General features: G+C 66.8%; 49 protein-coding genes and 8 tRNA genes (1 of these 57 only partly in view). 36 read left to right on the top strand and 21 right to left on the bottom strand.

Translation table 11 applies throughout. The annotated features are described in order from the left end of the window. Positions 1-46: 46 nt before the first annotated feature. The 7 genes from CFB41_RS10960 (at position 47) to cyoD (ending at position 8,271) form a co-directional block, all read left to right on the top strand. Complete coding sequence (locus CFB41_RS10960) at positions 47-1,300, top strand: aspartate kinase (RefSeq protein ID WP_039364692.1); 1,254 nt, start codon at positions 47-49, stop codon at positions 1,298-1,300. Positions 1,301-1,410: 110 nt separating this feature from the next. Beyond that, a tRNA-Ser gene (locus CFB41_RS10955) sits at positions 1,411-1,504 on the top strand. A gap of 1,122 nt (positions 1,505-2,626) precedes the next feature. Further along, positions 2,627-4,156, top strand: a complete 1,530-nt coding sequence (locus CFB41_RS10945) for a NuoM family protein (RefSeq protein WP_089456451.1) — start codon at positions 2,627-2,629, stop codon at positions 4,154-4,156. A 276-nt stretch (positions 4,157-4,432) separates the two neighbouring features. Then, complete coding sequence (cyoA, locus tag CFB41_RS10940; RefSeq protein ID WP_089456450.1) at positions 4,433-5,320, top strand: ubiquinol oxidase subunit II; 888 nt, start codon at positions 4,433-4,435, stop codon at positions 5,318-5,320. A gap of 3 nt (positions 5,321-5,323) precedes the next feature. Next, positions 5,324-7,330: a cytochrome o ubiquinol oxidase subunit I gene (gene cyoB / locus CFB41_RS10935; RefSeq protein WP_089440478.1), complete on the top strand. Its 2,007-nt coding sequence runs from the start codon at positions 5,324-5,326 to the stop codon at positions 7,328-7,330. Next, entirely contained in the window at positions 7,330-7,938 is a 609-nt protein-coding gene (cyoC, locus tag CFB41_RS10930; protein ID WP_089456449.1) for a cytochrome o ubiquinol oxidase subunit III, read from the top strand. Before cyoB ends, cyoC begins: the two co-directional genes overlap by 1 nt. Next, a complete protein-coding gene (gene cyoD / locus CFB41_RS10925; RefSeq protein WP_009692722.1) occupies positions 7,939-8,271 on the top strand; it encodes a cytochrome o ubiquinol oxidase subunit IV in 333 nt (110 codons plus the stop codon). A gap of 108 nt (positions 8,272-8,379) precedes the next feature. Here cyoD and CFB41_RS10920 read toward each other — a convergent pair whose 3' ends face one another. After that, a complete protein-coding gene (locus CFB41_RS10920) occupies positions 8,380-8,679 on the bottom strand; it encodes a DUF4148 domain-containing protein (protein WP_089440475.1) in 300 nt (99 codons plus the stop codon). A gap of 216 nt (positions 8,680-8,895) precedes the next feature. On the opposite strand from CFB41_RS10920, the gene CFB41_RS10915 reads away from it, so the two are divergent. Genes CFB41_RS10915 through CFB41_RS10905 form a run of 3 tightly spaced genes read left to right on the top strand, consistent with a single transcriptional unit; the run spans position 8,896 to position 11,658 of the window. Next, positions 8,896-9,570, top strand: a complete 675-nt coding sequence (locus tag CFB41_RS10915) for a response regulator transcription factor (RefSeq protein WP_039342574.1) — start codon at positions 8,896-8,898, stop codon at positions 9,568-9,570. An 11-nt stretch (positions 9,571-9,581) separates the two neighbouring features. After that, complete coding sequence (locus tag CFB41_RS10910; RefSeq protein ID WP_089456626.1) at positions 9,582-10,973, top strand: HAMP domain-containing sensor histidine kinase; 1,392 nt, start codon at positions 9,582-9,584, stop codon at positions 10,971-10,973. 19 nt (positions 10,974-10,992) lie between these two features. After that, on the top strand, positions 10,993-11,658 hold the full coding sequence (locus tag CFB41_RS10905) for a response regulator transcription factor (protein WP_089456448.1): 666 nt from the start codon (positions 10,993-10,995) through the stop codon (positions 11,656-11,658). Between the two features lie 78 nt (positions 11,659-11,736). On the opposite strand, the gene CFB41_RS10900 is transcribed toward CFB41_RS10905, so the two are convergent. From CFB41_RS10900 to CFB41_RS10885, 4 genes are read right to left on the bottom strand one after another with little or no spacing between them, the layout of a single operon-like run. After that, entirely contained in the window at positions 11,737-12,108 is a 372-nt protein-coding gene (locus CFB41_RS10900) for a hypothetical protein (protein ID WP_256940941.1), read from the bottom strand. Next, positions 12,105-13,520, bottom strand: a complete 1,416-nt coding sequence (locus CFB41_RS10895) for an efflux transporter outer membrane subunit (RefSeq protein ID WP_089456625.1) — start codon at positions 13,518-13,520, stop codon at positions 12,105-12,107. Before CFB41_RS10895 ends, CFB41_RS10900 begins: the two co-directional genes overlap by 4 nt. Further along, the gene (locus CFB41_RS10890) at positions 13,513-14,688 is read right to left on the bottom strand and encodes an efflux RND transporter periplasmic adaptor subunit (protein WP_089456446.1); all 1,176 of its coding nucleotides are present in this window, start codon (positions 14,686-14,688) and stop codon (positions 13,513-13,515) included. The genes CFB41_RS10895 and CFB41_RS10890 overlap by 8 nt, the downstream gene beginning before the upstream one ends. Then, positions 14,678-17,896 carry an efflux RND transporter permease subunit gene (locus tag CFB41_RS10885; protein ID WP_089456445.1) on the bottom strand — a complete coding sequence of 1,073 codons (3,219 nt, stop codon included), beginning with the start codon at positions 17,894-17,896 and terminating at the stop codon, positions 14,678-14,680. Before CFB41_RS10885 ends, CFB41_RS10890 begins: the two co-directional genes overlap by 11 nt. A gap of 298 nt (positions 17,897-18,194) precedes the next feature. Between CFB41_RS10885 and CFB41_RS10880 the strand changes: the two genes are divergently transcribed. The 6 genes from CFB41_RS10880 (at position 18,195) to CFB41_RS10855 (ending at position 25,241) form a co-directional block, all read left to right on the top strand. After that, the gene (locus tag CFB41_RS10880) at positions 18,195-18,560 is read left to right on the top strand and encodes a hypothetical protein (RefSeq protein WP_089456444.1); all 366 of its coding nucleotides are present in this window, start codon (positions 18,195-18,197) and stop codon (positions 18,558-18,560) included. 142 nt (positions 18,561-18,702) lie between these two features. Beyond that, on the top strand, positions 18,703-20,574 hold the full coding sequence (locus CFB41_RS10875; protein WP_089456443.1) for an extracellular solute-binding protein: 1,872 nt from the start codon (positions 18,703-18,705) through the stop codon (positions 20,572-20,574). A 52-nt stretch (positions 20,575-20,626) separates the two neighbouring features. Continuing rightward, positions 20,627-21,670 carry a microcin C ABC transporter permease YejB gene (locus CFB41_RS10870; protein WP_059532181.1) on the top strand — a complete coding sequence of 348 codons (1,044 nt, stop codon included), beginning with the start codon at positions 20,627-20,629 and terminating at the stop codon, positions 21,668-21,670. Positions 21,671-21,718: 48 nt separating this feature from the next. Next, positions 21,719-22,816 (top strand): ABC transporter permease, encoded by a 1,098-nt coding sequence (locus tag CFB41_RS10865; RefSeq protein WP_089456442.1) that lies wholly within the window; start codon positions 21,719-21,721, stop codon positions 22,814-22,816. Continuing rightward, entirely contained in the window at positions 22,813-24,435 is a 1,623-nt protein-coding gene (locus CFB41_RS10860; protein ID WP_089456441.1) for an ABC transporter ATP-binding protein, read from the top strand. The genes CFB41_RS10865 and CFB41_RS10860 overlap by 4 nt, the downstream gene beginning before the upstream one ends. A gap of 128 nt (positions 24,436-24,563) precedes the next feature. Then, complete coding sequence (locus CFB41_RS10855; protein WP_089440464.1) at positions 24,564-25,241, top strand: C40 family peptidase; 678 nt, start codon at positions 24,564-24,566, stop codon at positions 25,239-25,241. A gap of 149 nt (positions 25,242-25,390) precedes the next feature. On the opposite strand, the gene CFB41_RS10850 is transcribed toward CFB41_RS10855, so the two are convergent. Then, positions 25,391-26,305 carry a patatin-like phospholipase family protein gene (locus CFB41_RS10850; RefSeq protein ID WP_089425949.1) on the bottom strand — a complete coding sequence of 305 codons (915 nt, stop codon included), beginning with the start codon at positions 26,303-26,305 and terminating at the stop codon, positions 25,391-25,393. Between the two features lie 279 nt (positions 26,306-26,584). Here CFB41_RS10850 and gltX point away from each other — a divergent pair, with 279 nt between their 5' ends. The 9 genes from gltX (at position 26,585) to CFB41_RS10805 (ending at position 29,973) form a co-directional block, all read left to right on the top strand. Continuing rightward, the gene (gltX, locus tag CFB41_RS10845; protein ID WP_089456440.1) at positions 26,585-27,994 is read left to right on the top strand and encodes a glutamate--tRNA ligase; all 1,410 of its coding nucleotides are present in this window, start codon (positions 26,585-26,587) and stop codon (positions 27,992-27,994) included. Positions 27,995-28,122: 128 nt separating this feature from the next. Then, positions 28,123-28,198: transfer RNA gene (locus CFB41_RS10840), tRNA-Ala, on the top strand. Positions 28,199-28,336: 138 nt separating this feature from the next. After that, positions 28,337-28,412, top strand: a tRNA-Glu gene (locus CFB41_RS10835). A 79-nt stretch (positions 28,413-28,491) separates the two neighbouring features. Next, positions 28,492-28,568 (top strand) — tRNA-Asp (locus tag CFB41_RS10830). Between the two features lie 63 nt (positions 28,569-28,631). Then, a tRNA-Glu gene (locus CFB41_RS10825) sits at positions 28,632-28,707 on the top strand. A gap of 78 nt (positions 28,708-28,785) precedes the next feature. Continuing rightward, a tRNA-Asp gene (locus CFB41_RS10820) sits at positions 28,786-28,862 on the top strand. Between the two features lie 66 nt (positions 28,863-28,928). After that, a tRNA-Glu gene (locus CFB41_RS10815) sits at positions 28,929-29,004 on the top strand. A 73-nt stretch (positions 29,005-29,077) separates the two neighbouring features. Continuing rightward, positions 29,078-29,154 (top strand) — tRNA-Asp (locus CFB41_RS10810). A 354-nt stretch (positions 29,155-29,508) separates the two neighbouring features. Further along, positions 29,509-29,973, top strand: coding sequence for a GNAT family N-acetyltransferase (locus CFB41_RS10805; RefSeq protein WP_027787064.1), 465 nt, complete (start codon positions 29,509-29,511; stop codon positions 29,971-29,973). A 26-nt stretch (positions 29,974-29,999) separates the two neighbouring features. Here CFB41_RS10805 and CFB41_RS10800 read toward each other — a convergent pair whose 3' ends face one another. Continuing rightward, on the bottom strand, positions 30,000-30,875 hold the full coding sequence (locus tag CFB41_RS10800) for a helix-turn-helix domain-containing protein (protein ID WP_089456624.1): 876 nt from the start codon (positions 30,873-30,875) through the stop codon (positions 30,000-30,002). Positions 30,876-31,133: 258 nt separating this feature from the next. On the opposite strand from CFB41_RS10800, the gene CFB41_RS10795 reads away from it, so the two are divergent. Beyond that, positions 31,134-31,547 (top strand): gamma-glutamylcyclotransferase, encoded by a 414-nt coding sequence (locus CFB41_RS10795; RefSeq protein WP_089440462.1) that lies wholly within the window; start codon positions 31,134-31,136, stop codon positions 31,545-31,547. Positions 31,548-31,680: 133 nt separating this feature from the next. Here CFB41_RS10795 and aceB read toward each other — a convergent pair whose 3' ends face one another. Next, positions 31,681-33,273 carry a malate synthase A gene (aceB, locus tag CFB41_RS10790; protein WP_089440461.1) on the bottom strand — a complete coding sequence of 531 codons (1,593 nt, stop codon included), beginning with the start codon at positions 33,271-33,273 and terminating at the stop codon, positions 31,681-31,683. A 67-nt stretch (positions 33,274-33,340) separates the two neighbouring features. Next, on the bottom strand, positions 33,341-34,102 hold the full coding sequence (locus CFB41_RS10785; protein WP_039342629.1) for a haloacid dehalogenase type II: 762 nt from the start codon (positions 34,100-34,102) through the stop codon (positions 33,341-33,343). A gap of 154 nt (positions 34,103-34,256) precedes the next feature. Here CFB41_RS10785 and CFB41_RS10780 point away from each other — a divergent pair, with 154 nt between their 5' ends. Both CFB41_RS10780 and CFB41_RS10775 read left to right on the top strand, forming a co-directional pair. Further along, positions 34,257-35,162 (top strand): LysR family transcriptional regulator, encoded by a 906-nt coding sequence (locus tag CFB41_RS10780; protein ID WP_089456439.1) that lies wholly within the window; start codon positions 34,257-34,259, stop codon positions 35,160-35,162. A 159-nt stretch (positions 35,163-35,321) separates the two neighbouring features. Then, the gene (locus tag CFB41_RS10775; RefSeq protein WP_031399397.1) at positions 35,322-35,756 is read left to right on the top strand and encodes a universal stress protein; all 435 of its coding nucleotides are present in this window, start codon (positions 35,322-35,324) and stop codon (positions 35,754-35,756) included. A gap of 199 nt (positions 35,757-35,955) precedes the next feature. Here the strand turns inward: CFB41_RS10775 and aceA are convergent, their stop codons facing one another. The 3 genes from aceA to CFB41_RS10760 form a co-directional block, all read right to left on the bottom strand. Then, entirely contained in the window at positions 35,956-37,263 is a 1,308-nt protein-coding gene (aceA, locus tag CFB41_RS10770) for an isocitrate lyase (protein ID WP_089456438.1), read from the bottom strand. 411 nt (positions 37,264-37,674) lie between these two features. Further along, the gene (locus CFB41_RS10765; RefSeq protein WP_089440458.1) at positions 37,675-39,225 is read right to left on the bottom strand and encodes a DEAD/DEAH box helicase; all 1,551 of its coding nucleotides are present in this window, start codon (positions 39,223-39,225) and stop codon (positions 37,675-37,677) included. Between the two features lie 358 nt (positions 39,226-39,583). Then, positions 39,584-39,853 (bottom strand): acyl-CoA-binding protein, encoded by a 270-nt coding sequence (locus tag CFB41_RS10760; RefSeq protein WP_031399394.1) that lies wholly within the window; start codon positions 39,851-39,853, stop codon positions 39,584-39,586. Between the two features lie 148 nt (positions 39,854-40,001). Here CFB41_RS10760 and tsaB point away from each other — a divergent pair, with 148 nt between their 5' ends. From tsaB to CFB41_RS10740, 4 genes are read left to right on the top strand one after another with little or no spacing between them, the layout of a single operon-like run. After that, positions 40,002-40,769 carry a tRNA (adenosine(37)-N6)-threonylcarbamoyltransferase complex dimerization subunit type 1 TsaB gene (gene tsaB, locus CFB41_RS10755; protein ID WP_089456437.1) on the top strand — a complete coding sequence of 256 codons (768 nt, stop codon included), beginning with the start codon at positions 40,002-40,004 and terminating at the stop codon, positions 40,767-40,769. Next, positions 40,766-41,266 carry a ribosomal protein S18-alanine N-acetyltransferase gene (gene rimI, locus CFB41_RS10750; protein WP_089440456.1) on the top strand — a complete coding sequence of 167 codons (501 nt, stop codon included), beginning with the start codon at positions 40,766-40,768 and terminating at the stop codon, positions 41,264-41,266. Before tsaB ends, rimI begins: the two co-directional genes overlap by 4 nt. Next, positions 41,253-42,290 carry a uracil-DNA glycosylase family protein gene (locus tag CFB41_RS10745; RefSeq protein ID WP_089456436.1) on the top strand — a complete coding sequence of 346 codons (1,038 nt, stop codon included), beginning with the start codon at positions 41,253-41,255 and terminating at the stop codon, positions 42,288-42,290. Before rimI ends, CFB41_RS10745 begins: the two co-directional genes overlap by 14 nt. Next, on the top strand, positions 42,287-43,252 hold the full coding sequence (locus CFB41_RS10740) for a DUF1853 family protein (RefSeq protein WP_089456435.1): 966 nt from the start codon (positions 42,287-42,289) through the stop codon (positions 43,250-43,252). The genes CFB41_RS10745 and CFB41_RS10740 overlap by 4 nt, the downstream gene beginning before the upstream one ends. 18 nt (positions 43,253-43,270) lie before the next feature. On the opposite strand, the gene thiD is transcribed toward CFB41_RS10740, so the two are convergent. Both thiD and lplT read right to left on the bottom strand, forming a co-directional pair. Continuing rightward, on the bottom strand, positions 43,271-44,080 hold the full coding sequence (gene thiD / locus CFB41_RS10735) for a bifunctional hydroxymethylpyrimidine kinase/phosphomethylpyrimidine kinase (protein ID WP_089456434.1): 810 nt from the start codon (positions 44,078-44,080) through the stop codon (positions 43,271-43,273). Positions 44,081-44,138: 58 nt separating this feature from the next. Further along, the gene (gene lplT / locus CFB41_RS10730; protein WP_089456433.1) at positions 44,139-45,446 is read right to left on the bottom strand and encodes a lysophospholipid transporter LplT; all 1,308 of its coding nucleotides are present in this window, start codon (positions 45,444-45,446) and stop codon (positions 44,139-44,141) included. 218 nt (positions 45,447-45,664) lie between these two features. Here lplT and alr point away from each other — a divergent pair, with 218 nt between their 5' ends. The 3 genes from alr to CFB41_RS10715 all read left to right on the top strand — a co-directional run bounded on the left by alr (position 45,665) and on the right by CFB41_RS10715 (position 48,536). Continuing rightward, on the top strand, positions 45,665-46,735 hold the full coding sequence (alr, locus tag CFB41_RS10725; protein WP_089440451.1) for an alanine racemase: 1,071 nt from the start codon (positions 45,665-45,667) through the stop codon (positions 46,733-46,735). Between the two features lie 11 nt (positions 46,736-46,746). Continuing rightward, positions 46,747-48,123 carry a DNA repair protein RadA gene (gene radA, locus CFB41_RS10720; protein WP_089456623.1) on the top strand — a complete coding sequence of 459 codons (1,377 nt, stop codon included), beginning with the start codon at positions 46,747-46,749 and terminating at the stop codon, positions 48,121-48,123. A gap of 146 nt (positions 48,124-48,269) precedes the next feature. Continuing rightward, entirely contained in the window at positions 48,270-48,536 is a 267-nt protein-coding gene (locus CFB41_RS10715) for a DUF2866 domain-containing protein (RefSeq protein ID WP_039342663.1), read from the top strand. Positions 48,537-48,737: 201 nt separating this feature from the next. Here CFB41_RS10715 and CFB41_RS10710 read toward each other — a convergent pair whose 3' ends face one another. Beyond that, positions 48,738-50,675, bottom strand: a complete 1,938-nt coding sequence (locus CFB41_RS10710) for an ATP-binding cassette domain-containing protein (protein WP_089456432.1) — start codon at positions 50,673-50,675, stop codon at positions 48,738-48,740. A 136-nt stretch (positions 50,676-50,811) separates the two neighbouring features. Here CFB41_RS10710 and CFB41_RS10705 point away from each other — a divergent pair, with 136 nt between their 5' ends. Beyond that, positions 50,812-51,291, top strand: a complete 480-nt coding sequence (locus CFB41_RS10705) for a glutathione peroxidase (RefSeq protein ID WP_089456431.1) — start codon at positions 50,812-50,814, stop codon at positions 51,289-51,291. Between the two features lie 63 nt (positions 51,292-51,354). Here CFB41_RS10705 and cls read toward each other — a convergent pair whose 3' ends face one another. The 6 genes from cls to dapC all read right to left on the bottom strand — a co-directional run. Further along, positions 51,355-52,794 carry a cardiolipin synthase gene (cls, locus tag CFB41_RS10700; RefSeq protein ID WP_089440448.1) on the bottom strand — a complete coding sequence of 480 codons (1,440 nt, stop codon included), beginning with the start codon at positions 52,792-52,794 and terminating at the stop codon, positions 51,355-51,357. 108 nt (positions 52,795-52,902) lie between these two features. Next, entirely contained in the window at positions 52,903-53,811 is a 909-nt protein-coding gene (gene prmB, locus CFB41_RS10695) for a 50S ribosomal protein L3 N(5)-glutamine methyltransferase (protein WP_089440447.1), read from the bottom strand. Positions 53,812-53,822: 11 nt separating this feature from the next. Then, positions 53,823-54,962, bottom strand: coding sequence for a succinyl-diaminopimelate desuccinylase (gene dapE / locus CFB41_RS10690; protein WP_047850710.1), 1,140 nt, complete (start codon positions 54,960-54,962; stop codon positions 53,823-53,825). Positions 54,963-55,052: 90 nt separating this feature from the next. Beyond that, entirely contained in the window at positions 55,053-55,421 is a 369-nt protein-coding gene (locus CFB41_RS10685) for an ArsC family reductase (RefSeq protein ID WP_069248286.1), read from the bottom strand. Continuing rightward, complete coding sequence (gene dapD / locus CFB41_RS10680; RefSeq protein ID WP_014896723.1) at positions 55,421-56,248, bottom strand: 2,3,4,5-tetrahydropyridine-2,6-dicarboxylate N-succinyltransferase; 828 nt, start codon at positions 56,246-56,248, stop codon at positions 55,421-55,423. The genes CFB41_RS10685 and dapD overlap by 1 nt, the downstream gene beginning before the upstream one ends. Before the next feature lie 47 nt (positions 56,249-56,295). Then, positions 56,296-56,428, bottom strand: partial view of a succinyldiaminopimelate transaminase gene (gene dapC / locus CFB41_RS10675; protein ID WP_089456430.1) — the final stretch only. 1,100 nt of this gene lie beyond the right edge of the window; only the last 133 of its 1,233 coding nucleotides appear in the window; its start codon lies beyond the right edge, outside the window — the gene reads right to left on this strand; the stop codon is at positions 56,296-56,298.

Genomic DNA, 56,428 nt, shown 5'->3' with positions numbered 1-56,428 from the left:
CCTGCCCAGCGCGCCCGTGCGGTTTCTCCTCCAGTTCAGAACGACAATGGCACTCATCGTACACAAATACGGCGGCACTTCGATGGGCTCGGTCGAGCGCATCAAGAACGTCGCGAAACGCGTCGCAAAATGGCATCAGGCCGGGCACCAGATGGTGGTCGTGCCTTCGGCGATGTCCGGCGAAACCAACCGTCTGCTCGGTCTTGCGAAAGAGATTTCGAGCCAGCCGAGCCCGCGCGAGCTCGACATGATCGCGTCGACCGGCGAGCAGGTCAGCGTCGGCCTGCTGTCGATCGCGCTGCAGGAAATCGGCGTCGAGGCCGTGAGCTACGCCGGCTGGCAAGTGCCGATCAAGACCGACAGCGCGTTCACGAAGGCGCGCATTCACTCGATCGACGACGAACGCGTGAAGGCCGATCTGAATGCGGGCAAGGTCGTGATCATCACGGGCTTCCAGGGCGTCGATCCGGACGGCCACATCACGACGCTGGGCCGTGGCGGCTCGGACACGTCGGCGGTGGCGGTGGCGGCTGCGCTGGGTGCCGAAGAGTGCCTGATTTATACGGACGTCGACGGCGTCTACACGACCGATCCGCGCGTCGTCGAAGAAGCGCGCCGCCTCGATCGCGTGACGTTCGAGGAAATGCTGGAAATGGCCAGCCTCGGCTCGAAGGTCCTGCAGATCCGCTCGGTCGAATTCGCCGGCAAATACCAGGTGAAGACGCGTGTGCTGTCGAGCCTGACCGATCCGCTGATTGCGCTCGACGAAGAAATGCGCTCGGGCACCCTGATTACTTTTGAAGAAGACGAGACCATGGAAAAGGCAGTCATTTCCGGCATCGCGTTCCAGCGCGACGAAGCACGCATTGCTGTGATGGGCGTGCCCGACAAGCCGGGCATCGCATATCAGATCCTCGGCCCGGTCGCGGATGCGAACGTCGACGTCGACATGATCATCCAGAACCAGAGCGTCCAGGGCAAGACCGACTTCACGTTCACGGTCGGCCGCGGCGACTACCAGAAGGCGATGGACATCCTCACCAACCAGGTGAAGGGCCACGTGAGCGCCGAGCACGTGCAGGGCGACCCGAAGGTGTCGAAGGTGTCGGTCGTCGGCGTCGGCATGCGTTCGCACGTGGGCGTCGCGAGCAAGATGTTCCGCACGCTGTCGGAAGAGGGCATCAACATCCAGATGATCTCGACGTCCGAAATCAAGATTTCGGTGCTGATCGACGAGAAATACATGGAGCTGGCCGTCCGCGCGCTGCACAAGGCATTCGAACTCGATCAGGCTTCGTGAATTTTTCGTGATGCATTGAAGAAAATGCATCACGGAAATTGACGCGCGGTTCGAAACCCTATATTATTTCGTTCTCGTCGCACTGCCTCCCTGGTGCGAGCGAAAGTTTGGGAGACGTGGCCGAGAGGTCGAAGGCACTCCCCTGCTAAGGGAGCATCTGGGCCAAAACCTGGATCGAGGGTTCGAATCCCTCCGTCTCCGCCAAAAGCGGTGACAAAGCCCCGCAAGTTCTCGGACTTGCGGGGCTTTTTCTTTTTCGGGCGCCGCCGAGCGCCCGGTGCGGAATGTGGCTGGGATTCATTCGCCGGTGGATTCGGGCGGGGCCGGCAGTGTCCGATGCGTGTTTGGCTTGGGTTGAGCATCGCGACATGTCGCTTGTCGTTTGACGCGATTCAAAGTGTCGCTTTCAGCAAGCCCGCATCCCGTTCTGACCATCCTCGCTCATCGCCCGTCGACGGACTTGTCGGCAACCACGCGCCGTTACGCACGTCCAACAGAGCTAGCGGCATATGCTAGTCGACAGCATGCACGTGTATCGCAAGCGTCAGCAGATCATCCGCAGGTACCCGACGATCGTCGCGCAGCGTGTCGCGATGGAGCAGGGCAACGTTGCCGCTCGTGCTCGATCCGTTCCTTGCGTTCGACACGCACGCCGCGCCGCAGGATGTCGCGCATAACCACGATGCGCGCGTCACAGCGCCCGCATCGAAGTCGGCGCAGCCCGCCGCGAGCGGCATGATCGACGCTAGCCGATGCCGCGCGTGGAAGCCGCTTCTTCCAATTTCCTCCGCAACACGACCGTCGTCACGCGATGAAGATGCACATGCGGGCCGCCTGAGTCATCGGCGATCGCGCTCGGGAACATGAAGGCGAGGTGAGGGCAACCATTCCCTCGACTTGCGTCGAGCAAGGCTGAGTGAAATAAAAATGAAAGATATCGTGTAAGCATTGAGAGCCGCACACGCGCTACCTTGGCGACCGTCAATTATCCCGCTCGGACCCTTTAAAATAGGCCGCCTGCGTCAAAAATGCGGCACTGCGTCGATTTTCGCGATCGACCCGATCGGGCAATACAAAAAATTACACATAAAAATCATGAGCATAGAGCTGCGATGAAAATCAATGCTCTGCTGCGCTGCAGAAAATAATCAATCGCCTTATGCTGGTTAACCCGATCGCATTTGAGCGGCGTCAAGTTTTCCGGTGATGCCGCTTTACATTTTGCCAACGCTGGCGATTCACGAAATCTACCTGTCGATTTGATTTCGTTCCTTTCGTCTCGCCTGTCCCCGATGCAGTGCGCGACTTCATCAAGGCCTTGTTGACATGCATGATTTCCCCTTCCTGAGCCTGGCCATCTGGGCTCCGATCCTGTTCGGCGCGTGCCTGCTGCGCGCCGGTTCCGACCATCATCCACGCCGTACCCGGCTGATCGCGCTCGTCGGCGCGCTGGTGGGGCTTGCGGCGGTCGTGCCGCTGGTTGCCGGTTTCGATGCGCACTCGGCCGCGATGCAGTTCGTCGAAAGCCGCAACTGGCTGGCGGCATTCAATTCCGGATGGCGGGTCGGCATCGACGGCGCGTCGCTGTGGCTCGTCGTGCTGACCGCGTTCACGACGCTCGTGGTGGTGGTGGCGTCGTGGGAGTCGGTCACGGTACGCGTCGCGCAGTACTACGCGTCGTTCCTGATCCTGTCGGGTTTGATGGTCGGCGTGTTCGTCGCACAGGACGGGCTGCTGTTCTTCATCTTCTTCGAGGCGACGCTGATCCCGCTTTACCTGCTGATCGGCACGTGGGGGCGCGAGCGCCGCGTGTACGCGGCCGTGAAGTTCTTCTTCATCTCGTTCGCCGGCTCGCTGCTGCTGCTGATGGCGATGCTGTACCTGTACGCGCAGTCGCATACGTTCGACATGGCCGTATGGCGCACGCTGCAGCTCGGCTTCGCGCCGCAGTTGCTGGTGTTCCTCGGCTTCTTCGCCGCCTTCGCGGTCAAGGTGCCGATGTGGCCGGTCCACACGTGGCTGAGCGACGTCTACACCGACGGCCCGACCGGCGCCGCGCTGATGCTTGCGATGCTCAAGCTCGGCGGCTACGGGTTCCTGCGCTTCGCGCTGCCGGTCACGCCGGATGCGAGCCACTTCTTCGCGCCGGCCGTGATCGCGCTGTCGCTGTTCGCGATCGTCTACACGAGCCTGATCGCGCTCGCGCAGACCGATCTCGGCAAGCTGCTCGCGTATTCGACGGTCGCGCACATGGGGATCGTCACGCTCGGGCTGTTCCTGTTCAACCGGATCGGCGTCGAAGGCGCGATCGTCCAGCTCGTGTCGTACGGCTTCGTCGCGGGCGCGATGCTGTTGTGCGTGAACGTGCTCGTCGATCGCACGAAGCAGCGCGAGATTGCCGCTTACGGCGGCGTCGCGGGCGTGATGCCGCGCTTCGCGACCTTCACGGTGCTGTTCGCGATGGCCAACGTCGGCCTGCCGGGCACGTCGGGGTTCGTCGGCGAGTTCATGGTCATCATGGGCGCGATCCGCTTCAACTTCTGGATCGGCGCGATCGCGGCGCTGACGCTGATCCTCAGCGCGTCGTACACGCTGTGGATGCTCAAGCGCGTCGTGTTCGGCAAGGTCGCGAGCCAGCGGATCGCGAAGCTCGCCGACCTGAACCGTCGCGAGATCGTGATGTTCGCGTCGCTCGCGCTCGTGGTGCTGGCGGTCGGCATCGATCCGAAGCCGTTCACCGACGCGATCGATCCGACCGTCGGACGGCTGATCGAAGACGCGAGCCATTCGAAGCTGCCGACCGGGGACGGCCCTGCGCAGCCGCAGCCGTCGTACATGGCATCGACGCGCGGCTGATCGCGGCACGTCGCACGGAGTGGGGCGCACCGCACGGCGGTGCGGTCGTTGCGCGCGCATCGATCCGGTCGCGACCCGGCGCATGCAGCGCCGGGCCGGCTTCCGGCTGCGTGAAATTGCCCCGCGACAATCTGTCTCACGGCAGTTTCTGCAATGATGATTTTCCGCATTAGCTGGTTTTTCATCGCACTCGCGCGACGTATGATTCGGCCACTTTCGTGGATCGAATGCGCATCGGGCATACGCAAACGGATTCAATGACCCTCGGGCTGTGTGATGAAAAGAAAAGCTTCAAAAGGCGGAGTGGCGCTGATGTCGATCGGCGCGGCTTTGAGCCTGTCAGGCTGTAATTTAGATGTACTAAATCCGAAAGGAAGCGTGGGCGCTGCCGAAAAGGCGCTGATCGCGACGTCCACCTGGGCGATGCTGATCGTCGTCGTGCCGGTGATCCTGTTCACGCTGTGGTTCGCGTGGCGTTACCGCGCGTCGAACCGCAACGCCACCTACGCGCCGAACTGGTCGCACTCGACCGCGATCGAGGTCGTGATCTGGACGGTGCCGACGCTGATCATCCTGTTCCTCGGCGTGCTCACGTGGAAGACCACGCACGAGCTCGATCCGTACAAGCCGCTCGAGTCGTCGGTGAAGCCGATCGACGTCGAGGTCGTCGCGCTCGACTGGAAGTGGCTGTTCATCTATCCGGAACTCGGCATCGCGTCGGTGAACCAGCTCGCGATTCCGGTCGGCACGCCGGTGAACTTCCGCATCACGTCGGATTCGGTGATGAACTCGTTCTTCATCCCGCAGCTCGGCGGCCAGGTTTACGCGATGGCCGGCATGCAGACGCGCCTGCACCTGATCGCTGACGAGCCCGGCAACTATGCGGGCACGTCCGCCAACTTCAGCGGCCGCGGCTTCTCCGACATGAAGTTCCGCACGCTCGCCGAGCCGCGCGAACAGTTCGATGCATGGGTGCAGAAGGTGAAGGCGTCGCCGGACCGGCTCGACGCGACCGTGTACGGCACGGTCGCGCAGCCGAGCGAGAAGGCGCCGGTGCGCTACTTCTCGTCGGTCGATCCGCGGCTCTTCCACAACATCATCGCGAAATACAACGATGGCCACGTCCTCGACCTGAAGGACGCCGCCTGCGGCACGAAGGGGTAACGCATGTTCGGCAAACTCACACTCTCGGCGATCCCGTTCGATCAGCCCATCATCATGGGGGCCGGCGCCTTCATGGGGCTGGTCGTGCTGGGCATCCTCGCCGCGCTGACGATCACCGGCCGGTGGAAATGGCTGTGGACGCAATGGCTGACCACGGTCGACCACAAGAAACTCGGCGTGATGTACATCATCGTCGCGCTGATCATGCTGCTGCGCGGCTTCGCGGACGCGATCATGATGCGCATGCAGCTTGCGCTCTCGTACAACGGGCCCGGCTACCTGCCGCCGCACCACTATGACCAGGTCTTCACGGCACACGGCGTGATCATGATCTTCTTCATGGCGATGGTGTTCATGGTCGGCCTGATGAACCTGATCGTGCCGCTGCAGATCGGCGCGCGCGACGTCGCATTCCCGTTCATCAACTCGCTGTCGTTCTGGATGACGGCCGTCAGCGCGATCCTGATCAACATCTCGCTCGTGATCGGCGAGTTCGCCCAGACGGGCTGGCTCGCGTATCCGCCGCTGTCGGAGCTGCAGTTCAGTCCGGGGGTAGGGGTCGACTACTACCTGTGGGCGCTGCAGATCTCGGGTGTCGGCACGCTGCTGACCGGCGTGAACTTCTTCGTGACGATCATCAAGATGCGCGCGCCGGGCATGACGCTGATGAAGATGCCGGTGTTCACGTGGACCGCGCTCTGCACGAACGTGCTGATCATGGCGTCGTTCCCGATCCTGACCGCGACGCTCGCGCTGCTCGGCCTCGACCGTTACCTCGGCATGCACTTCTTCACGAACGAAGCCGGCGGCAACGCGATGCTGTACCTGAACCTGATCTGGGCATGGGGTCACCCCGAGGTGTACATCCTGATCCTGCCGGCGTTCGGCATTTTCTCGGAAGTCATCTCGACGTTCGCGAAGAAGCCGCTGTTCGGTTACAAGACGATGGTGTACGCGACTTGCGCGATCATGGTGCTGTCGTTCCTCGTATGGCTGCACCACTTCTTCACGATGGGCTCGGGTGCGAACGTGAACGCGTTCTTCGGCATCATGACGATGATCATCGCGATCCCGACCGGCGTGAAGGTGTTCAACTGGCTGTTCACGATGTATCGCGGCCGGATCGAATTCACGACGCCCGTGCTGTGGACGATCGGCTTCATGGTCACGTTCACGCTCGGCGGCATGACCGGCGTGATGATGGCGATCCCCGGCGCGGACTTCGTGCTGCACAACAGCCTGTTCCTGATCGCGCACTTCCACAACGTGATCATCGGCGGCGTGCTGTTCGGCTATCTCGCGGGCTTCAACTACTGGTTCCCGAAGGCGTTCGGCTTCAAGCTGAACGAGAAGCTCGGCAAGGCGGCGTTCTGGTTCTGGCAGATCGGTTTCTACGTGGCGTTCGTGCCGCTCTACGTGCTCGGCTTCATGGGCATGACGCGCCGGATCAACCATTACGACAACCCGGCCTGGCATCCGTGGCTGCTGGTCGCCGCATTCGGCGCCGTGCTGATCGCGATCGGCATTGCATGCCAGCTGCTGCAACTGGTGGTCAGCATCCGCAACCGCAACCTGCCCGAGTACCGCGACACGACGGGCGATCCGTGGGGCGGCCGCACGCTGGAGTGGGCGACTTCGTCGCCGCCGGCCGACTACAACTTCGCGGTGATCCCGCAAGTGCGCACGCTCGACGCGTATGCGGACATGAAGGCACACGGCGAAGGCCGGCCGAACCCGGCGGCGATTCGCGATATCCACATGCCGTCGAATACCTGCGCGGGCCTCGTGGTCGCGATCTTCAGCCTGGTGCTCGGCTTCGCGCTGGTGTGGCACATCTGGTGGATGGCGATCGGCGGGCTGGTCGGGATCGTCGCGACGCTCGTGATCTACAGCTCGCGCGACAACGACGGCTATTACATCCCCGCGTCGACGGTGCGGAAGATCGAAGACAAGCAGCCGACGAAGCGCGTGGCTGCGCGCGTCGACGACGTGGAACTGGAGGCCAACTGATGTTGCAGAAAACCTTGAGCGCAACCCTGCTCGAGCACGACGACCATCCGCCGTCGCATTCGGTGTTCGGGTTCTGGCTGTACCTGATGACCGACTGCGTGATCTTCGCGGCGCTGTTCGCGACGTTCGCGGTGCTCGGCCAGCAGTATGCGGGCGGGCCGACCGCGAAAGACCTGTTCGATATCCCGGGCGTCGCGGTGGAAACGGGCGCGCTGCTGCTGTCGAGCATCACGTACGGTTTCGCGATGCTCGCTGCGTACAAGCAGCGGCGCGGCGCGCTGCTCGCGTGGCTCGCGGTGACGTTCGTGCTCGGCGCGGCGTTTCTCGTGATGGAACTGCGCGAGTTCTCGCACCTGATCGCGGAGGGCGCGGGCCCGCAGCGCAGCGCGTTCCTGTCGGCGTTCTTCACGCTGGTCGGCACGCACGGGCTGCACGTGACGGCCGGCCTGCTGTGGATGGTCGTGCTCGCCGGGCAGATCGTGTTGCGCGGCGGCGACCTGACCGACCGCGACCTGCGACGCCTGACGTGCCTGAGCCTGTTCTGGCACTTCCTCGACATCGTGTGGATCTGCGTGTTTTCCTTTGTCTATCTCGCGAGCGTGATCTAAATGGCCCATTCGCATTCGTCTCAACTCGAAGAAGGGCACGGCAGTGTCGGCGGCTACGTCGCCGGTTTCATCCTGTCGGTGCTGCTCACGGCCGCGTCGTTCGGCCTCGTGATGGGCGGCGTGCTGTCGCCGCACGCGTCGCTGGTCGCGCTGGCCGTGCTCGCGTTCGTGCAGATCGTCGTGCACCTCGTGTACTTCCTGCACATGAACGGCTCGTCGGGGCAGCGCTGGAACGTGATGGCGTTCAGCTACACGGTGCTGACCGCGGCGATCCTGATCGTCGGCACGCTGTGGGTGATGCACAACGTCAGCATGAACATGATGTCGCGCTGAGCGGCAGCCAAGCGCAGCGGTAGCAATCCATGCGCGTTCATGCAGAAAAGGCGGCACTCGCGTGCCGCCTTTTTGCTTTTCCCGGCCGTGTTGTGCCGGGTGGCAGGATCAGTGCCGGGCGCCCGCATCGGCGGTCAGCGCATGCGAACAGTCCGCACGATACTCGGCGGCGAGCCGATCTTTTGCACCGTCGAGATCGTCGGGGTAATACGGGCTTGCATGCGCTGGTTCGTAGCCGACCTGTTCGAGTTCGGTCAGTTCGCGCACGAGGTCCGCATGCGTGACGTCGTGGCCGGTGTGGACGAACGGATACGCGTTGCATTCCTGCGGCGTCAGGTGCGGTGCCGCGAACGCGGCGGTGCTGGCGCATGCGAGCAGCATGCAGGCGACGGTAGTCGACAGTTTCATCCGGAAGCTCCTGGTTGCGCGGCCCGATGCCGCATGACGTCAGCGTAGGCGGCGTGCACGACGGGGCGGGCGACGCCCGGATGAAACATGTTTCACCCGTGCGCCACGGCACCGGATGAAGCATTTTTCATGTAGCGCCGGACGGCGATCGGGGCGTCTACGATAGTCGCGGGCGCATCGCGTGCGCCCGTCATGACGTTCATTGCGAGGGCAACCATGCGAGTACTGACGGTCGAGGATGATGCGGTGACCGCGAACGAAATCGTCGGCGAATTGACCGCGCGCGGGTTCGAGGTCGACTGGATCGACAACGGCCGCGAAGGCATGCTGCGCGCGATGAGCGCATCGTACGACGCGATCACGCTCGACCGGATGCTGCCGGGCGCGGACGGTCTCGCGATCCTGACCGCGATGCGCACGGTCGGCATCGATACGCCGGTGCTGATGCTGAGCGCGCTCGGCGATGTCGACGAGCGCATCCGCGGGCTGCGCGCGGGCGGCGACGATTACCTGACGAAGCCGTTCGATTCCGGCGAGCTGAGCGCCCGCATCGAGGTGCTGCTGCGTCGCCGGCAGGCGTCGGGCGTGCCGCAGCAGACGCTGTTGAAGGTCGGGGCGCTCGAACTCGACCTCATTTCGCGCTGCGCACGTCGCGGGGCCGACGAGATTCCGCTGCTGCCCACCGAGTTCCGCGTGCTCGAATTCATGATGCGCAATGCGGGGCAGACGATCACGCGCACGATGCTGTTCGAGACGGTATGGGGTTATCACTTCGATCCCGGCACCAACCTGATCGATGTCCACATGGGCCGGTTGCGCAAGAAGATCGATCCGCCCGGCGTGACCCCGATGATCCAGACGGTGCGCGGCTCGGGCTACATGCTCGCATGACGGAGGCCCGGATGGATGCGGCTCGCGCGGCGAACTTCACGCGCCGCTGGCACACGACGACGTTTCGGTGGCTGTGCGCGTATGCGGCGATCTTCTCGGTTTCGCTGCTCGTGCTCGCGGGCGTGATCAGCGTGGCCGCGACGCACACGATGGCGCGCGACACCGACGAGGTGCTCGCGTGGCAACTGATCTATTTCGATTCGATTCCCGATGCCGAGCTGCCGCTCGCGATCCACCGGCGGCTCGAGCACGAGCACATGCATACCAGTTTCTACGGGCTGTTCGACGCGAACGGGCGCCGCGTGGCCGGGGACATCGCGACGCCGCCCGCGCTGCGCACGGATCGCCACGGACGCACGCTGAACCGCACGCTTGCGCCGCTCGACGGCCAGCCCGCGCCGATCACGCGCGCGATGGCGGTACGCCGCGACAACGGGATGACGCTGGTCGTCGCACGCGACCTGTCGCATTTCATCCAGATCCGCGATGTCGCGATCCGCGGGCTCGTGATCGGCGGCGTGATGATCCTGATCGCGGGCATCGCGGGCGGCAGCATGCTCGGCATGCGGCAGATGCGCCGCGTCGCCGCGATCCGGCGCGTCACGCGGCAGATCGCCGAGGGCGATCTCGGCAAGCGGCTGCCGGTCGGACGCTACGACGAACTCGACCTGCTCGCGCATCTCGTGAACCACATGCTCGACGAAGTCGAACGGCTGATGGGCGAGGTGCGCCATACCTGCGACGGCATCGCGCACGATCTGCGTACGCCGCTCGCACGCGTGCACACGATGCTGGCCCGGCTCGCGGAGCAGCCGTTTTGCGCGGACGACCCTGCGTCGTCGGCATTGCTCGCGTCGGCGCGCGACGAGACCGACCGCTTGCTCGAGCGCTTTCGCGCGATGCTGCGCATCTCCGAGATCGGCACGCTGAGCCGGCGTGGCGGCTTTGCCGCGGTCGACGTCGCGGCCTTGCTGCGCGACGTTTGCGAGCTCTATGAGCCGCTGGCCGAAGCCGTCGACGTGTCGTTCGAACTCGCTTCAGCATCGGTCGACCGCATTCACGGCGATCGCGCGTTGCTGTTCGAGGCATTCAGTAATCTCGCGGACAACGCGATCAAGTTCACGCCGCCGGGCGGCCGCGTGCGCGTCGCGCTCCAGTCAACGCCGAGCGGGCCGCTCGTGCGGATCGAGGACACCGGGCCCGGCATCCCGCCCGGCGAACGCGACGCGGTGCTCGAGCGTTTCTATCGCGGCGAGCGCACGCGCCATGTGAGCGGCTCGGGGCTTGGGCTGAGCATCGTCTCGGCGGTGATGCGCGTGCACGGCTTTGCGCTGCGGATCGGCGATGCACCGCTGGCCGGTGCGGCGATCACGGTCGAATGCTGGCCGCGCTCGCTCGCGTGACGGCGTCGGGGAACGAGCGATGCGCATCCTGCTGATTTCTTCGCCGAACCCGGAGGCGGCGCGGCTCGACAAGGCCTTTCGCGAGAGCACGCACGGCGTCGAGCGCGTCGACGGATGGCGCGACGGCTGCTTCGTGGCGACCCAGGACCGGTTCGATGCCATCGTGATCATTGCGCCCGATACCGCTGCCGACCCCGCGATGCTCGAGGCATTGCCGCGACTCGCCGTATCGGCGGGCGGCGCGACGATTGCCGCGATCGTGGCCGGGACGACACCTGCGCAGCGCGCGCGGATGTTGCTGGCCGGCTGCGATGTGTGTCTTGCCCATCCCTGTTCGTTCGTGGAGCTGCACGAGCGGTTGCGTGCGCTGTGGCGCCGCAACGGTGTCATCGCAATGCGCGAGTCGGTCCGGCTCGACGTGGCCGCGCGTGCACTCGAGGAGCGGGGCCGGAGGCTGGCGCTCAGCATGCGGGAATTTCGTCTCGTCGAATGCCTGCTGCGCGAAGCGGGGCGACCGGTCGGACGCGACGCCGTGCTGCGTTATGCCTGGGGTGATGCCGACGTCGAACCCGAGACGGTCAATGCGCTGGTCGTGCGGTTGCGGCGCAAGCTGGCCGCACACGCGTTTTCCGCGCGCATCGAAACGGTCGCGCGATTCGGCTTCAGGTTCGACGCGGGCGGGTGACGGAGCGGCATCACGCTGTGCCTGGCAGATGGTACAGCGCGATGCCGCGCGTCGCGCGGCAGGTTCAGTTGCGTGCGCTCAGTGCGAATAGAGTTCACGGTTGAGCTGCGCGAGCTGGCCGTCGCGTTCGGCGTGGACGAGTTCACGATAAACCTGTGCACGTGTCAGCGGCGTGGCCGGTCGCGCGTTCCATGCCGGTTGCGACGACAACGATGCGGAAGCGGTCGCGGCGTACGACTGCGGCGCGGTCGCGGTGTCGGTCTGCGTTGCGCTGGCCCGGCCGGGCAGCGCGACGCACAGGGCTGAGAGCAGGGTGGCGAACATCAATGTCTTCATGGCGTGATCCTTTTCAAGTGACAGTGGCCGGTGCTGCGATGGCGATGCCGGCAGGATCGACGTTATCGGATGCGCCCGTGCGGGCACCGGGCGCGCCGATGAAGAAACGTTCATGAACGTGCGGCGTGCCAGCCGCCGCCGAGCGCGCGCACGAGCCCGACGGATGCCTGCAGGCGTCGGGCGTCGACGTCGAGCGCCGCGATCTGCGTATCGAGTTCGGTCGTCTGCGCGGTGACCACGTCGAGATAGCTGACCGCGCCGTCGCGATAGCGCGACATCGCCAGCGCAAGCGAGTGCCGCGCCGCGACGAGCGCCGCGTCGTCCTGGTCCGATTCGTCGCCGAGGCGATGCAACTGCGCGAGATCGTCCTCGACGTCGCGGAATGCCTGCAGCACGACCGCGCGGTAGCGCGCGCCCTGTTCGGCGAGCTGCGCGCGCGCATGGCGTACGCCGGCGGCACGCCGGCCCCCGTCGAACAGCGTCATCGCGAGACGCGGCCCGATCGACCAGATCTCGTTGGGCGCGGCGAGCCACGGCGAAAACGTATCGCTCTGGAACCCGGCGTCGAGGCCGAGCGACAGGTCGGGAAAGTACGCGGCGCGTGCGACGCCGATTCGCGCGTTCGCGGCCGCGACGCGGCGTTCGGCGGCGGCGACGTCGGGCCTGCGTTCGAGCAGCGTCGACGCGAGTCCGGTCGGAATCGACGGCACGCCCGGCAGTGCCGCAACGGGCGGCAGCGAGAACGTCGACGCGGATTCCCCGACGAGTGCCGCGATCGCATGCTCGTCGAGCGCGCGACGCGCGGCGATGTCGGAAGCACGCGCCTGGGCGAGCGCGAGTTGCGTTTGCGCACGCGAAACGTCGAGCCCCGATGCGAGGCCGCCGCGACGGCGACTGACCGTCAGTTGCCACGCACGGCGGTACGTGTCGATCGTTTGCGCGAGCGTGTCCGCTTCCCGGTCGAGCCCCGCGAGGTCGAAGTAGGTGCTGGCGACGGCGGCCTGCAGGCTGAGCCGGACCGACGCGAGGTCGTCGTCGGCCGCCTGCGCGTCGTCGCGGCCGGCCGCGACCGCGTTGCGGACCTTGCCCCACAGGTCGACGTCGTAGCCGAATCCCGCTTCCAGCGTGTTCGACTCATAGGTGTCCGGCTGACCGCTGCCGCGCAGCGGCCGCCGCGCGGACTGACGGTCGCGGTCGGTCTCGGCATCGAGCCCCACGGTCGGCAGCAATGCCGCATGCGCCTCGTCGAACAGCGCGGCGGCTTCGTCGTGCCTTGCGACGGCAGCGGCGAGGTCGGGGTTCGCGCGTGCGACGAGCGGTTCGAGCCGGTCGAGTGTCGCGTCGCCGTACACGCGCCACCAGCCGTCACGCGGCAGACGATCGGCTGGTACGGCATCGACCCACGCGCCCGTTTCGCGAAACGCAGCCGGCATCGGAACGGCCGGCACGCGATAGGCCGGCGCCAACGAGCAGCCGGCGAGCAGCGCGACGCTGCCCAGCCACACAGCGAGCAGACGGTCAGCCATGCGCATGCTCCGTCGCCGTGGTGCCGGCGATACGCACGGGGTCGCCGTCGGCGAGCGAATCGGGTGGATTGTCGATCACGCGGTCGGCGGCCGCGAGCCCCGATGCGATCTCGACACGCGTGCCGAGATCGGTCGAGATCGATACGTTGCGCAGCCGCGCATGCCCGGTTGCATCGAGTACGGCGACTTGCAACCCGTCGTGGCGGAAGATCAGCGTGCTTGCCGGAATCGACAGCGCATGCGCGGCGCCGGGCATCGCGATCCGCACCTGCGCGTACTCGCCCGGAAACAGCGTGCCTGCCGGGTTGGCGATCGCGAACTGCGCGAGCAGCGTGCCGGAAGCCGGGTCGATCGATTGGGCGGAATCCGCGAGCGTGGCGTCGAACGTCATGCCGGGCCGCTCGGGCACGGTCAGCGCGACATGCATGCCTGCGCGGATCGCGGCCGCGTCGTCTTGCGGAACGTGGACGTACAGTCGCAGCCGCCGCGCGTCCGAGACGGTGAAGAGCTCGGCGCCGTTGCCGCTGCCCGCGTCGATGAGCGCGCCGACATCGGTCTTGCGGGCCGTCACGATGCCGTCGAACGGCGCGGTGAGCCGCTTGAACGATTCGAGCGCTTCGAGCCGTCGCACGTTGGCGGTGCTCGCCGCGACGGCCGCGCGTTTGGCGTCGAGGTCGCTGCGTTTCTCGTCGGCCTCCTGCTGCGAGACGGAATCCTGCGCGAGCATCTCGGCCCAGCGGGTTGCCGTGACGGCCGCAAGCCGTTCGTTCGCGCTCGCGCTCTGCAGGTCCGCGCGTGCCTGCTGCAATTGCTGGTCGAGATCGGGCGTGTCGATCGACGCGAGCAACTGGCCGGCTTTCACATGCGCGCCGATGTCGGCGTACCACGCATGCAGGTAGCCGGGCACGCGCGCGTAGATAGGTGCGTCGACGTACGCGTCGAGCCGGCCGGGCAGCACCAGCGCATCGGCCGCGGCCGGCTGGGGCGCAACCGTCGCGACGGTCGGGATCGCCTGTTGCACGGTCCAGGCGGCGACCGCGTGCGCATCGTGCAGGCGGGCGACGACGCCGGCCGCCGCGACGGCGAGCGCGGCGATGGCGCCCGCGATCGCGAGCGGCTTCAGGTAGCGCGGTGTGCCCGGGGGGCGGACGTCGAATTCAGTGGACATGCTGTTCTCCCGGAGTGAGGGGCAGGGATTCGGAACGAGGCGCGCGATCGAGCCGGTGGACGAGGCTGAACACGACGGGCACGAACACGAGCGTCGCGACGGTCGCGCACAGCAGGCCGCCGATGACCGCGCGGCCGAGCGGCGCGTTCTGCTCGCCGCCGTCGCCGAGACCGAGGGCCATCGGCGCCATGCCGATGATCATCGCGAGCGCGGTCATCATCACGGGCCGAAAGCGCGTGAAGCCGGCTTCGAGCGCGGCGACGGCCGCATCGGCGGTGTGCGCGAGCCGTTCGCGCGCGAAAGTCACGACGAGGATGCTGTTCGCGGTCGCGACCCCCATGCACAGGATCGCGCCCGTCAGGGCCGGCACCGACAGCGGCGTGCGCGTGACGAACAGCATCCAGACGATGCCGGCGAGCGCCGCGGGCAGGCCGCTCACGATCACGAACGCGTCGCGCCACGAATGGAAGTTGACGACGATCAGCAGGTAGATCAGCAGGATCGCGCCGGCGAGGCCCGCGAGCAGCCCGCCGAATGCGCCGTTCATCGTCTGCACCTGGCCGCGCAGGGTCACGCGCGACCCCTTGGGTAACCGAGCCGCGCTCGCGTGCAGCACGCGATCGATGTCGGCGCTGACCGCGCCGAGATCGCGATCCTGCGTCGTCGCGAAGATGTCGTACAGCGGGGCGATGTCGTAGTGCGACACGACCGCGTCGGTCTGTCCGCGCACGATCGTCGCGAGCCCGCCGAGCAGTTGCGGCGCACCCGAGCGGCCCGTGACGGGCAGCGCGCGCAGGTCCGCCAGCGACGTCATCCGGTACTGGGGCGTCTGCGCGACGATCGGATACGACACGCCGTTGTGCGGATCGAGCCAGTAGGTCGGCGACACCTGGCTCGTGCCGGACAGGCTCGCGACCACGGCATTGGTGACGTCCTGCTCGGTGATGCCGAGTTGCGCGGCGCGCGTGCGGTCGACCGATACCGTGAACTGTGGATAGGTCGACGCCTGCTGCACGCGCGTGTCGGCCACTCCCGGCACGCTGCGGATGCGCCGCAACAGCTCGGTTGCGTAGGCGCGATTGGCGGCGCGATCGGGGCCCGTCACCTGCACGTCGATCGGCGCGGGCGCGCCGAAGTTGAGGATCTGGCTCACGATGTCGGCGGGCAGGAACGAGAACGTCACGCCGGGAAACGCGCGCGGCAGCCGCGTACGCAACTGCTTGACGTAGTCGGCGGTCGGCGCGTGGTCGCCCGTGAGCGACACGAGGATGTCGCCGTCCTGCGGGCCGATCGTGCCGCTGTTGCTGTACGTGAGGTTGATCCCGCTGTTCGGCAGCCCCATGTTGTCGACGATGCTCGCGATCGCGTGCGGCGGCACGACGCCGCGCACCGTCTGCTCGACGTGGTCGAACAGCGCGGCCGTTTCCTCGATGCGCGTGCCGATCGGTGCGCGCACGTGAATCGCGATTTCGCCCGCGTCGACCGACGGGAAGAAATTGCGGCCGAGCCACGGCACCAGCACGAACGACACGGCCACCACCGCGAGGAACAGCGCGACGAAGCGCGCGCGGTGGACGAGTGCGAGGCCGAGCACGACGCGGTAGCCGGCGCGCAGCGCGGCGAAGCGACGCTCGAACCCCTGCTGGAACGCGACGAGCGAATTGCGCGCACGTGGCGGCGGGAACGGCGCGCCGTGCGGCGCGAGCGCGGCCACCGGATGCGCGGCATGCGGTTTCAACAGGTAGCGGGCCATCATCGGCACGAACGTGCGCGACAGCACGAACGACGCGATCATCGCGAAGATCACGGCTTCGGCCATCGGCACGAACAGGAAGCGGGCCACGCCGTCGAGCAGCAGCATCGGCACGAACACGATGCAGATGCACAGCAGCGACACGAAGGCCGGCGCGACGATCTGCGACGCGCCGTCGAGGATCGCATCGCGCACCGCCTTGCCCTGTTCGAGGTGCCAGTTCACGTTCTCGATCGTGACGGTGGCATCGTCGACGAGAATGCCGACTGCGAGCGCGAGCCCGCCGAGCGTCATCACGTTGAGCGTCTCGCCCGCGGCCGCGAGCGCCGCGATCGCGGCCAGCACGGCGAGCGGAATGGACGCGGCGATGATCAGCGTCGAGCGCCAGCTGCCGAGGAACAGCAGGATCATCGCGGACGTGAGCGCGGCGGCGATCAGGCCTTCGCGCGCCACGCCGCTGACGGCGCCCTTGACGAACACGGACTGGTCGCCCATCACGACGAGCCTGAGCGAAGGCGGCAGGGTCGCCTCGATGCGCGGCAACTGCGCCTTGACGCCCGAGATGATGTCGAGCGTCGACGCCGAACCGCTTTTCAGCACGCTCATCAGCACCGCGCGCCGGCCGTCGACGCGCACGATGTTGCCCTGCGGAGGATAACCGTCGCGCACGTGCGCGACGTCGCGCATGAAGATCACCGCGCCGTTCACGCTCCGGATCGGCAGCGCATTGAGCTGGTCGATGGTCAGCGGGCTGTCGTTGAGCCGGATGTTGTACTCGAAGCCGCCGATCTTTTGCGTGCCGGCCGGGATGATCTGGTTCTGCTGCGCCAGCGCGGTCGCGACATCCTGCGCGGACAGCCCCTTGGCCTGCAGCGCCTGCGGATCGAGATCGATCTGCACCTGGCGCACCTTGCCGCCGTACGGCGACGGAATCGCGACTCCCGCGACGGACAGCAGCTGCGGCCGGATCACGTTGGTCGCGTAGTCGCCGAGCTGCTGTTCGTTCAGCGTGTCGCTCGTCAGCGCCAGCTGCAGCACGGGTACGGTCGACGCGTTGTAGTTGAGGATCTGCGGCGGCGTGGTGCCCGGCGGCATCTGCTTGAGCACGGTCTGCGAAATCGACGTGACCTGTGCGGTCGCGGTGCGGATGTCGACGCTCGGCTGGAAGAAGATCTTGACGATCCCGAAGCTGCGGAACGATTGCGACTCGATGTGCGCAACGTCGTTGACCGTCGTGCCGAGCGTACGCTCGTAGTAGGTGACGATGCGCCCGGCCATGTCGGCCGGCTGCAGGCCCGCGTAGTTCCACACCACGCTGATGACCGGAATCCGGATGTCGGGGAAGATGTCGGTCGGCGTGCGCAGCGCCGCGAGTGGCCCCGCGATCAGGATCAGCAGCGCGAGGACGATGAATGTATAGGGGCGCGCAAGCGCGAGTCGGACGAGTTTCAGCATCGGCGAGGTCTCCGCCGGCGCGGGGCGCCGGCCTGTCAGCGAAGTGCCGAAGCGCGGCGGGGCGCCCGGTTCGGCTCGCGCAGTGTGCGTGGCGCCGCTTAACGCGGGGCGCGGCGCAGGATGAAAGATGTTTTAGGAATGGGGCGTGAGGGGGCGGGGCGGGCGTCGATTGTTACAAGACGTTAGCGCGGGCTTACCGTTGCGACGCGGCGCATCAGTTCTTACAAAGTGGAAATATGCGGAGACGGCGCTTGCCGTTATAGTCGAATCACACATGAAACAACCAGAAGAGGAATCCATGAAGACCTTGCGTGTTGCCTCGCTCTTGACCGGTATGACGGCCTTGCTCGTGTCGGGCGCAGCAATGGCGGGAGTCAATGTCGGGATCAATCTCGGCGTTCCGGCGCCGGTCTACGTCGCGCCCGCACCCGTGTATGCGCCGCCGCCTCCGCCGCCGGTCGTCTATCAGCCTGCGCCGGTCTACGCGCCCGCCCCGGTGTACGCACCGGGACCGGCCATCGTGATCGGCTGGCACGGTGACCGCTACTGGGACGGCCGCCGCTACTGGGGCCGTGACGAGTGGTACCGCCATCACGGCCGCGGCTGGGGCGATCGTGGCGATCGCGGCCACTGGGACAACGGCCGCCACAACGGCTGGCACTGATCGGCAGGGCGCGCCCGCCTGATGCGCGCCCCCGATCCCGCTCGTGAAGAAACCGCCCGCGTGGCGGTTTTCTTTTGGCTCGCCGGCTTGAATGGGTAGAATCGTCCCTCGTTACTCCCCTCATTCGACCGACAGGGCCTCTATGACGAAGGGTTCGCCCCGGGCCGCCGCCGCGCGCGTCCGCCGTGCGGTACGAACTGCCGGCCGCACGGCCGCGGTGTTCGTGCTGCAAGCGGTGCTGGCCGCGACTGCTGCGCACGCGGCCTACGCCATTGCGCAGTACGGCGAGCCGAAGTATCCGCCGGGCTTCAAGCATTTCGACTACGTCAACCCCGATGCGCCGAAGGGCGGCACGCTCGTGCTGGCGAACCCGAACCGGCTGACCTCGTTCGACAAGTTCAACCCGTTCACGATGCGCGGCAACCCGGCGCCGGGCATCGACATGCTGTTCGAGAGCCTCGCGACCGGCAGCTCGGACGAGCCGGCCTCGGCGTACGGGCTGCTCGCCGACGACATCGACATCGCGCCGGATCGCCGGTCGGTCACGTTCCACCTGAATCCGCGCGCGCGCTTCTCGAACGGCGAGCGCGTCACCGCCGACGACGTCAAGTTCTCGTTCGACACGCTGAAGAGCAAGCAGGCCGCGCCGCAGTTCGGCGCGTATTTCGCGGAGATCGCGAAGGCCGTGGTCGTCGATCCCGCTACCGTGCGCTTCGAGTTCCGCAGCGCGAACCGCGAACTGCCGCTGATCGCCGGCGGCGTGCCGGTGTTTTCCCGCAAGTGGGGATTGCGCGCGGACGGCTCGCGCATCCCGTTCGACCAGCTCGCGTTCGAGCAGCCGATCGGCAGCGGCCCGTACCTGATCGACCATTACGACAACGGCCGGACGATCACTTACCGACGCAACCCGACGTACTGGGGCGCCGACCTGCCGGTGCGGGTGGGCACCAACAACTTCGAGCGGATCGTCTACAAGCTGTACGGCGACGGCGTCGCGCGGCTCGAGGCGTTCAAGGCCGGCGAATACGACGTGCTCGTCGAGTACATCGCGCGCAACTGGACGCGCCGCGACGTCGGCAAGCGCTTCGACAACGGCGAGCTCGTCAAGCGTGAATTCCGCCAGCATAACGGCGCCGGCATGCAGGGCTTCTTCATGAACCTGCGCCGGCCGCTGTTTCGCGACGTGCGCGTGCGCCAGGCGCTCGACCTCGCGTTCGACTTCGAATGGCTGAACCGCCAGCTGTTCTACAGCGCCTACACGCGGATGAACAGCTACTTCGCCGACACCGACCTGCAGGCGACCGGCACGCCGGGCCCCGGCGAGCTGAAGCTGCTGGAGCCGCTGCGCGCGCAGCTCGACCCGGCCGTGTTCGGTCCGGTGGTCACGCAGCCGAACACGAATCCGCCGGGCTCGCTGCGCGCGAACCTGTTGAAGGCGCGCGCACTGCTCGCGCAGGCCGGCTGGACCTATCGGGACGGCGCGTTGCGCAACGCGAAGGGCGAGCCGTTCACGTTCGAGATACTCGACGATTCCGGCGCGGCAATGGAAGGGATCGTGGCGGCGTACCAGCGCAATCTGGCGAAGCTCGGCATCGACGCACGTTTTCGCACGGCCGATTTCGCGCTGCTGCAAAAGCGTCTCGACGCGTTCGACTACGACATGACGACGATCCGCCTGCCGGGCGTGCAGGTGCCGGGCGCCGAGCAATACTCGCGTTACGCGAGCAAGTTCGCCGACGAGCCGGGCTCCGACAACTTCATCGGGTTGAAGTCGCCGGCCGTCGACGCGCTGCTGCACGCGCTCGGTACCGCGCAGACGCGCGAAGACCTGCTCGACGCGACGCACGCGCTCGACCGCGTGCTGATGCACGGCTACTACGCGGTCCCGCAGTGGTACAGCACGACGCACCGGGTCGCGTACAAGCGCACGCTTGCCTATCCGCAGACGCTGCCGCTGTACTATTCGGCCGAGGGCTGGGTCGTGTCGACGTGGTGGGCGAAGCCCGATCACTGAACCACGCCGCCCTGACGTCCCATCCCGCCTACCGATCGCGAGTCGACGCCCTATGTGGAGCTACATCCTCAAACGCCTGCTGCTGATGATTCCGACGCTCATCGGCGTGCTGACCCTCACGTTCGCGGTGATCCAGTTCGTGCCGGGCGGCCCCGTCGAACAGGCCGTGCAGGAATTGCGCAAGGGCGCGACGGAGCAGGGCGCGGTGCCGTTCGGGATGCGTGCGCACACCGGCGTCGACGCGCAGCAGCTCGCGCAGCTCAAGGCGCTGTACGGCTTCGACAAACCGCCGCTCGAGCGCTACTGGCTGATGCTCAAGCGCTTCGCGCGCTTCGATCTCGGCGACAGCTACTTTCGCCACCAGAGCGTGTGGTCGCTGGTGGTGCAGAAGCTGCCCGTGTCGATCAGCATCGGGCTGTGGACGTTCTTCCTCACGTACCTGATATCGGTGCCGCTCGGCATCGCAAAGGCCGTGCGCAACGGTTCGCCGTTCGACGTCGCGACGAGCCTCGTCGTGCTCGTCGGCTATGCGATTCCGGGCTTCGTACTCGGCGTGCTGCTGCTCGTGCTGTTCGGCGGCGGCTCGTTCTGGCAGCTGTTCCCGCTGCGCGGGCTCACGTCGGACAACTTCGCGCAGCTGTCGCTCGTCGGCAAGGTGCTCGACTATCTGTGGCACATCGCGCTGCCGATCACGGCGTCGGTCGTCGGCAGCTTCGCGGTCGTCACGATGCTGACGAAGAACGCGTTCCTCGACCAGATCCGCCGGCAATACGTGCTGACCGCGCGTGCGAAGGGGCTTTCCGAGCGCAACGTGCTGTGGAAGCACGTGTTCCGCAATGCGATGCTGCCGCTGATCGTCGGCTTTCCGGCCGCGTTCATCGGCGCGTTCTTCACCGGCAGCCTGCTGATCGAGACGCTGTTCTCGCTCGACGGCCTGGGGCTGCTGTCGTACGAGTCCGTCGTGCGGCGCGACTATCCGGTCGTGCTCGGCACGCTTTATCTGTTCACGCTGATCGGGCTCGCGACCAAGCTGATCTCCGATCTCTGCTATGTGTGGGTCGATCCGCGCATTCAATTCGACACCCTGGAGCGCTGACATGAAACCGTCCGTCTGCATGCCCGGCGTCACCGGGCGAGGTGCGCGATGAACCGGGCCGTCGTGTCCTCCCGCATCGACGCGGCGCGCGCCCGCGTGTCGCCGTCGCCCGCACGCCGCGTATGGCAGCGCTTCAGGCAGCAACGCCTCGGCTACTGGAGCTTCGTGATCTTTTTCATGGCCTTCGCCGTGAGCGTGGCGGCGCCGCTGTGGTCGAACGACAAGCCGCTCGTCGTGCGTTACGACGGCCAGACCTATTTCCCGCTGTTCCACGCGTATCCGGAGACGACCTTCGGCGGCGACTTCCCGACGCCGGCCGACTATCTCGACCCATACGTGCGCAAGCGGGTCGAGGCGCCCGGCAACTTCGTCGTCTACCCGCCGAACCGCTACTACTACGACACGCTGAACTACTTCTCGAACGTGCCGAACCCCGCGCCGCCGTCCCGCGCGAACTGGCTCGGCACCGACGCGCAGGGGCGTGACCTGCTCGCGCGGCTCGTGTACGGGTTCCGCGTGTCGGTCGAGTTCGGGCTGATCCTGACCGTGATCGGCACGCTGCTCGGGATCGCCGCGGGCGCCGTGCAGGGCTTCTTCGGCGGGCGCATCGACATCGTCGGGCAGCGGCTGATCGAGATCTGGAGTTCGTTGCCGGAGCTGTACCTGCTGATCATCTTCGCGTCGATCTTCGAGCCGAGCTTCCTGCTGCTGATCGTGCTGCTGTCGCTGTTCGGCTGGATCGGACTCGCCGACTACGTGCGCGCGGAATTCCTGCGCAACCGCACGCAGGACTACGTGCGCGCGGCGCGCGCGATGGGCCTCACGAACTGGCAGATCATCTGGCGCCACGTGTTGCCGAACAGTCTCACGCCGGTGATCACGTTCCTGCCGTTCCGGATGAGCGGCTCGATCCTCGCGCTCACGAGCCTCGATTTCCTCGGGCTCGGCGTGCCGCCGCCGACCCCGAGCCTGGGCGAACTGCTCGCGCAGGGCAAGGGCAACCTCGACGCGTGGTGGATCTCGCTGTCGACCTTCGGCGTGCTGGTCGCGACGCTGCTGCTGCTGACCTTCATGGGCGATGCGCTGCGCAACGCACTCGACACGCGGATCGCCGATTCGGTGCGCGCGGCGGGAGGCCAGCGATGAGCGAACCGGTCGTATCGACGCAGCGCGAGCCGCTGCTGGCGCTCGAGCATCTGCATGTGCGCTTCGGCGACACGGTCGCGGTGGACGACGTGACGCTCGCGATCGGCCGCGGCGAGCGCGTCGCGCTGGTCGGCGAGTCGGGGTCGGGCAAGAGCGTGACCGCGCTGTCGATCCTGCGGCTGCTGCGCGACGCCGACGTGAGCGGCGCGATCCGCTTCGCGGGGCAGGACCTGATGGCCAAGAGCGAGCGCGAGATGCGCGGGTTGCGCGGCTCGGACATCGCGATGATCTTCCAGGAGCCGATGACCGCGCTCAACCCGCTGTATACGATCGGCGTGCAGATCGGCGAGACGATCGTGCTGCACGACGGCGTCTCGGCGGTCGAGGCGCGCAAGCGCGCGATCGCGTTGCTCGCGCGCACGGGCATCGCGGAGCCGGAGAAGCGCGTCGACAGCTATCCGCACCAGTTGTCGGGCGGCCAGCGCCAGCGCGCGATGATCGCGATGGCGCTCGCCTGCCGGCCGCGCCTGCTGCTGGCCGACGAGCCGACCACCGCGCTCGACGTGACGATCCGCGCGCAGATCGTCGACCTGCTGCTGGAACTGCAGCGCGAGGAGGCGGAAAAGCGCGGGATGGCGATCCTGCTGATCACGCATGACCTGAATCTTGTGCGGCACTTCGCGGATCGCGTCGCGGTGATGGAGCACGGCCGGCTCGTCGAGAGCGGGCCCGTCGAACGGATCTTCGCGGAGCCCGAGCATCCGTACACGCAGCGGCTCTTGAACAGCCGGCCGCAACGCGCGGTCACGCCGGTGATGCCGATCGCGCCCGTCGTGCTCGACGCGCAGCACGTGAGCGTGCAGTTCGCACGCAAGCGGCCGGGCGTCGCGGGATGGTTCGGCTCGGTGCCGGTGACGGCCGTCGCGGACGTGTCGGTATCGGTGCGGCAGGGCGAGACGCTCGGCATCGTCGGCGAATCGGGATCGGGGAAGTCGACGCTCGCGATGGCGCTGCTCGGCCTGCAGAAGACGGCCGGCGGCACGATCGAATTCCAGGGGCGCGCGCTGCCGACCTATCGCGGCCGCGAACAGACCGCGCTGCGCTCGAACATGCAGGTCGTCTTTCAGGACCCGTTCAGTTCGCTTTCGCCGCGTCACACGATCGAGCGGATCGTCGGCGAGGGGCTCGAGCTGCATCGCCCGGACATGACACCCGACGCGCGGCGTGAGAAGTCGCTCGCGGTGCTGCGCGAAGTCGGCCTCGACCGCACGGTGCTGCACCGTTATCCGCACGAATTCTCGGGCGGGCAGCGCCAGCGGATCGCGATCGCGCGGGCGCTGGTGCTGGAGCCGCGCATCCTGATCCTCGACGAGCCGACGTCCGCGCTCGACGTGTCGATCCAGCAGCAGGTGCTGAAACTGCTCGCGAATTTGCAACAGAAATACAACCTCGGCTATGTCTTCATCAGCCATGACCTGGAGGTGATCGGGGCGATGGCGCACCGCGTCGCGGTGATGCAGGACGGGGCCGTCGTCGAGTCGGGGGAGGTGGCCGACATCTTCGCCAGACCGTCACATCCTTACACACAAAAGCTGTTGAAAGCGGTCTGGAAAGCGTGATAGGCGGCCAATGGTCTGACTATCTCGATTGTATTTATTAATTTGTTTTGACAAACGATTACGCGCTGGCTAGTATCGACCGAAATTTTCCGCCAATCAGCTGATTTTTAAGCACATTCCATCGACCAATGCAGCATCGATCCCTGACCCAGGCATGCGCGCGCACCATCGCCGGGCTGTTCATCGGCGCCCTGTTCGCAGCAGCACCCGGCGCTTTCGCCGACGAAGTCAGCAGTTTTAACCAGAATGTCACGAATTCGACGCAGAACGCGTCGAGTGCCTCCCTCCAGCAGACCAGCGCACAGCCGTCGTCGAGCGGCGGCGCGAAGTCGTTCCTCGCGGGCATGGCCGGCAAGGCGGGCGACGTGGTCGTCGGCGCGCTGAACATGATCGGCGTGCGTTATCGCTGGGGCGGCAACTCGCCGGATTCGGGCCTCGACTGCAGCGGCTTCGTGCGCTACGTGTTCCAGGACACCCTCGGCATGTCGCTGCCGCGTCGTGCGGAAGAGATGAGCCGCGTCGGCGAGAAGGTGAGCATGAGCAACCTCAAGCCGGGCGACCTCGTGTTCTTCAACACGATGCGCCGTACGTTCTCGCACGTCGGCATCTACATCGGCGACAACAAGTTCGTGCACTCGCCGTCGACGGGCAGCACGATCCGCGTCGACGATCTCGATAGCGGCTACTGGGAAAAGCGTTTCACCGGCGCGCGCCGGCTCGAATCGGAGTTCCCGATGAAGCCGGAAGACCTGCGTCAGCGCGTGCGCGCGACGATCGGCGACGATTCGGCGAACGGCAACAACTGACGTTCGACGGCCGGTCCGGCCGGATCGAAAAAAACCCTGTCACCGAAAGGCGGCAGGGTTTTTTGTTTTGGGGCGGCGCGAACGGCCGGCTGAAAACCGTTGCGCCGTTGGCGGGCCGGCGACGCGCGCCGGCCTGCGCGTCGCGTGCGTTACGCGGCCGCCACGCCGCGTGCAGCCGCGAGCTTGCGCTGCAGTTCCGGCATGATCCGCGCGACGGCTTCCTCGCCCGCGAGAATCGCCGCGTTGCGCTGGTTGAAGTCGCTGCCGCCCATCGCGTTGAGGTTCGGGCGAATCACGACGTCCGCGTACTTGTCGAGCTCGTAGGTCTTGATCGTCTGGCCCATGATCGTGAAGGTCTGCAGCAGCATCTCGATCGGGTTGTTGGTTGCCGCGCCGTCCGGCCGGGACGAGATGTCGACCGCGATCACGAAGCTCGCGCCCATCTTGCGCGCATACGACGCCGGCACCGGGCTCACGAGGCCGCCATCCACATACTCGCGGTTGCCGATCTTCACCGGCTCGAACACCGACGGCACGCTGCACGATGCGCGCACCGCGAGCCCCGTATTGCCTTGCTGGAACAGGATCGGCTGGCCGTTTTGCAGATCGGTCGCGACGATGCCGAGCGGCTTCGCCATCTTCTCGATCGGCCGGTTGTTGAGTGTCTTGTTCAGGAAGTTCTGCAGCGCCACGCCTTGCAGCAGCCCGCGCGAGCGGAACGGCAGCGCCCAGTCGCTGATCGCCGCCTGGTCCATGTCGAGCGCGATCTTGTTGATCTGAAGGGCGCTCATGCCCGATGCATAGAGTGCGCCGACCACCGAGCCCGCGCTCGTGCCCGCGACGATCTCGATCGGGATGCCGCGCGCCTCGAGCGCCTTCAGCACGCCGATGTGCGAGAAGCCGCGCGCGGCGCCGCCGCCGAGGGCGATGCCGATCTTCACCGGCTTTTCCTGTGGCAGTGCGGCGCCGGGGCGGGATTTGTCGCCGAACGACGTACAGGCGGCGAGGCTGGCGGACGCGGCGGCGATCGTGAAGTGGCGGCGCGACAGGCGAGGGGACGACATCGAATGGTTCTCCGGCGGCTTGGCGGCGGGTGTCACGGCCCGCGGCGGCGATAGGTTCCGAGCGGCCGCGCAGCGGTTCCGTGCGGCCGGCGCCGCGCCGGCTGGCGGCCGCGGCGCGCACATCATAAAGCAAGCGGCGCGCTTGGCGCGATGTCCGGCGCGAGTATAATTCCGGCTTCTTTCCCGTTCCGGGCGTCGCCGGCCCCGTTGCTGTCCGGGCTGCCGCCGTCGATCCCGCGTCGAATCATTCATGCGCCCCAGGCGTTCGAGTTACCGTTTATGACCCGTCCTGTCCGTACCCGCTTCGCGCCGAGCCCCACCGGCTTCATCCACCTCGGCAACATCCGCTCCGCACTCTATCCGTGGGCGTTCGCCCGCAAGATGAAGGGCACGTTCGTGCTGCGCATCGAGGATACCGACGTCGAGCGCTCGTCGCAGGAAGCGGTCGATGCAATTCTCGAAGGGATGCAATGGCTCGGCCTGGATTTCGACGAAGGCCCGATCTACCAGATGCAGCGGATGGACCGCTATCGCGAGGTGCTCGCGCAGATGCTCGAGAAGGGTCTCGCGTACCCGTGCTACATGTCGGCCGAGGAGCTCGACGCGCTGCGCGAACGCCAGCGCGAGGCCGGCCTGAAGCCGCGCTACGACGGCACGTGGCGTCCGGAACCCGGCAAGGTGCTGCCGGAGCCGCCGGCGGGCGTGAAGCCGGTGCTGCGTTTCCGCAATCCGTTGACCGGAACGGTCGTGTGGGACGACGCGGTGAAGGGGCGTGTCGAGATCTCGAACGAAGAGCTCGACGACCTCGTGATCGCGCGCCCGGACGGCACGCCGATCTACAACTTCTGCGTGGTGGTGGACGACATGGACATGGGCATCACGCACGTGATCCGTGGCGACGACCACGTGAACAACACGCCGCGCCAGATCAACATCCTGAATGCGCTCGGCGGCGAGCCGCCCGTCTATGCGCACCTGCCGACCGTGCTGAACGAGCAGGGCGAGAAGATGAGCAAGCGGCATGGCGCGATGAGCGTGATGGCGTATCGCGACGCGGGCTTCCTGCCTGAAGCCGTCGTCAACTATCTCGCGCGCCTCGGCTGGTCGCACGGCGACGCGGAGATCTTCTCGCGCGAGCAGTTCGTCGAATGGTTCGATCTCGAGCATCTCGGCAAATCGCCCGCGCAGTACGACCACAGCAAGCTGAGCTGGCTGAACGCGCATTACATCAAGGAAGCCGACAACGCACGCCTCGCCGAACTGGCGAAGCCGTTCCTCTCCGCCCTCGGCATCGACGATGCGGCGATCGCGACGGGCCCTGCGCTCGAAGCGGTGGTCGGGCTGATGAAGGATCGTGCGACGACGGTCAAGGAGATCGCGGAAGGCGCCGCGATGTTCTATCGTGTGCCGGCACCGGAAGCCGATGCGCTCGCGCAGCACGTGACCGATGCGGTGCGTCCGGCGCTGGCCGATCTCGTCGCCGCGCTGAAGGCGGCCGACTGGACGAAGGAGGCCGTGTCCGCCGCGCTGAAGTCGACGCTCGGCACGCACAAGCTGAAGATGCCGCAACTGGCGATGCCGGTGCGTCTGCTGGTGGCGGGTACGACGCATACGCCGTCGATCGATGCGGTGCTCGTGCTGTTCGGCCGCGATGTCGTGGTGTCGCGCATCGAGGCGGCGCTGGCCTGAGGTTCTAGGGCGAGCGAAGCTGCCCGTGCGTGACATCGCGGCAGCTTCGCAAAAAATTTCGCTCGAATCGCAAAAAGGGTATTTACAAGTTCAAAGTAGCTCCATATAATCTCATTTCTGTTCTGCAAGGGGGTATAGCTCAGCTGGGAGAGCGCTTGCATGGCATGCAAGAGGTCAGCGGTTCGATCCCGCTTACCTCCACCATCAGAACAAGCTGAGTTGATTTGCGAAGCACGGGTAGTAATAAATGCTTCACAAAATGATTTAAAGCAGTTAGAATTTCGGCCTTCGCTGTTGATTGAAAAGTGAATAGCGAAAGTCAGACAAATCTGAAAAGATTTTGTCCCCTTCGTCTAGAGGCCTAGGACATCACCCTTTCACGGTGAGTACAGGGGTTCGAATCCCCTAGGGGACGCCAGATTCAGCGGCGTTTCGTAGAAATGTCGCAACGCTTGCAGGAACGTAACCGACGTCCTGCGGGTGAGGGTAAGAAAGCTGGAGCGGTAGTTCAGTCGGTTAGAATACCGGCCTGTCACGCCGGGGGTCGCGGGTTCGAGTCCCGTCCGCTCCGCCAGAACGAAGCCCGTTCAAGACGTTTTTGAGCGGGCTTTTGTATTAAGGATGTAAGCAGTACGTTGTCCCCTTCGTCTAGAGGCCTAGGACATCACCCTTTCACGGTGAGTACAGGGGTTCGAATCCCCTAGGGGACGCCAGATTCAGCGGCGTTTCATCGAAGTGTCGCAACACCTTCAGGAACGTGACGATGTCCTGCAGGTGTGAGCAAGAAAGCTGGAGCGGTAGTTCAGTTGGTTAGAATACCGGCCTGTCACGCCGGGGGTCGCGGGTTCGAGCCCCGTCCGCTCCGCCAGAACGAAGCCCGTTCAAAGAACGATTTTTGAACGGGCTTTTGCATTAAAGATGTAAGCAGTACGTTGTCCCCTTCGTCTAGAGGCCTAGGACATCACCCTTTCACGGTGAGTACAGGGGTTCGAATCCCCTAGGGGACGCCAGATTTCGGCGTCGTTCGAACAAACGATGCGCCGGCAGGAAGTAACCGACGCCTGCCAGGCAAGTAGCAAGACTGGAGCGGTAGTTCAGTCGGTTAGAATACCGGCCTGTCACGCCGGGGGTCGCGGGTTCGAGTCCCGTCCGCTCCGCCAAAAAATGAAGAAGCCCGCCTTGTGCGGGCTTTTTCATTTGCATCGTCTGTTGCGCCCGCTTGCGGGCGCGTGACTGCGGAGTGGAGGAAGCTGCCTGCGCAGCTACCGGCGGGACTCGAAGGGCTGCGCTTGCAAGCGCAGCCGCGGCCTGCAGGATGTAGGCGAGTCCCGTCCGCTCCGCCAAAAAATGAAGAAGCCCGCCCTGTGCGGGCTTTTTCATTTGCATCGTCCGTTGCGCCCGCTTGCGGGCGCGTAACCTCCGGTCATCCGGCGTCGAGCCGCTACGAGAAATCCGCGATTGCATCCGCACGCGACTGCGCTATCGTGGCGGGATGCGTTCTTGACCCCTGCGCGATGCTCGATCCGACCGACCTGCGACTCCTGTATCAGCTCCGGCCCGCGGAGGCTGGCGATTTTCCGTTTGCCGAGGCGCTGACGCACGGCAACATGGGCGGCTACTACAAGCGCCATGGGCTCGTGTGGCGCAGCGACCTGTTCTACGCGAGCTGGCGCGAATCCGAGAACTTCATCCTCGAGGCCGATGGCGAGCGCATCGGCGTGCTGCGCGTGACCGAGGAAGGCGACTCGCTGCACATCCGCGACGTGCAGATCGCGGCCGGTCATCGCGGGCAGGGCGCCGGCACCTACATGCTCGACATGTCGCACCGCTGGGCGCGTGCGCGCGGGCTGCACGAACTGCAACTGCGCGTGTTCGTCGACAATCCGGCCGCGCGGCTCTACCTGCGCATGGGCTATCAGGTTGCCGGGTCGCGACTCGCGCAACTGGGCTCGATCCGCCACATGGTGCGACCGGTCTGAAGTCCTGACGACATGAAGCGACGCGTTCAGCGGGCAGCGTCGATCGCGTCGTCGTCCGGGGTTTCGTCGTCCGCGCGGCTGCCTTCCGGGCCGCGGTGCTCATAGCCGCGCAGCATGAATGCGCGCGGGCTTTCGCCGAATGCACGCCGGAACATCGCCGAAAACGCGCTCTGGCTCTGGTAGCCGAGTTCGCGCGCGATATGCGACAGCGGGCGCCCCTGGTTCAGCAGCGGAATGGCTCGCGCGAGGAGCGCCTGCTGGCGCCACTGCGAAAAGCTCACCCCCAGTTCCTGCTTGAAGAGCCGCGAAATCGTGCGCGTGCTCGCGCCGACCTCGCTGGCCCAGTGCTCGAGCGACTCCGCATGGGCCGGATGCGCGAGGACCGATTCGCACAGCATGCGCAGCCTTTTTTCGTCGGGCATCGGCACCGCGAGCGGCAGCGGCTCGGCGTGACTCAGCTCATCGAGCACGAGCCCGCACAGCAGGCGCTCGCGCGTGGTGCTCAGGTCGCGCGCGTCGAGTGCGACGATCAGTTCGCGCAGGAGCCCCGTCACTTCGACGACGCGGCACGCGTCGAGCCCGTCCGGCACGATCGACGCGTCGATATACAGCGTGCGCAAATACGCCTCTTCGACGATCACGACCTCGTGCGTCACGCTCGGCGGCACCCAGATCGCGCGGGATGGCGGCACCATCCAGGTCGTGCCGGTCGTCGCGACGCGCAACACGCCGCGCGACGCGTACGCGAGCTGCGCCCACGCATGCGTATGCAGCGGGATGCGGTGGCCGGTATCGACCTGCCGCGCGCGCACGCGCATCGGATGGACGGCGGTCGGCGCGAATTCGGGCGGAATGTCGATGACGTACGGGTTCGGTACGTCGGCTTGGAACGGCGGGTTCATGGACGATTCGGGCAGCGCGGCGGCGATGCCGTTATTGTAGAAGGCGCCGCGAAAGTGCATGCGGCGGTTTGTCGGGCGATCATGCCGCGTTCAAATGAACTTTGTGTGGGGCTCCGGCGATTTCCGGACTTCCCCGGGGCCGGGCGCGCTGGCGGGCTCGAACCATCCGGCCGGTATCGTGGTCTATCGATGCGCGGGCGATATCGCCACGCATCGCCTGCGAACACGGCACCCTACGAATCAAAGAGGAGAACCACGATGCGCTACGTATTCGTCTACGGCACCCTGAGAAACGGGGAGGCCAACGACATCGGCCACGCGGCCGCCAGGCACGGGATTGCCGCGCCGACGCTGCTCGGTGCCGCCGCGCTGCCGGGCGAACTGTACGATTTCGGTACATATCCGGGAATGATTGCCGGGTCGGCCGGCAAGTCGCTGGTGTGGGGCGACGTCTACGAGGTCGACGACCGGCTCGTTCCCGTGCTCGACGAGATCGAGCGCGTCTATCCGGGCGTCGACTCGCTGTTCAAGCCGGAAGACGTGACCGTCGAGCTCGGCGGGCGGCAGTACGCGTGCCTTTACTATCCGGTCGCCGCGCACGCGATTGCCGGGCGTCCGCGCATTGCGTCGGGCGACTGGGTTCAGCACCGGCGCGAGCGGGAAGCCGTCTGACCGGTTGCGCGGCAGCCGCGGTAGCGGCCTGCCGCAAAAAGAAAAAACGCCCCGTGGGGCGTTTTTTTGATGCCGTCATCGCATGCGACCGGCGCCGACGCAGGGCCGGCCCCGGTCGAGGCGGGCAGCGACGTCAGATTTCCTCGTACAGCGGCAGCGTCAGGAATTCGGTGAAGCCTTCCGACGTCGACATCTGCTCGAAGATCGCCGCGGCGCGCTCGTACGGCTGCGTGTTGCCGCCGACCGAGCGCTTCACGTTGTCGAGCTCGGCCTTCGAGAGTTCACGCACGAGTTCGGCGGTGACCTTGCGGCCGTCGTCGAGCACGCCCTTCGGCGAGCGGATCCATTGCCACACCTGCGAACGGGAGATTTCGGCCGTGGCCGCGTCTTCCATCAGGTTGTGGATCGGCACGCAGCCGTTGCCGTCGAGCCATGCGCCGAGGTAGTGGATGCCGACGTTGATGTTGTTGCGCAGGCCGGCTTCGGTGATCGGCGCTTCCGGCTGGAAGTCGAGCAGGTTCTTGCCTTCGACCTGCACGTCGTCGCGCTGCTTCGCGATCTGGTTCGGCTTGTCGCCGAGCACCTTCACGAACTCTTCCATCGCGATCGGCACGAGGCCCGGGTGGGCCACCCAGCCGCCGTCGTAGCCGTCGGTCGCGTCGCGCTGCTTGTCCGAGCGCACGCCGCCCATCGCCTTGTCGTTCGCTTCGGGATCGTTCTTGATCGGGATCAGCGCGCTCATCCCGCCGATCGCCGGCGCGTTGCGCTTGTGGCAGGTCTTCAGCAGCAGCAGCGCGTACGCGCGCATGAACGGCACCGTCATCGTGATCTTCGAGCGCTCGGCGAGGCAGAAGTCGCGGTCGTTCTTGAACTTCTTGATGGCCGAGAAGATGTAGTCCCAGCGGCCGGCGTTCAGGCCCGAGCTGTGTTCGCGCAGTTCGTACAGGATTTCGTCCATCTCGAACGCGGCGAGGATCGTCTCGATCAGCACCGTCGCGCGGATCGTGCCGCGCGGCACGCCGACGCCTTCCTGCGCGGCGACGAAGATGTCGTTCCACAGGCGCGCCTCGAGATGGCTTTCCATCTTCGGCAGGTAGAAGTACGGGCCCGAGCCGCGCGCGAGCAGTTCCTTCGCGTTGTGGAACAGGAACAGCGCGAAATCGAAGATGCCGCCGGACACGCGCTGGCCGTCGACCGTCACGTGCTTCTCGTCGAGGTGCCAGCCGCGCGGACGCACGATCAGCGTGGCGACCTTGTCGTTCAGCCGGTACGACTTGCCGTTCTGCTCGAGCGAGATCGTGCGGCGCACCGCGTCCTTCAGGTTGATCTGGCCGTCGATCTGGTTCGTCCAGCTCGGCGCGTTCGAATCCTCGAAGTCCGTCATGTACGAATCGGCGCCCGAGTTCAGCGCGTTGATGATCATCTTGCGCTCGACGGGGCCGGTGATCTCGACACGGCGGCATTGCAGGTCGGCCGGCAGCGGCGCGACCTTCCAGTCGCCTTCGCGGATCGCCTTCGTCTCGGCCAGGAAGTCGGGGCGCTCGCCCGCGTCGAGGCGTTTCGTGCGCTCGACGCGCGCCTGCAGCAGCGCCTGGCGGCGCGGCTCGAACGTGCGGTGCAGCGCGGCGACGAGTGCGAGCGCTTCAGGCGTCAGGATTGCTTCGTAACCCGGCTTGATTTCGCCGGTGATCGCCATGCCTTGCGGCAGCGTGATCGGGGTGCTCATGAGTCTCATCTCCTTGGTCGGTCAGTTGCGGTTTCGGTGAAGGGGGAAGGCGGCAGCGCTGCGAACGTCATGCACCCGGGCCGGGGCGCGTGCGGTTTGCGGGTCTGCCGGACGGAGCCGGGGTGGCGAGGAATGCGAGCAGGTCGGCCATGCCGGTGCCGGTGCCGTCGGGCGGCGCGCCGAGTTCCTCGGCGGGCGCGCCCGTGCGGTTGAGCCAGAACGTCGTGTAGCCGAACCAGACGGCGCCGGCGACGTCCCACGCGTTCGACGACACGAACACGATGCCGCGCCGGTTCGGTCCGAACGCGTCGGTGCCGAGCGCGTAGGCGGCCGGGCTCGGCTTGTACGCGCGCACGGTGTCGGCCGACAGCACGCGATCGAACAGCCCGGACATGCCGGCGCTCTTGATCGCGATGTCGAGCATCTGTGGCGTGCCGTTCGACAGGATCCCGAGCGGCGGGCGCGGGTCGAGCGCGCGCAGCTTGCGCAGCGCCGGCACCGTATCGGGATAGGTGGACAGGCACGCGTATTCGTCCATCAGCCGCTTCTCGGCCGCGCTGTTCAGCGCGAGCCCGAGCCGGCGCGCGGCGAACCGCAGCGCGTCGAGCGTGATGTCCCGGAACGGGCGATAGCGGGCGCCGGCCGGATCGGCGAGCGTGCGCAGTTGCGAGTATTCGATTTGCTTGCGTCGCCACAACTGCGACAACCGTTCCCCGTGACCGGGAAACATCTGTTCCGCCGCGGCCAGGACCGCACGCACGTCGAACAACGTGCCGAATGCGTCGAAGAGGATGGCGTCGGGAGAGGAGAGTGTCGTTGTGGCCGACATAGCCTTGCGCTCCAGTTTCAGAGGTCAGGTGAATTCTATTCGTGATCGTATGTGCTAAAAAAGACGCTAAACATCACTTGATCTTTTACTTTTATCTACCTAATCTTGAGCGGTTTAAGCTAGTTGAAGGGTGGCGGCGCCGCCCGTGCGAGTCATGGACCGGTTCAAGCAGATCGAAACGTTCGCCGCGGTCGCGGCAAAGGGCAGCCTGTCGGCGGCCGCGCACGCGGAAGGTGTCGCGCCGGCGATCATCGGCCGCCGGCTCGACGCGCTGGAGGAGCGGCTCGGCGTGAAGCTGCTGGTGCGCACGACGCGCAAGCTCACGCTGACGTTCGAGGGTTCGGCGTTCCTCGAGGATTGCCAACGCGTCATCAACGACATGCAGAACGCGGAGGCGAGCGTGTCCGCCGGCGGCGTCAAGGCGAGCGGCCACCTGCGCATCTCGGCGCCGGCCGGCTTCGGCCGGCGGCACGTCGCGCCGCTCGTGCCCGAATTCAGCGTCGGGCATCCGGATGTATCGGTCACGCTCGACCTGTCCGACCGCATGGTCGACCTCGTCAACGAGGGGTTCGATTGCGCGGTGCGGCTCGGCGAGCTGCCCGACTCGTCGCTCGTGTCGCTGAAGCTCGGCGAGAATCGCCGCGTGTGTGTCGCTTCGCCCGCGTATTTGGCTCGACGCGGCACGCCGGTCACGCTCGCCGATCTGGTGCGGCACAACTGCCTCGCGCTCGCGGCAAACGCGAACCAGCAACGCGGCTGGACATTCCAGGAGGACGGTAAGGTCGTGTCGATCCGCGTGAACGGCACGATGGAATGCTCGGACGGCGCGGTGCTGCACGAGTGGTGCCTCGCGGGCCACGGCCTGGCGTGGCGTTCGTGGTGGGAGGTCGGCGAGGACATCGCGGCCGGCCGGCTCGTCAGCGTGCTCGACGCATTTGCGGCCCCGCCGATCGGCATTCACGCGGTGTTTCCGCAGCGCCGGCATCTGCCGTTGCGCGTGCGGCTGTTTCTCGATTACCTGAAGCACACGTACGAGCAGCCCGGATATTGGGGCGAGTAGGCCGCGCGTGCCCGCGTGTTTCCGATATGAGGGCGAACCCGCTGCGCAGCCCGGCCGCGTGCTTTCACGTCCTACAATCGAAACAGGCATGCCCCACGCGACGCAGCCGGACCGCCCGGAAGCGCGGCGCGCGGAGTGCGATTGACGAAGGAGGGCGCGATGTTCCGGCACATCCTCGTTCCAACCGACGGTTCCGAACTGTCGCAGAAGGCGATCGACGGCGCGATCGACCTGGCGCGCGCGGTCGGTGCGCGGGTCACGGCCTACGCGTGCCTGCCGCAGTATCCGTACTCGCCGTTTTCCGAAGTGATCATCGAGCCGCCCGCCGATTTCCGGGCGCGCAGTGAGCGCGAGGCGCGTGCGCACCTCGACGAGGTCGAATCGGCCGCGAAGGCGGCCGGCGTCGATTGCGACACCTGGACGAGCGTGCATCCGTCGCCGTATCTCGGCATCATCGAGGCGGCCGAACGCGGCGGCTGCGACGTGATCTTCATGGCGTCCCACGGACGCCGCGGGCTCGGCAGCTTGCTGATCGGCAGCGAGACGCAGCGCGTGCTGACCCATACGAAAATTCCGGTGATCGTGTATCGGTAGGGCGGCGCCCTGGAAAAAGGGCGCGCCGGACGGAGCCGGCGCGCGTCGTTGCTGGCGGCCCGCAGGCCGCGCGGCCGGTCGCGCGATCGGTATCGCGCGCCTGCCGTCTCCTCCCTGATTGTTGTTCGGTGGCCGATGCCGCGCCGTCGCGAGACGGGGCGGGCATCGGCATGACGCGTGGCGCGTCGTGCTTTGCGGCTTACGCGACCTTCTTGCCGTCGAAGAACTGCTCGTCTTCGGTCGAGCCGTGCAGCGCGGTGGTCGATGCTTCGCGCTCGACCGTCTGCGTCACGGCGTCGAAGTAGCCGGTGCCGACTTCGCGCTGGTGCTTGACCGCCGTGAAGCCCTTGTCCGCTGCCGCGAACTCGGCCTGCTGCAGTTCGACGAACGCGCTCATCTGCGTGCGGGCATAGCCGTGCGCGAGGTTGAACATCGAGTAGTTCAGCGCATGGAAGCCGGCCAGCGTGATGAACTGGAACTTGTAGCCCATCGCGCCGAGCTCCTTCTGGAACTTCGCGATCGTCGCGTCGTCGAGGTTCTTCTTCCAGTTGAACGACGGCGAGCAGTTGTACGACAGCAGCTTGCCAGGGAACTGCTTGTGGATCGCTTCCGCGAACTTCTTCGCGTACTCGAGATCCGGCTTGCCCGTTTCGCACCAGACCAGGTCGGCGTACGGCGCGTACGCGAGACCGCGCGAGATTGCCTGTTCGATGCCCGGCTTCGTGCGGAAGAAGCCTTCCACCGTGCGCTCGCCCGTCAGGAACGGCTTGTCGTTGTCGTCGACGTCGGACGTGATCAGGTCGGCTGCTTCCGCGTCGGTGCGGGCGACCAGCACGGTCGACGTGCCCATCACGTCGGCCGCGAGACGCGCTGCCGACAGTTTCGCGACCGCTTCACGCGTCGGCACCAGCACCTTGCCGCCCATGTGGCCGCACTTCTTCACCGAAGCGAGCTGGTCCTCGAAGTGCACGCCCGACGCGCCGGCTTCGATCATCGCCTTCATCAGTTCGAACGCGTTCAGCACGCCGCCGAAACCGGCTTCCGCATCGGCGACGATCGGTGCGAAGAAGTCGACATAGCCTTCGTCGCCCGGGTTCTTGCCCTCCGACCACTGGATCTGGTCGGCGCGCGTCAGCGTGTTGTTGATGCGCTTCACGACGAGCGGCACCGAGTTTGCCGGGTACAGCGACTGGTCCGGGTACATTTCGCCCGCGACGTTCGCGTCGCCGGCCACTTGCCAGCCGGACAGGTAGATCGCCTTCAGGCCGGCCTTCACCTGCTGCATCGCCTGGTTGCCGGTCAGTGCGCCGAGTGCGTTGACGAACGGCTCGTTGTTGACGAGGCTCCACAGTTTTTCCGCACCGCGCTTCGCGAGCGTGTGCTCGATCGGGATCGAACCACGCAGGCGGACCACGTCCTCGGCCGAGTAGCTGCGCTTGATGCCCTTCCAGCGCGGATCGGTTTCCCATTGCTGCTGCAGTTCCTGTGCCTGTTGCTGTCGCGACATGATGAGCTCCTTGATGCGGTGCGATGCCTGATGGGTTGACTCTGACGGTGTTGAGGCTGTTCTCGAAGCCGGGAGCGGTGCGTTCCGGTTCGTGAGGTCTTGTATAAGAGTCTAGGCAAATCGACTGGAGCAGGACAGGGGGCGGGCTGACGGGTGGGATAAATTTTTAGTCGTTTTAAATCAATATCTTGAAATCACAATTTCGGGATAAGAAATGCTTTTTTCCATCCCGCAATCGCCCCGGTTGTGCCGCGCAGCATGATTTTTTACGACACAAAAAAATTTTCCGCATCGTGAAATGAGAAGCGGGACGAAAAAAAACCGGCGCGGATGCGCCGGTTGGCTGGATGGGCAGGGCGGTGTTCCGCAAGTCTGCCCTTCGTGGGGCGGCCGATGGCCGCCCGTGCGTCCTTACGACGCGGAGTTGCTACGACGCGGGCCGCCGCTGCGCTGGCCGTCGCGACGCGGGCCGCCGTCACGGCTGCCGCCCGGCTTGCCGCTCCAGCCGCCGCCATTGCCGCCGCCGTAGCTGCGGCCGTTGCCGTTACCGTTGCCGCCATAACCGCCGCCCGGCTTGCCGCCGAAACGACGACCGCCGTTGCCGCCGCCCGGACGGCCACGGCCGCCGGTGCCGCCGTTACGCGGGGGCGCCTTGCGCGGCTCGAAGCCTTCGATCACGTTGACGGGCAGCGGCGCGCGCACGAAACGCTCGATGCGCTTGAGCGCACCTTGCTCGGCGTGGTGCACGAGGCTCACTGCCGTGCCCGAACGGCCTGCACGGCCCGTACGGCCGATACGGTGCACGTAGTCTTCCGCGAACTTCGGCAGGTCGTAGTTGAACACGTGCGTGATGCCCGGGATGTCGATGCCGCGTGCCGCGACGTCGGTGGCCACCAGCACGCGCACACGTCGCTCGCGCAGCGCACGGATCGTGCGGTTACGCGCGCCTTGCGGCAGGTCGCCGTGCAGCGCGGCCGATTCGAAGCCTGCGTCGGCGAGACGGCCGGCGAGCTGGTCGGCGTCGATCTTGGTCGCCGTGAAGATGATCGCCTGGTCGAGCGCGCCGTCGCGCAGCAGGTGATCGAGCAGGCGATCCTTGTGGTCGCGGTCGTCGACGTAGTGCACGGTCTGCGCGATGTTCGCGCGCGACTCGAGGCGCTGCTGGATCTCGATACGTTCCGGATCCTTCAGCAGGCGGCTCGTCAGCGAACCGATCTTGCCGTCGAGCGTGGCCGAGAACAGCATCGTCTGGCGCGACTCGGGCGTGGCGGCGACGATCGTTTCGATGTCGTCGATGAAGCCCATGTCGAGCATGCGGTCGGCTTCGTCGAGCACGAGCATCTTCAGCTCGGACAGGTCGATGCGGCCGCGCTCGAGGTGGTCGAGCAGACGGCCCGGCGTGGCGACCAGGATTTCCGGGTTCTTCGCGAGCAGCATCAGCTGCTGGCCGTAGGCGACGCCGCCGAGGATGCTGACCGTGCGCAGGCGCTTCAGGTGCTTGCCGTAGGTCGTTGCGGCCGTGGTGACCTGCATCGCGAGTTCACGGGTCGGCGTCAGCACGAGCAGGCCCGGGCGCGCGACGGGTTGCGGGCGGCGCGCACGGCGGTCGCCCTGGTTCGGTTCGCGCGGCGCGCGCGGTTGCTGCGCCTGCGCTTTCTGGAGCTGCGCGAAACGTTCGATCGCGGGCAGCATGAATGCGGCGGTCTTGCCCGAACCGGTCGGGCTCGAGACCAGCAGGTCACGGCCGGCGATGCCGGCCGGAATCGCGCGCTGCTGGACCGGCGTCGGCTTCACGTAGCCGGCGGCCTGCAGCGCGGAGACGATCTCCGGCGACAACCCGAGCGACGCGAAGTTCGGCTCGTCCGACGCCGGTTCGACCGCGGCCGGTACGGCGGCGTCGTCGAGACCGAGCGCCTGGTCGGCGATCGCGTTGAGCGGGCTGGAGTTGATGCTCGAAGTCATAACAATCCTTGAAACACAGTGGGTGAAACGTCGGCGCCAATCGCGCATACCCAAGTCGTCGGATTCAGCGAGCAAATCGGGAAACGGGTGCAATCCGCCGAACCTTCGGCGGATGAGGCATTAGAAGCTGTTTTGGGTGCGGCGCGCTTCTGGAGCGAGGCCGCCAGCCTAGTTGACGACCGCAAGGGTCGAAGCAGGAGGGGACAGGTTCTAAACCGGATTGGAGCTTAACGCTACGAGGCGTCAGGCCGGAACGGCTTGCGAGCCGAGCGCGGAAGATGACGCAGGCAGCATTATAAAGAGATTTGCTGCGCTGCGCCACTGATTTGATTGCCTATTGCGGCAGGGGGCGATTCGGTCAGGAAGCCGTGCCGTTCTTCAGCGATTCGACGAGTTCGATGTACTGCTGCTTCGCCGCATCCTGCGACGTGCCCTTCAGCGCGTCCCAGGCGTCGTACTTGTATTTGCCGACGATGTCGGTGAAGCCCGGCTTGTCGCCATGGGCGTCGCCGTCGGTCGCCTGCTTGAAGAGCGCGTACAGGCGCAGCAGGGTCAGGTTGCCCGGACGTTCCGTCAGTTGCTTGACGTCGATCTGGGCCTGGTCGAATTGGGCGGTGAGGTCGCTCATCGGGTGTCTCCGTAAGGGTTTCAGGTCGGGCGATCTTAACAAGCGGACCGCCGCGCGGGGTCGAGCGATCCTTCCAAACCGCCGCCCGGTGCGGCGCGCATGCACGGATCGGGCCCGATCGCCCGTGGGAGCGGGGCGCCGCATTACAATGTCGCCCATGACGCAAACAGTGCTCCTCGCCATCGATACGTCGACCGAATACTGCTCGGTCGCGCTGCTGCGCTCGGCCCATGCCGATGACGCCGTTTCCACCCCGCAAACCTGGGTCCGCCACGAGCTGACGGGCGCCGTGTCGAGCACGCGCGTGCTGCCAGCCATCCAGGCGCTTTTCGCTGAATCGGGGCTGACGCTCGCCGATTGCGACGCGATCGCGTTCGGCGCGGGCCCCGGCTCGTTCACGGGCCTGCGCACCGCGACGGGCATCACCCAGGGTCTCGCGTTCGGGCGCGGGCTGCCGGTCGTGCCGATCGGCACGCTGCTCGCGTGCGCCGAGCACGCGCGGCTGCGCGCGCCTGGCACGACCCGCGTGCTGGCCGCGCTGGACGCGCGGATGGACGAAGCCTACTGGGCGGATTTCGCGTGGGACGACAGCACCGGCGACTGGCGTACGCTGCATCCGGCCTCGCTCGACGCGCCGGGCGCCGTCGGCGTGCCCGATGTGCCGTTCACGCTCGCGGGCAATGCGGCCGCTGCGTTCGGCGCGCAGTTGCCGGCTGCGGCGCGCGCGGCCGTGATCGACGGCGACGCCATGCCGCATGCGCTGGCGGTTGCCCATGCCGCGCTGCGTGCGTTCCGCGCCGGCCGCGCGGTGCCGGCCGATCAGGCCGCGCCGGAGTACGTGCGCGACAAGGTCGCACAGACCACCGCCGAGCGCGTCGCGGCGCGGGCCGCGCAGACGGGCGGAGCGAAGGGATGACGGGCGTACTGCTGAGCGACCGCTATCTGGCGCCGATGACGGATGCCGATCTCGACGAGGTCGTCGCGATCGAGCACGTCGCGTACGAATTCCCGTGGAGCCGCGGCAACTTCGAGGATTCGTTGCGCAACGGCTATCTGGGCGTGTGCCTGCGGCACGTGACGGGTTCGCTGATCGGCTATTGCGTGCTGATGCCCGTGGTCGACGAGATGCACCTGCTGAACCTGTGCGTCGCGCCGGCCGCGCAGTGCGCGGGCGCGGGCCTGGCGCTGCTGCGCGAGGCCGTGCGCATTTCGCGCGCGGAAGGGCTCGACGGCGTGCTGCTCGAGGTGCGGCCGTCCAATCCGCGCGCGATCCATCTGTACGAGCGTTTCGGCTTCGTGACGATCGGCCGGCGCAAGAATTATTACCCGGCGAAGCATCGCAGCCGGGAGGACGCGATCGTGATGCGTTTGACGCTGAACAAGGACGAAGGGGACGCGCATGGCATGGGCTGAAGCGGCGCTCGAGGAAATGGGCCTCGCGCAGATCTGGGTGCGGCGCGGGCAAGGCGCGGGTGAAGGCACGGACGAGGGCGCGGCAGCCGAAGCGCACGCCGCCGCGCAAACCGGCGCGGTGGACGCCGCACCGGCCGCCGCGACCGGGCGACCTGCGCGGACTGCGCGTCCGCCGGTGCAGGACGACGCATCGCCGGCAATGGCGCGGAGCGCCGATGCGTCGGCGGCTCGCACGCCGGCCGCTGTCCCGTCGCGGCGCGTCGACGGCGGCGAACGCGCGCCCGCACCGGTGACGGCGGTCGCGTCGGCCAACACGATGCCGCCGATGGACGACATGCCGCCTGCCGGACCCGACGATTTCGCGTGGTTCGATGCGGCGCCGCCGGGCGATCCCGTGCCGATGGCCGAATCGCGTCCCGTCGGTACGCCGGTTGCCGCGCTCGACTGGGATGCGCTGGCCGTACGCGTGGCCGACTGCACGCTGTGCGGTCTGTGCGAGAAGCGGACCAACACCGTGTTCGGCGTCGGCGACCGCGAAGCGGACTGGATGCTGATCGGCGAGGCGCCGGGCGAGAACGAGGACAAGCAGGGCGAGCCGTTCGTCGGCCAGGCCGGCAAGCTGCTCGACAACATGCTGCATTCGCTGTCGCTCAAGCGCGGCGACAACGTGTACATCGCGAACGTGATCAAGTGCCGGCCGCCCGGCAACCGTAATCCGGAGCCGGACGAGGTCGCGAGCTGCGAGCCTTATCTGCAGCGCCAGGTCGCGCTCGTGAAGCCGAAGTTGATCGTCGCACTCGGCCGCTTCGCCGCACAGACGCTGCTGAAGACGGACGCGAGCATTGCGTCGCTGCGCGGCCGCGTGCACGCGTACGAAGGCGTGCCGGTGATCGTGACCTACCATCCGGCGTACCTGTTGCGCAGCCTGCAGGACAAGTCGAAGGCGTGGGCCGACCTGTGCCTCGCGCGCGACACGTTCCGGCGGGCAGAAGGCGGCGACGCGAACGGGCCGGCCGGGCAATGACGACCGGCGCGGCGTGCGCATTCGTCGATACGCTGCACGACGTCGCGGTTCGGGATCTGGGCTGGCTGCTGGCCAGCCCGAGCCTGCTCACCGCGGTGCCGGACGCGCCGCTGGCACGCCCGTGGCTGGATCCAGCCGGACAGTCGGCCGTCGAAGCATGGCTCGCCGCGCTCGATGCGCAGCCCGAGCCGCTGCATCGCGCGCTCGACGGATTCCGGCCCACCCGGCTCGGCCGTTACGCCGAATGCCTGCTCGAGTATTTCCTGACGCACGGGCCGTCGCTGCGGCTCGTCGCGGCCAATCTGCCGCTGCGCAGCAACGGCAAGACGCTCGGCGAAGTCGATTTCCTCGTCGACGCACCGGACGGGCAGCGCCTGCACTGGGAACTCGCGGTGAAGTGCTACCTGTGCGCGCCGGTGCAAGCCGGCGCATCGCTTGCCGATTTCGTCGGCCCGAACCTCGTCGACCGGTTCGACCGCAAGCGCCGCCGGTTGCTCGAGCACCAGCTGCGGCTCGGCGATCGCGACGGGTTTGCGCGCCTCGGCTACGGCGCGCCGTCCGATGCGCAGATGTTCATCAAGGGCTGGTTGTTCTATCCGCACGGCGCGCCGCTGCCGCCGGTGTCCGCGGAAATCGCGCCGGATCACCCGCACGGTTTCTGGCTCACCCACGCGCAGTGGCCGGCCTGGGCGGCCGAGCAGGGTGCCGACGTTGCATGGAGCGTGTTGCCGCGGCTTGCGTGGCTGGCGCCGCGACGGGCTGCCGCCGGTAGCGGATTCGACCCCGACATGCTGGCGGCCACGCTGGAATTGCCGCCGGTGTTGACGACGCGCGAGGCGCCCGCGCTGATCGGCATCCATGAAAAGGGTAGTGACGGCACGTGGCGCGAGACGGCGCGCGGCTTCGTCGTGCCGGACGACTGGCCGGTGCGCGCCCAGGCATTCGCGGCGCAGGATCACTGACGCCGCGTCAGCAGGCGCTCACCACCAGCGATGGAAGTGATGGACGGGGCCGACGCCGTGGCCGACGTCGAGGTGGCCGCTCGCGGCGATCGCGCTGGTCAGGTAGGTCTTGGCTTCGCGCACCGCGCTTTCGAGGTCGGGCTGCTGCGGCAGCAGCGCGGCGATCGCCGACGACAGCGTGCAGCCGGTGCCGTGCGTGTTGCTGACAGGCATGCGTGCGCCGTCGAGCCGCACGGTGCGGGTCGCTTCGACGAGCCAGTCGGGGCTCGCGGACGCGTCGGGCAGGTGGCCGCCTTTCATCAGCACGGCGCGCGCCCCCGTCTGTAACAGTGCCTGACCTTGCCGGACCATGTCGTCTTCCGTGGTTGCGGGCGCATCGTTCAGCAGCGCGGCTGCTTCGGGCAGATTCGGCGTCACGACCGTCGCGAGCGGCAGCAGCGCATCGCGCAACGCGTCGACGGCATCGGGTGCGAGCAGCGCGTGCGCGCTCTTCGAGATCATCACCGTGTCGAGCACGACGAAGCGCGGCGTGTAGCGCCGCAGCGCGTCGGCGACCGCGTGCACGATCGCCGCGTTCGCGAGCATCCCGATCTTGACCGCATCGATGCGGATGTCGCCGAACACCGCGTCGAGTTGCGCGGTCACGAACGCCGCGTCCGGCGCATGCACGCCCGTCACGCCGCGCGTGTTCTGCGCGGTCAGCGCGGTGATCACGCTCGCGCCGTACGCGCCGAGCGCGGAGAAGGTCTTCAGGTCGGCCTGGATGCCGGCGCCGCCGCCCGAATCGGAGCCGGCGATCGTCAGGATGTTGGGTATCGGGTGCGTCATGAGGGCAACGCGCCGGTTCGAGGACCGGCGCCGGCAGACGGAAACGGGAAGTGTAGCGTCAGTGCCGCGATTCGCCGATCAGCGCGACCGAGTCGAACTGGCGCTGGTTCGCCTGGTGACGGCGCATCACGAGCCACATCGTCAGGCAGACGAACGTGCCGAACAGCACGATCACGACGCCGACCGGCACGTCGAGCCACACGAGTACCGCATACAGGCACAGCATCACGAGCACCGACAGGTTCTCGTTGAAGTTCTGCACCGCGATCGAGTGGCCGGCCGACAGCAGCACGTGGCCGCGATGCTGCAGCAGCGCGTTCATCGGAACGACGAAGTAGCCGGACAACGCGCCGACGCACATCAGGAAGATGTACGCGATGATCAGGTACACGGGCATGCGCAGGTGGCCGAAGTGCACGGCCCAGTGCGACGGGAACAGGTCGCGCGTGTAGAACGCCATCAGCATCACCGCGATGCCCATGATGATGCCGACGGGCAGCACGGTCAGCGACTTCTTCAACGGGATTCGGGCGGCGGCGGCGATTGCGCCGGCCGCGACGCCCACGGCGACCACGGCCTGCAGGATCGCGCCTTCCGACAGCGACATGCCGAGCGACACTTCAGCCCACTTCAGCACGATGAACTGCAGCGTCGCGCCCGCGCCCCAGAACAGCGTCGTGACCGCCAGCGAGATCTGGCCGAGCTTGTCGCGCCACAGCACCATGAAGCAGTCGGCGAAATCCGTGAGGAGCTTGACCGGGCCGCGTTCCTGCTTCGGGTAGCGGGCGCCCGTATCGGGGATGCGCAGGTTGAACAGCGCGGCGATCACGTAGATCGCCATGATGATCGCCATCGCCGATTCGGCGGGCGTGCCGATCCAGGCCGGCGTGTGCGCGATCACGTGCGATGCGATGTGCGGGCTGATCAGCGCCCCGCCCAGCACGGTGCCGAGGATGATCGAGCTGACGGTCGTGCCTTCGATCCAGCCGTTCGCGGCGACCAGCCGGTCGGCCGGCAGCAGCTCGGTGAGGATGCCGTATTTCGCGGGCGAGTAGGCCGCCGCGCCGAACCCGACGATCCCGTACGCAATCAACGGATGGGCGCCGAACAGCATGATCATGCAGCCGACGACCTTGATCGAGTTGGTGATGAACATCACGCGGCCCTTCGGGCGCGAATCCGCGAAGGCGCCGACATAGGCCGCCAGCACCACATAGGACAACACGAAGAACAGCTTCAACAGCGGTGTCATCCAGTTGGGGGCGTGGAGGTCTTTCAGCAGGGCGATGGCGGCGATGAGGAGCGCATTGTCGGCCAGCGACGAGAAAAACTGCGCGGCCATGATGGTGTAAAAACCTTTTTTCATCTGATGCGATGCTTTCGTCGCTGCGGCAGGGCCGCGTAGGCCGCCTGGTATGCGATCGGCTTATTCCGTTCGAAATGGGTTGTGCGCACGGCTTTATAACATGAAAATACGCCAACTCGGACTAGCAAGATTCCCCGATCGTTCCGCAAATTGTCGGCTTCAGTGCTCAAAAGGCGCGGTAAGCTGATGATTCGCAAGCGTCTTTACGTAAATTTCCCATGCCGCGCCCGATCTCCGCCACCATCCATACCGCCGCTCTCGCGAACAATCTCTCCGTCGTCCGCCGCTTTGCCGGCCCGTCCAAGGTCTGGGCGGTCGTCAAGGCCAACGCGTACGGTCACGGTCTCGCGCGTGTGTTTCCCGGCCTGCGCGGCACCGACGGCTTCGGCCTGCTCGACCTCGACGAGGCCGTCAAGCTGCGCGAGCTCGGCTGGGCCGGCCCGATCCTGCTGCTCGAAGGGTTCTTCCGGTCGACCGACATCGACGTGATCGACCGCTACAGCCTGACGACGACCGTCCACAACGACGAGCAGATGCGGATGCTGGAAACGGCGCGGCTGTCGAAGCCCGTCAACGTGCAGCTCAAGATGAACAGCGGGATGAACCGGCTCGGCTACGTGCCGGAAAAATACCGCGCCGCATGGGAGCGCGCCCGCGCGTGCCCCGGCATCGGCCAGATCACGTTGATGACCCATTTTTCGGATGCGGACAACGAGCGCGGCGTCGCCGAGCAGCTCGCGACGTTCGAGCGCGGTGCGCAAAGCATTGCCGGCGCGCGCAGCCTCGCGAACTCCGCGGCCGTGTTGTGGCACCCGGATACCCACTTCGACTGGGTGCGCCCGGGGATCGTGCTGTACGGCGCGTCGCCGTCCGGGCTGTCGTCCGACATCGCCGATACCGGGCTGAAGCCCGCGATGACGCTCGCGTCCGAGCTGATCGCGGTGCAGACGATCGGGAAGGGCCAGGCCATCGGCTACGGCTCGACGTTCTCCGCGCAGGCGCCGATGCGGATCGGCGTGGTCGCGTGCGGTTACGCGGACGGCTATCCGCGGGTCGCGCCCGAAGGCACGCCCGTGATCGTCGACGGCATCCGCACGCGGATCGTCGGTCGCGTATCGATGGACATGATCACCGTCGACCTGACCCCGTGCCCGCAGGCCGGCGTCGGCGCGCGCGTCGAGCTGTGGGGCAACGCGCTGCCGATCGACGACGTCGCCCGCCATTGCGGCACGATCGGCTACGAGCTGATGTGCGCGGTTGCCGGCCGCGTGCCCGTGCGAGCGGAATAAGGGCGTTGCGCGTGGCCAAACAGAAAACCGTATACGTCTGCAGCGAGTGCGGCGGACAGACCCCGAAGTGGCAGGGGCAATGCCCGTCGTGCCAGGCCTGGAACACGCTGGTTGAGTCGGCTGCCGAATCGCCGTCGGCCCACCGATTCCAGTCGCTTGCGAAGCGGGCGCCCGTCCAGCGTCTCGTCGACATCGAAGCGGCCGACGTGCCGCGCTTCTCGACCGGCATCGGCGAATTCGATCGCGTGCTCGGCGGCGGGCTGGTTCCGGGCGGCGTCGTGCTAATCGGCGGCGATCCGGGCATCGGCAAGTCGACGCTGCTGTTGCAGTCGCTCGCGGACATCGCGAGCGAGCGGCGCGCGCTCTATATCAGCGGCGAGGAATCGGCCGCGCAGATCGCGTTGCGCGCGCAACGGCTTGCGCTGCTCGACGGCGGTGCGCCGGCGGATGAGCTGAAGCTGCTCGCCGAGATCCAGCTCGAGAAGATCCAGGCCGCGATCGACACGGAACGGCCGGACGTGGCCGTGATCGACTCGATCCAGACCGTCTATTCGGAAGCGCTCACGTCGGCGCCGGGCTCGGTCGCGCAGGTGCGCGAGTGCGCGGCGCAGCTCACGCGTATCGCGAAGCAGTCGGGCACCGCGATCATCATGGTCGGGCACGTGACCAAGGAAGGCAACCTGGCCGGCCCGCGCGTGCTCGAGCACATCGTCGACACGGTGCTGTACTTCGAAGGCGACACGCATTCGTCGTTCCGGCTCGTGCGCGCGTTCAAGAACCGCTTCGGCGCGGTCAACGAGCTCGGCGTGTTCGCGATGACCGAGCGCGGGCTGCGCGGCGTCGCGAATCCGTCCGCGCTGTTCCTGTCGCAGCACGAGCAAGTCGTGCCCGGCTCGTGCGTGCTCGTCACGCAGGAAGGCACGCGCCCGCTGCTCGTCGAAATCCAGGCGCTCGTCGATACGGCGCACGTGCCGAACCCGCGCCGGCTCGCGGTCGGCCTCGAGCAGAACCGGCTCGCGATGCTGCTCGCGGTGCTGCACCGGCACGCGGGCATCGCGGCCTTCGACCAGGACGTGTTCCTCAATGCCGTGGGCGGCGTGAAGATCACCGAGCCGGCCGCCGACCTCGCGGTGCTGCTGGCGATCCATTCGTCGATGCGCAACAAGGCGCTGCCGAAGGGGCTGATCGTGTTCGGCGAAGTCGGGCTGGCGGGCGAGATCCGGCCGTCCCCGCGTGGGCAGGAGCGACTGCGCGAGGCGGCGAAGCTCGGTTTCACGTCCGCGCTGATCCCGAAGGCGAATGCGCCGAAGCAGCCGATCGAAGGGTTGAACGTGATGGCCGTCGATCGGCTCGAACAGGCGATCGATCGCGTGCGCGATCTCGAGTGACCGGCCCGGCAGCCGCCCGGGCCATGCGTGCGGACGATCTGTCACGTAATTCGCTGTAAAGAAGATGTAGGGTTATGTAACCCGACGGACATCGCTTTTCCCTATCCTTTGCCGGATTGTCGAACCGCGCAATGCGAAGGGATCCTATGTTGAAATCGTATGGGGAAGCGCCGAGCGGACGCCTTTACAACCTGCGTGGCTGCCGCGTGTCGGAGCCGATTCGCCAGCCCTGGGGCGGCGGATGCCGGATCGTCGAATGGATCGACGACGAGGGGCGCCTGGCGCGCAAGGTCGTGTCCGAGGACGTGACGGAAGCGGAAGTCGCCGCGGCGATCCGGCGGCCGACCGAAGGGCGCCGGCACCTGATGGGCGACGACGAGCAGATGCCGCGCGACACGTTGCCGCGACGCTGAGCCGGCAACTCGGCGAATCGGGTGATTGCGGTAATGAATGAACAGGCCGGGCCGGCGCGCCCGGCCTTGTCATATCTGGGCCCGCCGAGGGCCGGATGGCCTGTGGAGGTGCTGCGATGCCGAGGGGGGGCGGGGCGCGGTGCGGCGCCAGCCGGCACGCCGGGCTGGCCGGCGTATCGGCCGGCCGCGCCGCGACGGCGGTCAGCCGATCTGCTCGAGTTCTTCCTGTGCGGCGAGCCAGTCGGCCTCCACCGTTTCCAGACGCGTGTTGACGTCCCCGAGCTTGCGAATCGCATCGGTCAGTTCCGCCTTGCGCTCGGCTTCGTAGCTCGCCGGATCGGCGACGAATGCGTCGAGGCGCGCCTTCTCCGCCTGCAGTGTCTCCATTTCCTTTTCGAGCTTCGTGATGCGCGTCTGCAGCGGCTTCTTCAGCACTGACAGGCGCTGCCGCTCCTCGGCGGCCTGACGCTTCTGGTCCTTGCGGTTGGCCGCGGCACCTGCACCTGCACCCGAAGAGGCCGCGCTGTCGGCCTTCGCGGCCGCGCGCTGCTCGGCCGCGTGCTGCAGCAGCCAGTCGCGGTAGTCGTCGAGGTCGCCATCGAACGGCTGCAGCCGGTGCTTCGCCACCAGCATGAACTGGTCGGTCGTCGCGCGCAGCAGGTGGCGGTCGTGCGAGACGAGGATCAGCGTGCCTTCGAACTGCGCGAGCGCCATCGTCAGCGCATGGCGCGTTTCGAGGTCGAGGTGGTTGGTCGGTTCGTCGAGCAGCAGCAGGTTCGGCTTCTGCCAGATGATCAGCGCGAGCGCGAGGCGTGCCTTTTCGCCGCCCGAGAACGGCCCGACCGGGGTGGTCGCCATGTCGCCCGAGAAGTTGAAGCCGCCGAGGAAGTCGCGCAGCTCCTGCTCGCGCGTGTCGGGCGCGAGCCGCGCCAGATGCGCGAGCGGCGAATCGTCCTCGCGCAGCGTTTCGAGCTGGTGCTGCGCGAAATAACCGATCGTTAGCCCCTTGCCGTCGCGGACATGCCCCGACAGCGGCGCGAGCGTGCCGGCCAGCGTCTTGATCAGCGTCGACTTGCCCTGGCCGTTCGCGCCGAGCAGGCCGATGCGCTGGCCGTTCTGGATCGACAGCGCGACGCGCTCGACGATCGGGATTTCCGCTCCGCCGTCGGCGTGGTAGCCGCAGCGGACGTCTTCCATCACCATCATCGGGTTCGGCGCGGCATCGGGCGTGCGGAATTCGAACGTGAACGGCGACGCGATGTGCGCGGGCGCGATCAGCTCCATCTTCTCGAGCGCCTTCATCCGGCTCTGCGCCTGCTTGGCCTTGGTCGCCTTGGCCTTGAAGCGGTCGACGAAGCTCTGCAGGTGCTCGATCGTCTTCTGCTGCTTTTCGTACGCGCTTTGCTGCAGCGCCAGTTGCTGCGCGCGCAGCACTTCGAACTGCGAGTAGTTGCCGCCGTAGCGCTTCACCTGGCGGTTTTCCAGATGCAGCGTGACATTGCAGATCGAATCGAGGAATTCGCGGTCGTGCGAAATCACGACGAGCGTGCCGGCGTAGCGGTGCAGCCAGTCTTCGAGCCAGACGATCGCGTCGAGGTCGAGGTGGTTCGTCGGTTCGTCGAGCAGCAGCAGGTCGGAACGGCACATCAGCGCCTGCGCGAGGTTCAGGCGCATGCGCCAGCCGCCGGAGAAGCTGGCGACGGATTCGCGCGTCTGCGCGAGCGTGAAGCCGAGGCCGAGCAGCAGCGCCTCGGCGCGGGCGGGCGCGGTATAGCCGTCGGCGTCGGCAAACGCCGCGTGCGCGTCGGCTTCGGCGGCGCCGTCATGCGCGGCGGACGCGGCGGCGATGCGCGCCTCGATCTCGCGCAGCGCGGCGTCGCCGTCGAGCGTGTAGTCGAGCGCCGAGCGATCGACCGCGGGCGTTTCCTGCGACACATGGGCGATCCGCCACGACGGCGGCATCGAGAAATCGCCGCCGTCCGAGTGCAGCTCGCCGCGCAGGACCGCGAACAGGGTCGACTTGCCGGCGCCGTTCGCGCCGATCAGGCCGGCTTTCTCGCCGGGATTGAGCACGAAGGAGGTCGACTCGAACAGCGGCTTGGTGCCGCGCGCAAGGCTGAACTGATTGAAACGGATCACGGCGGAAATGACTGGCCAAAACCGCTATTCTAGACCGCGCGCCGGTCGCGCCGGGCATTGGCCGTTCGGCGGATGCCGCAACGGGGCAATTTCGCCTAGACTCCACGTCGATCCGGTTTCGTAAAAGGAGTGCCCGATGTCCACCCTGTATTCGTTCAGCGCAGAGACGCTTGCCGGCGCGCCGGTCTCGCTCGACGCGTATCGCGGCCAGGTGCTGCTGATCGTCAACACCGCGAGCGAGTGCGGTTTCACGCCGCAGTACGCGGGCCTGCAGAAGCTGTACGACCAGTACGCGGCGCGCGGCTTCTATGTGCTCGGCTTCCCGTGCAACCAGTTCGGCAAGCAGGAGCCCGGCGACGCCACGCAGATCGGTGCGTTCTGCGAGCGCAATTACGGCGTCACGTTCCCGATGTTCGCGAAGATCGACGTGAAGGGCGACCATGCGCATCCGCTGTACCGCTACCTGACCGACGAGGCGCCCGGCATTCTCGGTCTCAAGGCGATCAAGTGGAATTTCACGAAGTTCCTGGTCGATCGCGAAGGGCGCATCGTCAAGCGCTACGCGCCGTCGACCAAGCCGGACGAAATCGCCGCGGATATCGACAAGCTGCTGTGACGGCTGCCGGCGGCGTTCGCGGCGCCGGCGCGGATCGCACGGGCGCCGCCGCCGCCCCGGCCGCTAGAGGATCGGGGCGAACAGCCGCGCGACGTGCATCGCGATGCGCCGCCAGGCGGGCGATTGGCGGTATTCGCTCGCATCGACCTCGTACGCCTGCGCGAAATCGGCATCGAGCATCGTCTCGACTTCGTCGGCGAATGTGCGATCGACGGTCAGCACCATGATCTCGAAATTGAGGCGGAACGAGCGGTTGTCGAGGTTCGCGCTGCCGATCGCTGCCGCGATGCGGTCGATCAGCACGACCTTCTGGTGCAGGAAGCCGGGCCGGTAGCGGAACACCTTGACGCCCGCATCGACCAGGTCGCGCGCGTACAGCTTCGACGCCTCGAACACCACGTAATGATCGCGCCGGCTCGGGATCAGGATGCGCACGTCGACGCCGCGCATCACGGCGAGCTTCAGCGCGGCGATCACGGCTTCGTCGGGGACGAGGTACGGCGTGGTGATCCAGACCCGCTCGCGCGCGGCATTGATCGCCTCGACGAAGAACAGCGAGCCCGTCTCCTGCTTGTCGGCCGGCCCCATCGGTACCGCGAGGCAATGCATGTTGTCGCCGGGCTGCGCGGGCGGGGGCAACGCGAGCGGCGGCAGCTTCTGCGTTGCCCAGTGCCAGTCTTCGGCGAACACGTACTGGATGCTCGCGACCACCGGGCCGCGAATCTCGATGTGCGTGTCGCGCCAGGGTGACAGGCGCGGCTTCGCGCCGAGATACTCGACGCCGACGTTGTGGCCGCCGACGAACGCGCAATTGCCGTCGACGACGACGATCTTGCGGTGGTTGCGGAAGTTGAGCTGGAAGCGGTTGACGAACTTCCGGTTGGTTGCGAACGGGTGAACCTCGACGCCGCCCCGGCGCAACGTGTCGACGTAGCTGTGCGGCAGGTCGAAGCTGCCGATGCTGTCGTACAGCAGGCAGCAGCGCACGCCGGCCGCCGCGCGCGCGAGCAGCGAGTCGCGCAGCATCCGGCCGAGCGCATCGTCGCGCACGATGAAGAACTGCACCACCACGTAGTCGCGCGCCGCGTCGATGGCTGCCAGGATCGCCGAGAACGTCGCGTCGCCGTTCACGAGCGTGCGCACCGAATTGCCGCCGAGGAACGGCATGCCGCCGAGCCGCGTGAGCGCGAGCACCGCGGCCTGGCCGATTGCGTCGGCGGCCGGCCCGTCGGTCGCGTCGGTGCTGAGCCAGGGCGAGCGCGGTGTGTGCATGCGCAACATTTCCAGCTCGTGGCGCCGGGCGTCCACGTAGCCGGAGAATTTGCTGCGGCCGAGGAACAGGTACGGAATGAGCGTCAGGTAGGGCATGGCCGCGAGCGAGACGGCCCACGCGATCGCGCCTTGCGACGTGCGCGTATTCATGATCGCGTGGAACGCCGCGACGATCCCGAGCACGTGGATGGTCAGGATCAGGGTGCCGAGATGTAGCCAGTCGAGGGTCATGGGCGCGTGTCGGACTCCTGAGGTCGCGCGGCCGGGCGGCCGCCTACGCGCATCTTACCCAACCGTGCGGCGCAACGGTGCACCGCACGGTGGGCGAGCCGGGAAGGCTCAGGCCTTGCGGGGCAGGTCCGACGCCTGGATCAGGAACACGGCGTCGTCGCCGGCGCTGGTGGGCAGCCACGTGAGCTCGAGGCCGCCGAACGCGGCTTCGACGTGCTCGCGCTCGTTGCCGATCTCGACGACGAGCACGCCGTCGTCGTGCAGCCAGCGATGGGCCTCGGCGACGATACGTCGCACGATGTCCATCCCGTCATCGCCACCGGCGAGCGCCATCTCCGGCTCGTGCCGGTACTCGGGCGGCAGCGCTGCCATCGACGACGCGTTCACGTACGGCGGGTTCGTCAGGATCACGTCGTAGCGCGCGCCCGGGTCGGTGCGGAACGCGGGCAGCGGTGCGTAGAGGTCGCCGTGGTGCAGCGTGACGCGGTCTTCGAGGCCGTAGTCACGCACGTTGATCTCGGCGACTTCGAGCGCCTTGTCGGACAGGTCGACCGCGTCGATCTCGGCGTTCGGGAACGCGCTCGCCGCGAGGATCGCGAGGCAGCCGGAGCCCGTGCACAGCTCGAGCACCGCGCCGACCTGTTCGGGATCGGCGACGTACGGCTGCAGCCCGTCGTCGAGCAGTTCGCCGATGAACGAGCGCGGCACGATCACGCGTTCGTCGACGTAGAAGCGGTGGCCGTGCATCCACGCTTCATGCGTGAGGTACGCGGCCGGCACGCGGTCGGTCGCGCGCCGTTCGATCACCGCGAGCACGGCCGCGATTTCGTCGGGCAGCAGTCGCGCGTCGAGGAACGGCTCGAGCGTGTCGAGCGGCAGGTCGAGCGTGCGCAGCACGAGGTAGGCCGCTTCGTCGTACGCATTGTCGGAGCCGTGGCCGAATGCGAGCTTCGCTTTCGAGAAGCGCGTGACCGCGTAGCGCAGCAGGTCGCGAACAGTGGCAAAAGGTGTCGTCATGCGAGGCTCCATCAGGCGATCAGTTGTTCGAGCACGCGGCGGTACACGTTCTTCAGCGGGTCGACGAAGCGCACTTCGATGTGCTCGTCGATCTTGTGGATGCTGCCGTTCGGCGGGCCGAACTCGATCACCTGCGGGCAGATGCGCGCGATGAAACGGCCGTCCGACGTGCCGCCCGTGGTGGACAGCTCGGTCGTGATGCCGGTCTCGGTGCGGATCGCGTTTTCCAGCGCGCCCGACAGCTCGCCGCGCGGGGTGAGGAACGGCAGGCCGCTCACCGACCACTTCAGCGTGTATTCGAGGCCATGCTTGTCGAGGATCGCGTGCACGCGTGCCTGCAGGCCTTCGACCGTGCTGGCGGTCGAGAAGCGGAAGTTGAACAGCAGGTCGGCGTGGCCGGGAATCACGTTGGTCGCGCCGGTGCCGGCATGCAGGTTCGACACCTGCCAGGTGGTCGGCGGGAAGTATTCGTTGCCTTCGTCCCACTGCTCGGCGGCGAGCTCGGCGAGCGCCGGCGCGAGCAGGTGGATCGGGTTCTTCGCGAGGTGCGGATACGCGATGTGGCCCTGCACGCCCTTGACGACGAGTTCGCCCGACATCGAGCCGCGGCGGCCGTTCTTCACGACGTCGCCGAGCTCGGTGGTCGACGTCGGCTCGCCGACGATGCAGTAGTCCATGCGTTCGCCGCGCGCTTCGAGCAGCTCGACGACCTTCACGGTGCCGTCGGTAGCGGGGCCTTCCTCGTCGCTCGTGATCAGGAACGCGATCGCGCCGCGGTGGCCGGGATGCGCTGCGACGAATTCCTCGGACGCGACGACGAACGCCGCGAGCGACGTCTTCATGTCGGCCGCGCCGCGGCCGTACAGCTTGCCGTCACGATGGGCGGGGATGAACGGCGGCGAGCTCCATTGCTCGAGCGGGCCGGTCGGCACGACGTCGGTGTGGCCCGCGAACGCGAGCAGCTTGCCGTCGCGGCCGTCGGTGCCGCGCTTGACGGCCCACAGGTTGGTCACGCCGTGCGACGCGATGGTTTCGCATTCGAAGCCGAGCGCGGCGAGGCGCTCGGTCATGATCTGCTGGCAATGCTGGTCGTCGGGCGTCACGGATGCGCGGGCGATCAGCTGTTCGGTAAGGGCTAGGGTGGCGGACATGGTTCGGACCACTTTCGATAAAAAATGCCGGCGCGGTGGCCGGCAGCGACAAGACGTCGGGCTGCGCCGACAGGCGCAGCGCGGGCAGCCCTATGCGGCAAACAGCGCCGCGTATTGATCGGCCACGAAGCCGAGCGATTTCACGCGGCCGTTGACCACCAGCACGGGGCGCTTGATGACCGACGGCTTGTGGATCATCAGCGCGACCGCGCCGGCCTTCGTTTCGGCGGCCGCCTTCATCGCGTCGTCCAGGCCGCGCCACGTCGTGCCGCGCTTGTTGACGAGCGCGTCGAGCGACACGTCCTTCAGCCAGTCCTCGACGAGCGGTGCGCTGACACCGAGCTTCTTGAAGTCGTGGAACTCGAATTCGACGCCGTGATCGTCGAGCCACACGCGGGCCTTCTTCACGGTGTCGCAGTTCGGAATGCCGTAGACGACCACGGTGTGCGGCTTTGCCATCAGTCGCCTCGCAGCAGCTCGTTCAGGCCGACCTTCGCGCGGGTCTTCGCATCGACCTTCTTGACGATCACCGCGCAGTACAGGCTGTGCGAGCCGTCCTTCGACGGCAGGTTGCCGGCGACGACGACCGAGCCGGCCGGGATGCGGCCGTAGCTGACCTCGCCCGTCTCGCGGTCGTAGATCTTCGTGCTTTGGCCGAGGTACACGCCCATCGAGATCACCGAGTTTTCCTCGACGATCACGCCTTCGACGACTTCCGAGCGCGCGCCGATGAAGCAGTTGTCCTCGATGATGACCGGGTTCGCCTGCAGCGGCTCGAGCACGCCGCCGATGCCGACGCCGCCCGACAGGTGCACGTTCTTGCCGATCTGCGCGCACGAACCGACCGTGGCCCACGTGTCGACCATCGTGCCTTCGTCGACGTACGCGCCGATGTTGGTGTACGACGGCATCAGCACGACGTTCTTCGCGATGAACGAGCCGCGGCGCGCGATCGCCGGCGGGACGACGCGGAAGCCGCCCGCGGCGAAATCTTCAGCGGTGTAGTTTGCGAACTTCGACGGCACCTTGTCGTAGAACTGCGAGTAGCCGCCGGCGGGCATCGGCGCGTTGTCCTCCAGGCGGAACGACAGCAGCACGGCCTTCTTCAGCCACTGATGCACGGTCCAGTTGCCGTCGATCTTCTCGGCCACGCGCAGCGCGCCTTTGTCGAGCTGCTCGATCGCGTGCGCGACGGCTTCGCGGACGTCGGCCGGTGCGGCCTTCGGCGACAGCTCGGCGCGGTTGTCCCAGGCGGTATCGATGATTTGCTGAAGTTGTTGCGACATGTTCGTTTTCGCAGGAGATGGATGGAATTGATCGGATGGACGATTGATTACCGCGCGAGAGAGCGGCAGAAATCGACGATGCGTTGCGCGCCCTCGACGCATTCGGGGGTGCCCGCGACGAGCGCGATCCGGATGAAATCGCGGCCCGGATTCGTGCCGTGCGCATCGCGCGCCAGGTAC

The organism is Burkholderia sp. AU33803 (assembly GCF_002223095.1).
Taxonomy (GTDB): Bacteria; Pseudomonadota; Gammaproteobacteria; order Burkholderiales; family Burkholderiaceae; genus Burkholderia.
This window is presented reverse-complemented; position numbering and strand designations above follow the sequence as displayed.

Coding starts and splice junctions, on each gene's coding strand:
- CFB41_RS10780 (WP_089456439.1), top strand. CDS start 34,257: ATGGACCGGTTCAAGCAGATCGAAACGTTCGCCGCGGTCGCGGCAAAG.
- cyoB (WP_089440478.1), top strand. CDS start 5,324: ATGTTCGGCAAACTCACACTCTCGGCGATCCCGTTCGATCAGCCCATC.
- rimI (WP_089440456.1), top strand. CDS start 40,766: ATGACGGGCGTACTGCTGAGCGACCGCTATCTGGCGCCGATGACGGAT.
- tsaB (WP_089456437.1), top strand. CDS start 40,002: ATGTCGCCCATGACGCAAACAGTGCTCCTCGCCATCGATACGTCGACC.
- CFB41_RS10915 (WP_039342574.1), top strand. CDS start 8,896: ATGCGAGTACTGACGGTCGAGGATGATGCGGTGACCGCGAACGAAATC.
- aceA (WP_089456438.1), bottom strand. CDS start 37,263: ATGTCGCGACAGCAACAGGCACAGGAACTGCAGCAGCAATGGGAAACC.
- thiD (WP_089456434.1), bottom strand. CDS start 44,080: ATGACGCACCCGATACCCAACATCCTGACGATCGCCGGCTCCGATTCG.
- CFB41_RS10800 (WP_089456624.1), bottom strand. CDS start 30,875: ATGAACCCGCCGTTCCAAGCCGACGTACCGAACCCGTACGTCATCGAC.
- CFB41_RS10875 (WP_089456443.1), top strand. CDS start 18,703: ATGACGAAGGGTTCGCCCCGGGCCGCCGCCGCGCGCGTCCGCCGTGCG.
- CFB41_RS10855 (WP_089440464.1), top strand. CDS start 24,564: ATGCAGCATCGATCCCTGACCCAGGCATGCGCGCGCACCATCGCCGGG.
- alr (WP_089440451.1), top strand. CDS start 45,665: ATGCCGCGCCCGATCTCCGCCACCATCCATACCGCCGCTCTCGCGAAC.
- CFB41_RS10805 (WP_027787064.1), top strand. CDS start 29,509: ATGCTCGATCCGACCGACCTGCGACTCCTGTATCAGCTCCGGCCCGCG.
- CFB41_RS10865 (WP_089456442.1), top strand. CDS start 21,719: ATGAACCGGGCCGTCGTGTCCTCCCGCATCGACGCGGCGCGCGCCCGC.
- CFB41_RS10910 (WP_089456626.1), top strand. CDS start 9,582: ATGGATGCGGCTCGCGCGGCGAACTTCACGCGCCGCTGGCACACGACG.
- dapD (WP_014896723.1), bottom strand. CDS start 56,248: ATGTCGCAACAACTTCAGCAAATCATCGATACCGCCTGGGACAACCGC.
- CFB41_RS10795 (WP_089440462.1), top strand. CDS start 31,134: ATGCGCTACGTATTCGTCTACGGCACCCTGAGAAACGGGGAGGCCAAC.
- CFB41_RS10870 (WP_059532181.1), top strand. CDS start 20,627: ATGTGGAGCTACATCCTCAAACGCCTGCTGCTGATGATTCCGACGCTC.
- CFB41_RS10920 (WP_089440475.1), bottom strand. CDS start 8,679: ATGAAACTGTCGACTACCGTCGCCTGCATGCTGCTCGCATGCGCCAGC.
- CFB41_RS10895 (WP_089456625.1), bottom strand. CDS start 13,520: ATGGCTGACCGTCTGCTCGCTGTGTGGCTGGGCAGCGTCGCGCTGCTC.
- CFB41_RS10905 (WP_089456448.1), top strand. CDS start 10,993: ATGCGCATCCTGCTGATTTCTTCGCCGAACCCGGAGGCGGCGCGGCTC.
- CFB41_RS10765 (WP_089440458.1), bottom strand. CDS start 39,225: ATGACTTCGAGCATCAACTCCAGCCCGCTCAACGCGATCGCCGACCAG.
- CFB41_RS10945 (WP_089456451.1), top strand. CDS start 2,627: ATGCATGATTTCCCCTTCCTGAGCCTGGCCATCTGGGCTCCGATCCTG.
- CFB41_RS10705 (WP_089456431.1), top strand. CDS start 50,812: ATGTCCACCCTGTATTCGTTCAGCGCAGAGACGCTTGCCGGCGCGCCG.
- lplT (WP_089456433.1), bottom strand. CDS start 45,446: ATGAAAAAAGGTTTTTACACCATCATGGCCGCGCAGTTTTTCTCGTCG.
- CFB41_RS10850 (WP_089425949.1), bottom strand. CDS start 26,305: ATGTCGTCCCCTCGCCTGTCGCGCCGCCACTTCACGATCGCCGCCGCG.
- CFB41_RS10740 (WP_089456435.1), top strand. CDS start 42,287: ATGACGACCGGCGCGGCGTGCGCATTCGTCGATACGCTGCACGACGTC.
- dapE (WP_047850710.1), bottom strand. CDS start 54,962: ATGTCCGCCACCCTAGCCCTTACCGAACAGCTGATCGCCCGCGCATCC.
- CFB41_RS10775 (WP_031399397.1), top strand. CDS start 35,322: ATGTTCCGGCACATCCTCGTTCCAACCGACGGTTCCGAACTGTCGCAG.
- CFB41_RS10715 (WP_039342663.1), top strand. CDS start 48,270: ATGTTGAAATCGTATGGGGAAGCGCCGAGCGGACGCCTTTACAACCTG.
- CFB41_RS10900 (WP_256940941.1), bottom strand. CDS start 12,108: ATGAACGTTTCTTCATCGGCGCGCCCGGTGCCCGCACGGGCGCATCCG.
- cyoA (WP_089456450.1), top strand. CDS start 4,433: ATGAAAAGAAAAGCTTCAAAAGGCGGAGTGGCGCTGATGTCGATCGGC.
- cyoD (WP_009692722.1), top strand. CDS start 7,939: ATGGCCCATTCGCATTCGTCTCAACTCGAAGAAGGGCACGGCAGTGTC.
- prmB (WP_089440447.1), bottom strand. CDS start 53,811: ATGACGACACCTTTTGCCACTGTTCGCGACCTGCTGCGCTACGCGGTC.
- CFB41_RS10860 (WP_089456441.1), top strand. CDS start 22,813: ATGAGCGAACCGGTCGTATCGACGCAGCGCGAGCCGCTGCTGGCGCTC.
- aceB (WP_089440461.1), bottom strand. CDS start 33,273: ATGAGCACCCCGATCACGCTGCCGCAAGGCATGGCGATCACCGGCGAA.
- CFB41_RS10880 (WP_089456444.1), top strand. CDS start 18,195: ATGAAGACCTTGCGTGTTGCCTCGCTCTTGACCGGTATGACGGCCTTG.
- CFB41_RS10745 (WP_089456436.1), top strand. CDS start 41,253: ATGGCATGGGCTGAAGCGGCGCTCGAGGAAATGGGCCTCGCGCAGATC.
- CFB41_RS10760 (WP_031399394.1), bottom strand. CDS start 39,853: ATGAGCGACCTCACCGCCCAATTCGACCAGGCCCAGATCGACGTCAAG.
- CFB41_RS10885 (WP_089456445.1), bottom strand. CDS start 17,896: ATGCTGAAACTCGTCCGACTCGCGCTTGCGCGCCCCTATACATTCATC.
- CFB41_RS10960 (WP_039364692.1), top strand. CDS start 47: ATGGCACTCATCGTACACAAATACGGCGGCACTTCGATGGGCTCGGTC.
- cyoC (WP_089456449.1), top strand. CDS start 7,330: ATGTTGCAGAAAACCTTGAGCGCAACCCTGCTCGAGCACGACGACCAT.
- cls (WP_089440448.1), bottom strand. CDS start 52,794: ATGACCCTCGACTGGCTACATCTCGGCACCCTGATCCTGACCATCCAC.
- CFB41_RS10890 (WP_089456446.1), bottom strand. CDS start 14,688: ATGTCCACTGAATTCGACGTCCGCCCCCCGGGCACACCGCGCTACCTG.
- CFB41_RS10785 (WP_039342629.1), bottom strand. CDS start 34,102: ATGTCGGCCACAACGACACTCTCCTCTCCCGACGCCATCCTCTTCGAC.
- gltX (WP_089456440.1), top strand. CDS start 26,585: ATGACCCGTCCTGTCCGTACCCGCTTCGCGCCGAGCCCCACCGGCTTC.
- CFB41_RS10685 (WP_069248286.1), bottom strand. CDS start 55,421: ATGGCAAAGCCGCACACCGTGGTCGTCTACGGCATTCCGAACTGCGAC.